Genomic DNA, 57,671 nt, shown 5'->3' on the forward strand with positions numbered 1-57,671 from the left:
GGACATCGAGTCAATCCGTTGGCTTGAGCGATTCATCGCCTCTGGTTCATCCGCCCTTGTACTCATCTCGCACGACCGAGCCTTCATTGACGCTACGACCAATAGGACTCTGGAGATAGAGCTAGGTAGGCTCTACGACTACAAGACGAACTACAGCCATTACCTCACCCTCAGAGAGGAGCGACTAGAGCAGCAGAGGCGTGCCTACGAGAACCAGCAGAAGGAGCTACAAGCTACCGAGGACTTCATCGAGCGCTTCCGCTACAAGGCCACCAAGGCCGTGCAGGTACAGAGCCGACTGAAGCAGCTGGCCAAGGTAGAGCGTATCCAGATCGAGGACATTGACCGCAAGGCGATGCACTTCTCTTTCCTCCCAGCGATTACCTCGGGAGCTTACCCCGTGATCATCGAGGGGCTCACCAAGAGCTATGGGGCACATACCGTCTTCTCAGACGCGAATATGACCATTGAGCGGGGTGAGAAAGTAGCCTTCGTAGGGAAGAACGGATCGGGTAAGTCCACCCTCATCAAGTGTATCATGGGAGAGATCTCGGACTATACGGGCACTCTACGCTTAGGGCACAATGTAGAGGTGGGCTACTTCGCCCAAACTCAGAGCCAAGAGCTCAATGGTGATTACACCGTCTACGAGACGATCGATAGAGAGGCTCAGGGTGAGATCAGGACTAGGATCAACGACCTACTGGGAGCCTTTATGTTCGGTGGAGAGGAGTCTGAGAAGAAGGTATCCGTACTAAGCGGAGGGGAGCGGGGACGAGTAGCCCTCATCAAGCTCCTACTACGCCCTGCCAACCTACTCATCCTAGACGAACCCACGAACCACCTAGATATCCGCTCCAAGGAAGTCCTCAAGGAGGCTATCCTCCGCTTCTCTGGTACGGTGATTATTGTCTCGCACGACCGAGTGTTCCTTGATGGTCTAGTATCCCGTGTCTACGAGTTCCGCTCAGGCAAGGTCACGGAGCATATAGGCGGGATCTACGACTGGCTAGAGAAGCGCGATCGAGAGGACAATACCACCCCAAGCACTCCCCGTGCAGGAGCATCATCTAGTGAGGTCAAGCCCACCAGTAGCACGACTGGGGCAGAAGACTACCAGCGACAGAAGGAGGCGGCCAAGGAGCGCAGAGCCCTAGAGCGAGAGCTACGCTCTACTGAGGATCGAAGTGAGGTGATTGATACCGAGCTACAGGAGCTAGAGGCTAAGCTCGTCCTACCAGAGCATGCCACAGACCAGGCTCTCTTTGACCGCTATCGTCAGCTCAAGGAAGAGCAAGAGACTGTCCTCTCCCGATGGGAGGAGCTCAGCCTACAGCTCGAGCAGTAAGGGCAATATCCCCTCACTATACTCGAGGTCATAGAAAAGTAAAGGAGCCTGTATCCCACGGGGGTACAGGCTCCTCTTTTTGTCTAGGGTAACCCTTAGTCGAGAGGATGAACCATATCCTCTGGACGTACCCACTTGTCGAAGTCTTCCTCGCTGACGTAGCCTAGACGAAGAGCTTCTTCCTTGAGCGTTGTGCCGTTGCGGTGAGCAGCATTGGCGATCTCAGCGGCCTTGTAGTAGCCGATATGGGTATTGAGTGCCGTGACGAGCATGAGGGAGTTATTGAGTAGCTCCTTGATGCGGGGGTGGTTAGGCTCTACACCTGATACGCAGTGGATATCGAAGGAGACTGCGGCATCACCTAGGAGCTGTGCACTCTCTAGGAAGTTGGCAGCCATGACAGGCTTGAAGACGTTGAGCTCGAAGTGTCCCTGCATTCCAGCCACAGAGATCGTCGTATCGTTCCCTGCGACCTGAGCACAGACCATCGTCATAGCCTCGCACTGTGTGGGGTTCACCTTGCCGGGCATGATGGAGGAGCCGGGCTCGTTGGCGGGGATGATGATCTCACCGATACCGCTACGAGGGCCAGAGGCGAGGAGGCGGATATCGTTTGCGATCTTATTCAGGGCTACTGCTACCTGCTTCAGGGCGCCATGGCTCTCTACGATGGCATCGTGGGCTGCGAGTGCCTCGAACTTGTTCTTAGCCGTGACGAAGGGTAGGCCTGTGAACTCTGCGATATGACGTGCGACCACGACATCATAGCCCTTAGGGGTATTGAGACCCGTACCGACCGCTGTACCGCCGAGGGCTAGCTCTGCTAGGTGTGGGAGGGTGTTCTCAATGGCCTTGATGCCATGCTCGAGCTGAGCAGCATAGCCACTGAACTCCTGACCTAGGGTGAGGGGTGTAGCATCCATGAGGTGCGTACGACCGATCTTCACGACGTCTGCCATTTCCTTGGCCTTGCGGTCAAGTGCCTGATGTAGCTGGCGAAGCCCTGGGAGGGTTACCTCCACGACCTTCTTGTAGCAGGCGATATGCATCCCCGTGGGGAAAGTATCATTGGAGGACTGAGACTTATTGACATCATCGTTAGGGAGTAGGGTCTTTTCTCCTTCCCCGATCACCTTCCCTGCTAGCTGGTGTGCACGGTTGGCGATGACCTCGTTCACGTTCATGTTGCTCTGCGTCCCCGAGCCCGTCTGCCAGATAACGAGTGGGAACTGGTCATCCAGCTTCCCTGCGAGGATCTCATCACAGACAGCAGCGATGAGGTCACGCTTCTCTACGGGGAGTACCCCGAGCTCGTGGTTAGCATAGGCTGCCCCCTTCTTGAGGTAAGCAAAGCCACGGATTACGTCCAGAGGCATAGAGGCTGGCCGACCGATCTTGAAGTTGTTACGAGAGCGTTCTGTCTGTGCTCCCCAAAGCTTGTCAGCGGGTACCTTGACTTCGCCAAGGGTGTCCTTTTCGATTCTGTAGTCCATATATTATATGTCTTAAGTTGTACAGCATGCACACTTAGTGTACCGCAAATGTACCAAGACTAAACGAATTACCGGCTATCCACCCTATCTTCACCTCCCATTCTACCTATACTTTTGTTGTGTTGGTCTACCTGGGCTCCATAGCTTTAGGTAGACCGAAGAACTGACTCCCTTCGTCCCTTCTTGTCCTAGATGAGGCACTTGACCAAGCACCTAGCCCCCTCCTATTCATCACCATAGATAGGGAAGAGGCAGGCGAAAAATACCCAAATATGATGATTGTACGACCTAGCATTTCCTTGTTCCTTTGCATTCGGTAGGGAGAGGACTATACATTAGGCCCTTACGGCATGGTGATAAGCTCCCTCCGCAATAGATGTATTCATTCATCCACTAAATAACAACTGAGTATGCTACTGCGCAAAGCATCATTCTCTGCCCTACTCCTAGGGCTACTTACCCTAGCTTCCCTTCCCTCATGCAAAGGTGAAAAGACCAATGACCTCCCCGACACGCACCACCTCACAGACACGAGCTGGACGGAAGAAACGGGGCAGTACACGCTACACTTCAACTCTTCCAAGGAAGTGAAGATCAAGATCACCCCCAAGGGCTATAATCGCAAACTAGAGTATCTGCTCGACTGTGAGGTCAAGGGGGATTCTCTCTTTATCAAGGACTATGCTATCAACACGCCCTTCGGCGATATGAGTATCATAAAGGACTTCAAGGGTGCCTTCTCTGGCTCTGAGCTCACTGCCGACTTTGAGTCCTCCACGATGCAGCCACAGGACGGCAGCCCTATGCCAATAATTGTCCCCCTCTCCTTCAAGGCCGCTGTCTTCAAGAAGAAGTAAGCCCACCTCCCCACTCGACCTCTAAGAGCGGGTTGTGGAATAGTCCATCCCAGGATCATACACTTCGGACATCCCGACAGACCCACTCTAGGAGACGCTCTCCACCCTCACAGAGGACACGGTATGCTCGCCCCCGTCACCTTACGTAGGTGACGGGGGCGAACGTTATGTATCCTATCCTCCTCTTCTCGGTATATCCTCTCCTATCCCTCTCGGCACGTCCGACGCAGAGAGCGCTACGAGGGCGGATTTTCAACCAGCATCCCTCCCTACTTCCCTCCCCCTACAGCCCTTCGCCTAGGACGTGTCCCTATCTAGGGTCAAGACGTAATCTATCCTAGTATGCCCCACTCTTTTGGGGGTATTATTTCATGTCAAGGGTTTCCTAGCCATGTCTCGGGAGCGCTTAGATTTAGTCTCGAGAACCAGGTACACCAGAGCCCTACCGAGGACATACTTAGAGCGAGGTGGTGTACACGTGGGTATACAGTTGTGTACACATGAGTACACTATAGTGTACACACGTGTACACCTTTCCCTCCCTAGTAGTACATATATATCTGGTACGTACATACCTAGGGTACAGATGCTCCGATCTTCGATGTATGCTCCTTGAGCACTTTGCCTTCGACCTCTAATGATTTCGGGCCTCTGCTCAGGCAATATCTTCCTCGGGAGTCCCTTTGTGAGGACAAAGCCGTATCTTTGTCCGAACGTAACGGCATTAACGCAATACGACAAGATAGACAATGACGACTATTGAGGAGAAGCAGCTCGCCCTAGATAAGCGGTATCTCCGTATGGCTCGTATCTGGGCTGAGAACTCCTATTGCGAGCGAAGAAAGGTCGGTGCCCTCATCGTCAAGGATAAGAGCATCATCTCCGATGGATACAATGGTACCCCCGTAGGCTTCGAGAACATCTGCGAGGACGAGGAGGGGCAGACCAAGCTCTATGTCCTACACGCTGAGGCAAACGCGATCACCAAGCTGGCCAGCAGTACTAACGACAGTTCTGGAGCTACCGTCTATGTCACGGATGCCCCCTGCATCGAGTGTGCCAAGCTCATTATCCAGAGCCACATCGTGCGTGTCGTCTACAGCATTGAATACCGACTACAGGATGGCATTGACCTCCTGAAGCGAGCCGGGATCACCGTAGACCATATTCCCCTAGAGAGCCTCTGAGGAGAGCTCACACCCCATCACTTTATTAGGCTGAATCTATGCAACCAGACTCTACTCACTCCACGAGCCCTGTGCCAGAGGCACCCCAGCATCCTCGACGCGGACGACTCCTACGCACCCTAGCCTATATCGCTATCGTCTGCATCATCTTCCTCTTCGGTGTCTTCACCTCGGTCTTCCTAGGGATAGGAGGTAGGCGAGGGTACTCCGGCAAGTTGGGACAGATCTTTGGCCTCATTGAGCGCTTCTACGTCGATTCTGTAAACCTCGATAGTATTGAGGAGCAGTCCATCCCCTTCATCCTCTCTCAGCTCGATCCCCATTCGGTCTACCTCAGTGCCGAGCTCAATCGTCAGGAGACGGAGGGACTCGAGGGATCCTTCGCTGGGATCGGCATCCAGTTCAATACACTCCTTGATACGGTCGTCGTGGTACGAGTCATCGAGGGCGGACCTAGTGAGCGAGCTGGCCTCCAGCCTGGAGACAGGATACTAAGGGCTGATGCCAGTACACTGACCCGAGACTCGATCTCCTCGGATGAGGTCATGAAGGTACTCAAGGGGCCAGAGGATACGGTCGTGCACCTACTAGTCAAGCGGGGAGAGAAGGTCTTCGACTGCTCAGTCGTACGAGGCTTAGTGCCCGTGACCACGATCGACGCAGCATATATGATCCGTCCACGAGTCCTCTATGTACGCCTCAATAAGTGGGGGGCACAGACTCCATTAGAGTTCCAGCAAGCCTACGCAGAGCATGCTGCACAAGGAGTCGATCGGATCCTCATCGATCTGAGAGACAATGGTGGGGGCTACCTACAGGCTGCGACTGCGCTGGCCAGTGAGTTCCTGAACCAGGGTGATCTGATGCTCTACAACCAAGGGGCACACTATCCCCGAGAGGACTTCAAGACCGCCCGAGATGGACGCCTCAAGAATATCCCCATCTCTGTCCTCGTCAATGAGAATAGCGCCAGCTCCAGCGAGATCTTTGCCGGAGCGATGCAAGACCTAGATCGTGCCCAGATCATAGGTAGGCGCACCTTCGGTAAGGGGCTCGTACAGGTCCCCTTCACCCTCGGGGATAGCTCCGTCGTACGCCTAACTGTAGCCCGCTACTATACTCCCTCGGGCAGGAGCATACAGAAGAGCTACGCTCGGGGACTCGAGGCCTATGTAGATGATATCGAGGAGCGATACATCCACGGGGAGCTCTTCTCGGCCGACAGCATCGCCAATCCTGATACGACCAAGTACTACACCCGTATGGGACGTGTCGTCTACGGTGGTGGCGGGATCACCCCCGACATCTTTGTGCCACGAGATAGTACAGGGATCAATACCTACTATCTACGTCTGCTCCGCTCAGGGACACTCTCCCAGTTTGCCTTCACCTATGCTGATGCGAACCGCTCCCGTCTAGCAGCATATCCCTCGGCAAAGGAGCTCTCAGACTACCTATGGAGCATAGGGGATCAGATCGTCTATAGCTATGCCTCCTTCGCCCAGCTGCACGGTGTAGCTCAGCGTCCAGGGCTTCTACAGGAGTCGTTCCTCAACCTCAAGCGAGACCTCGTTGCCCTCATCGCCGATATGATCGGAGGAGATAAGGATCTCTACTATCGTATCCGCAACGAGCACGACCCCGAGGTACTACGTGCCCTCGAATGCCTCACCTCCGCAGCATGGAAGCCAACGAAGCGATAGACACCAAGCAGAGCCTCCGTCGCAGGCTACGAGCCCTAGGGCGAGAGCGTATCACCGAGACCGACCGAGTACAGTGGAGTCGCTCCATCGTAGAGCAACTTCGCCAGGATCCGCTCTGGTGCGAGGCGAAGCATGTAGGGCTCTACTCTGCCCTCCCTGATGAGCCCGATCTTCGGGTGCTCATCGATGAGTCAGTGGGGACGAAGTCCATCTACCTTCCCCGAGTACTAGGGGAGGTAGAGATGGCTTTCTATCCCTTCGTCTCCTGGGACTCGTTAGAGCGGTCGAAGAGCTTCGGCCTCTACGAGCCCACCCTAGAGCAGGGAGCTGTAGCCCCCGAGGAACTAGACCTACTGATCATCCCAGCACTAGCCTTTGACCGTGAGGGCTTTCGTCTAGGTAGAGGGAAGGGCTACTACGATCGCTACTTAGCTCGGACAAGAGCCGGGCGCCTAGGCGTAAGCTTTGGCTTACTACGCCCCGACCACCTCCCTACCGACCCCTGGGATCTACCCATGGATCACGTATATTACCCGCTCCACTAGGCAATGTATCGACCCGATCATCTTACGCTCAATCTCTCTGGTCAGCTCCTCTCCCTAGAGCGAGCTGTCGTCATGGGGATCATCAACGTCACCCCAGACTCCTTCTACTCTACGAGCCGTATCGCAGGGGAGCAGGAGCTGAGGACTCGTATCGATACCCTCCTGAGAGAGGGGGCTTCGATAGCTGACCTCGGAGCATACAGCTCCCGCCCTGGAGCCGAGGAAGTCAGTGCGCAAGAAGAGATGAGGCGTCTAGCTCCAGCCCTACGGATACTCCGTGATGAGTATCCAGCACTCCCCGTATCCGTAGATACCTTCAGGGCAGACGTCGCACGATGGGCTGTGCAGGAGTACGGGGTAGCGATGATCAATGATATATCGGGAGGGGCTCTTGACCCCCAGATGTACCCAACGATAGCAGAACTACAAGTGCCCTATATCCTCATGCATATGAGGGGGACACCGCAGACCATGGGCGAGCAGACAGACTATCAGGATCTCATCCTTGACCTCATCGACTACTTCATCCAGAGGGTAGGACAGCTCACTGAGCTAGGAGTACACGATATAGTCCTAGATCCAGGCTTCGGCTTCAGCAAGACCCTAGAACAGAACTATGAGCTGCTGGCACGGATGTCTGACCTAGGGACTGTACTCCCACAACCACTCCTCGTGGGCATCTCTCGCAAGAGTATGATCTATAGACTACTCGGCCAGACCCCAGAGGAGGCTCTCAACGGCACCTCTATCCTACATGGCTTCGCTCTGGAGCGGGGAGCTAAGATCCTACGAGTCCATGATGTCGCTCCAGCGGTCGAGGCCATACGTCTCTATGAGGCTATGCATCCCTATGAGCGAAGGGACGAGGCTCTCTACTACACTCAGACCAACACGGGCGATCACTAACTCATCGACAACGAAACGGCGAAACACATGCTTTGGTGGCTTCAGATCTCGATCAAGGATATCATCGACATACTCCTACTGGCAGTATGTCTCTACTATACATACATTACCCTCCGATACTCGGGTAGTCGCTCCCTCTTCATGGGGATCGTAACCTTCATCATCCTCTGGCTGGTGATCTCTCAGGTGCTACAGATGCGCCTGATGGGTGCACTCCTCGACAAGTTCGTGAACATCGGCTTTCTACTCCTAGTCATCATCTTTCAGGATGAGGTACGTAAGGTCCTTGTCACGATCGGCTCGGCACAACGCTGGCGCAAGATAAGGAACTTCTTCAGAGACAGCCGGGAGCAACAGAGCCGTGTGGAGGCCGCCTATATCGCTCCAGTCGTCCTCGCATGTATGAATATGGCTCGTAAGAAGACAGGGGCACTCATCGCCATACAAGGTAATATGGATCTCACCCCCTATCAGCATGCAGGTGAGCGCTTCCTAGCCTCCGTGAATGCCCGCCTCATTGAGACGATCTTCTTCAAGAATAGTCCCCTACATGATGGTGCCATGATCATCGCAGGAGAGAAGATCTGTGCCGCAGGATGTATCCTACCCGTAGCGAGCAACCCCGACCTCAATAAAGACCTTGGTCTCCGCCATCGCTCCGCACTAGGGCTCTCCCAGAAGACAGATGCCAAGGTGATCATCGTGAGCGAGGAGCGAGGATCTATATCCTTGGCGTACCGAGGTGAGATCATCGTAGAAATCACGGCCGACGAGCTCCGAGAGCTCCTCTCGGCCGACTAAGCTACCATCTCTCATCCAATAAACACTCTCCACGAAGCGCATCAGAGCTAGGCGTATTCTCATACTACACCCTACCCTACCAGCAGACGCATATGCTACAGAGACACAACCATAGGCTCATCCTAGGTCTACTCCTATTGTTTCCTCTCGGAGCTACGGTAGGCATAGCTCAGGATAAGGGGTACTCGCCCCTCGGCTTCCGCAAGATCATTCAGGGAGATAGCGTCTGTGCTCTACCCTCCTTTAGTAGCCGTGTAGCCAATACACGCCTCTCCGTCCGCTACTTCGCTGCCCCAGACCATGGGACGATAACCCTAACCAATGGGGGAAGTTACCTCATCTCCAACGGTACTGTCATCGGAGGGGTGTACTACAAGGCTAATGGAGGCAACAGCGTCCTCAAGCAGGACGAAGCCATCACCTCCGGGGCGACAATATGGCTCTCAAGTGACCTACTACGGATGCCAGAGCCCGTTACCCAGCTGGACATCATGGACATCACAGGGCGCAAAGTCCTCTCTGCTCGTAACAGTCGGGAGGTTAAGCTCACACTCTCCCCCGGAGTCTACCTCATCAGAGCTATCTTCCCCAGGCAGACGATCGTCTGCCGACTCACGATCCGATAGAGTCATCCCACCCTCAACCCTCGGATAGACGCCTCCTAGAGATCAGACTATGGTACGCCTACTCGTTATCGATAATCACGACTCCTTCGTCTTCAACATCGTGCAGCTGCTCAGAGAGCATCCACGTGTTACCTATGACCTGATCCGTGAGGACGAGCTATGCGGAGATGAGATGGCCCGATACGATGCTCTACTCCTCTCCCCCGGCCCCGGCATCCCCGAGGAATACCCTCGGATGATGAGACTCATCGCAGAGGGGATAGGGCACTACCCGATACTAGGTATCTGCTTAGGACACCAAGCCATCGCACAGCACCTCGGAGCAACCCTCCGCCAGCTTCCCCACCCCCTACATGGTCATCCTGCACCTCTAATAGATATCGACCCTAGTGACCCCATTGTCGGTAGGATCGCAGAGGGTAGTATCGTAGGGCGCTACCATAGCTGGGTAGTGAGTCAGCAGAGCCTTCCCTCGAGCATTATCCCTACGGCTTATAGTCAAGGGGGAGCGGAGGGGCACGAGCTAATGGCCTTCAGGCACTGCGAATATCCAATCTTCGGACTACAGTTTCATCCCGAGAGTATGATTACCACCTCTGGGAAGATCTATATCGAGGGCTTTGTGTCTGTCGTAGAGCAAGAGATACAGACGCGCAAGTCACCACCCAACATCATCGACTAGTCAAAGTAGCAACGGCTATGTACTTCCACGACATCATCGGACAAGACCTCATCAAGGCCGAACTCATCGCCTCTGCTCAGCAGGGGATCGTCCCACATGCACAGCTCTTCGTAGGGCGTGATGGAGAGGGGGCTCTAGGCCTAGCCTATGCCTACGCACGCTACCTCAATTGTACCCATCGAGGTGCGCATGATGCCTGCGGGCACTGTCCGTCGTGCAAGCGATATGATACGTTTGCTGAGCAGGATCTATTCTACCTCTTCCCCATCATCAATACTTCGGGAAAGAACCTCGCAGAGGATGTGCTTCCCCTGTGGCGTACCCTCTTGGCTCGTGGCCCCTATATACGCTATGAGGAGTGGCTCTCCCTCCTCGGTGGGGATGGCAAGAAGGCCTCTATCTTCGCACGCGAAGGAGAGGTGATCCAGCAGCACTTCAGCTATCATATGGCAGGGTCGGGCTATCGAGTCCTAATGATTTGGCTCCCTGAGCGAATGCAGGAGGCTCTGGGTAATAAGCTCCTCAAGCTCGTCGAGGAGCCTCCCCTACGCACCGTCATCCTGATGGTTACGATGGAGGAGCAGGGTGTACTCGGCACACTACGCAGTCGCATGCAGACTGTACGTCTACGTCCTCTAGCCCCTATGGAGATCGAAGCAGCCCTACTAAGCCTCCCCGAAGGGGGGAGAGAGGGCGCTGATGCCACCCTCGCAGCTCACCTCAGTGAGGGGAACTATCGTGTGGCACTAGATACCTTCAGAGGAGAGAGTGAGCAACAGGCTATACTAGAGCGACACCTACAGCGTGTCCTACGTGCTACGGTAAATGCCCAGCCTATCGAGATGAAGATACTAGCGGACGACCTTGCCTCGCTAAGCCGTGACGAGCAGCAGGCTCTGCTGGAGTACCTAGCACGTATGTTCCGAGAATTCTACCTCTTCAACCTCGATCTGCCGAAGCTCAACTACCTAACCCCCAAAGAGACCAGCATCGCCAGCTACCTACGTAGCTGTATCACGGGGCATGTCGTACGTGCCGTGGAGGAGGAGCTAGACCTAGCGCGACGACACATCGCTCAAAACGTCAATAGCAAGATGGTCTTCTTTGACCTCATCCTGCGCCTAACAGCTAAACTCGCCTTGAGCTACAAGCGCATGAAGATACGCTAAGCTCAAGAGCGCTACTCTACTACGCACTCTATGTCTCATGCACCTAATCGTCTCTGTATCGTATAGGGGGCTATGAAGGCTAGAGGTCGGGACATCAGGAGGCGATAAAGACCATAGCATGGCAAGCAATAGCTAGAGGGGGGATGGTGCTTCGTGCACCATCCCCCCCTTTGTATTTAGTGAGCTAAGACTCGTCTAAGAGATCGTCTTCCTATAGAGCTGAGGTACGCAGAGCTCTATGAGGTCCAGGACGTGCTCGAAGCCCTCGGCGCCTCCGTAGTAAGGATCAGGGATATGATCCTTGGGGGCATCATCAGCCCAGTCTGTCAGTAGGGAAACCTTCTGCGCTGTCTCAGCCGTAGGAGCTAGATCTAACAAGCGCTCCCTATTCGCACTGTCCATACCTATGATATAGTCATAGTGGAAGAAGTCCTCATAGGTAATCGGGCGTGAGCGAGAGGTGAGTTCGTAGCCACGTCGTGCGGCATGGGCTCGCATACGACCGTCGGGGAGCTCGCCCTCGTGGTGTGCGATGAGCCCTGCCGAATCGATGTCGTAGCGATCACAAGCTCCTTGCTCCGAGACATAGTGACGGAAGATGCCCTCTGCCGAGGGGCTTCGACAGATATTACCAAGACACACGAAGAGGATACGTACCGGTCTCGTGGCCTCGACGCTTGGGGTGGGGTTCGTGACGCTCATTAGTAGATGCTTAGGTCACCGATCGTCACCTCGGGTACATCGTCTACAGTCTTGGTGACGACTAGGCGAATAGTACGTCCTTCGACTGGCTTTGAGAGTTCAAGGGAGACCGGGATAGGATTATGCTTGATGTTTGCGAGCTCCCCCTCTGCTACTTCCTGACCATCGACATATAGCTTGTAGCGCTGGATATGTCCACGTGCATCTCGCTGCTGGGAGGGAGTATAGGTAAGCGAACTGATCCTCCTAGGCTGATCCAGCTCCAGTGTGAGAGCACGTACCCCACGAGGGAGGGTGACTGTAGAATAGCCGTTCCCATCGAAGAGCTTTGTGCGTAGATCATCTGCGAGCTCTGGGGTCTTTACCTTGGAGAGAGAGTACCCTAGGCTGTAGGTAGCCTGAGCCTTATCCTTGTTGCTAGCACTAGAGACACGAGCATGGATGGTCGTGAAGTCATCGGGTAGATAGAAGGGGGCAGTGTAGGGCTTCCAGAGGTCGTGTGTAGCACCGGCGTTGCGGGGTACCAGCTGATACTCGATGTGAGCATTACGTGCCGTAGTCGAGATGTAGACACTGTCTCTGCTATCACGGCTGATACGAGGAGCCTCTAGGACCTCAGGGGCTAGATAGGCAGCGACCTCTGCGAGGCACACAGGACCACGTGTATCCGTGATGATTAGGCGAAGCGCCTTAGCCTTCACTGCCTCGAAGCGGATAAGACGCTTATATCCGATAGTCGTCAAGCTATCCTTGGTCTCGATGGGGCGGAAGGCGCCATCACGACCAGCGACCTCTAGGCTAAAGCTACGTACTCGTTGCCCAAGGGCAATGTACTCCTGTAGGGCTACATTATTGATGAGCTCTTCTCGAGGGAGGATTAGCGTGAGGCTAGCCGTCTTCTCGCCATCGGGGATAGCCCAGTAGGTGTCGGGGTTACCATCATTGACATTACGAGGCTGGAAGCTACGTCCAGGACGAGTAGCAGAGGCTCGAGCTGTGGCCTTGCGAAGTTTATTATCTCGGAAGGATGCCTTAATATGGTCATGCCAAGCGATCAGACGAGCAGAGTCCACGGCGGGGATCTTCCCATCGAGGTTAATCGGACAGTTCAGCAGGAGGTTGGCATTGCGCCCGACACTCTCGTAGTAGATGTTCACGAGGTTAGCTACCGAGCGCACCTGATGATCCTCACGATGGTGGTAGAACCACCCTGGGCGAATGCTCACATCCACCTCACCTGGTAGCCACTGGCTGGCATCCTCCATACCCCACTGAGCCTGAGTATAGTGCTTCTGCTTGGACTCGTCGTACATTGCCCAGTTGGTCTCACCAGCCCATCCACGTTCGTTGCCGATCCAGCGGATGGTATGTGTCGTCCCTCCGAAGATCATGATGTTGGGGTTGTTGCGCAGCAGCATCTTCGTTGCCCCCTCGTAATCGTAGTAGGTGAGCGGGTCGATCTTGCGAGCAGAGTCGGCACCACCATACCAGCCCGTACCGCCATTGGCACCGTCGAACCAGTACTCGAAGAGCTCCCCATAGTTCGTCGTGAGCTCACGGATCTGCTCGTGGAAGGTCTTCTGATACTCGGGGAAGCCATAGCGGGCATTGTTACGATCCCAAGGGGATAGGTAGATACCGAAGCGTAGCCCATGCCTGCGGCAGGCCTCACTCAGATCCTTGACGAGGTCGCCCTTACCGCCCTTCCACGGGCTATTCTTCACCGAATACTCGGTGGTCTTGGTGGGCCACAGACAGAAGCCATCGTGGTGCTTAGCGGTAAGAATAATCCCCTTCATACCGGCACGCTTGAGAGTAGTGACCCACTGCTCGACATCAAGTACGGGTGGGGCAAAGGTCTTTGCAGGCGTATTGCCATAGCCCCACTCTAGGTCATTGAAGGTATTGAGTCCAAAGTGTATGAAGGCATAGGTCTCTAGGCGTTGCCAGTCGATCTGTGCCTGAGTAGGGATGGGATAGACGGGCTTGGGCGCCGAAGACTGTGCCGAGAGCCCTTGTCCTAGTGCTATGCCTGAGCAGAGCCCTAGGGCTAGGAGAAGTAGTTGCTTCATCGTGACGAAGGGTATATGATATATCAAATTATACGCCACGAAGATAGAGAATTTCCATATACCACACATAGGATATATCCCAAATGGGAGACCCTCCGATGCCTGACAGGCCTGCACCTGATTTCAGTGATGATCTGTTCCCCCCTCGGCACTCGAGGGTATTAGCTTATGTTCGAAGGGTACCTTGGTTGTACCACTGAGTACCTAGACGTTAGCCTCAAGATGTACACCTACAAAAGAGCCCCACAGAGGACATACCTAGAGCGAGGTTGTGTACACGTGGGTACACAATTGTATACACGCGTATACACAACGGTATACACGCAGGTATACTTTTCGCCCCTAAATAGTAGGTATATGCTATGCAAACCTACACCCGTAGTAGCAGTACTCCTATCCAATCGTATGCTCCCCTGGCTACCTCAACTTCGCCCCTTAGTAGCTTTAGGAGTTATCTCTATCCTGAGCCCTAGATAGCCTGGCTGTCCTCTCCTTCCGCTGCTCCTATCTATCGGTATCTCCTCGCCCGCACCCCATGGGAGACCCAACACTAGCCCAAGGGATCTATGAGAGGAGGGGGAGTATGGGATAGCATACCTTGTCGAGCTCTGTATTTCAGATATACCGAGAGCCACACGACGAGGATGTAGCTGTAGCTCCATACACTCCTATAAAGAATGCACCATCACCTACACCAAGCGACGAAGTCACTCCCAACAAACGGGGTGGCGAGGACATATAACGATCGTTCCCATCATCTATTCATGGTCATAAGAGCATACCCGGGAAGCCCGAACTAGAGCGGGAAAAATCTAGGGGGACGGGGTATCTAGGTAATTCGTATCTTTGCGACACAACTCGTTCTAATTGGTTTGACATGCAGGAGAAAATACTCATTCTTGACTTTGGCTCACAGACGACCCAGCTTATCGGTCGGAGACTACGTGAGCTCAACACGTATTGCGAGATCGTCCCCTACAACAAGCTCCCCCAAGATCTCACCGGCATAGCAGGTATTATCCTCTCTGGGAGTCCCTACTCGGTCTACGATAGTGAGGCCTTTCGGATAGGGCTCCAGGAGCTCCGTGGGAAGCGTCCTCTACTAGGGATCTGCTATGGGGCGCAGAGCATAGTCCATCAGGCAGGTGGCAAGGTAGAGCCATGCGACAGCCGTGAGTACGGCCGTGCACACCTCTCGATCCACCACGCCAACGATCCTCTGATGAAGGGGATCACCCAGGGGACGACCGTATGGATGTCTCATGGAGACACGATCACTGAGCTCCCCAAGGGCTTCCGTATCATAGCTAGCACGGAGGACGTAGCGGCAGCAGCCTTCCGTATCGATGGCGAGCAGACCTGGGGCGTACAGTTCCACCCCGAAGCCTTCCATACGGAGGAGGGGCTCAAGCTCCTAGGCAACTTCCTAAGCGTCACGGGTATTCGTGGTAACTGGACTCCTGCCTCCTTCGTAGAGCATACCATCCAGCAGCTGAAGGAGCAGCTAGGAGAGGACAAGGTCATCCTCGCCCTCTCTGGTGGCGTAGACTCCTCCGTCACCGCCGTACTCCTACACAAGGCTATCGGCAAGAACCTCACCTGCATCTTCGTCGATCACGGACTCCTACGCAAGAATGAGTTCACCAACGTCCTCAGAGACTACGAGCACCTCGGACTAAACGTCATCGGGGTGGATGCTCGTGCCAAGTTCCTCTCTGCACTGAAGGGAGTCACTGATCCCGAGGAGAAGCGTAAGATCATCGGCCGTGGCTTCATAGAGGTCTTCGATGAGGAGGCTAAGAAACTCCAGGGGATCAAGTGGCTAGCCCAAGGGACGATCTACCCCGACGTCATCGAGAGTCTCAGTATCACGGGCACCGTGATTAAGAGCCACCACAACGTAGGGGGGCTACCCGAGCGCATGCACCTGAAGCTCGTCGAACCTCTGCGTCTACTCTTCAAGGACGAGGTACGTCGCGTAGGCCTAGAGATGGGGATGCAGGAGCGACTGATCAAGCGCCAGCCCTTCCCCGGCCCAGGTCTCGGGATACGTATCCTCGGGGAGATCACTGCCGAGAAGATCGAGATCCTACAGAACGCCGATGAGATCTACATGGCTATGCTTCGTGAGACAGGTCTCTATGATCAGGTCTGGCAGGCTGGGGCGATCCTCCTACCTATCCGCTCTGTAGGGGTGATGGGTGATGAGCGTACCTATGAGTACACGATCGCCCTACGTGCCGTCACGAGCACCGATGCGATGAGTGCAGACTGGGCACACCTACCCTATGAGTTCCTAGCCAAGGTCTCTAACGAGATCATCAACAAGGTCCGTGGGGTGAATCGTGTCGTCTACGACATCTCCTCCAAGCCCCCCAGCACGATCGAGTGGGAGTAAGTCCCCACACGACCCTACCGTGCGAGCTATCCTATAGATAATCCTATATTGACGTGCCACATCCAGCTCCCCAGGGAGCGGGTGTGGCGTGTCCTTACTATTACAAATTCGAGAGAACAGTGTCCCAACATAAGCCCGAGACGAAGAAGATCACGACGCTACGTCTACAAGCTATGAAGCAATTAGGTGAGCCCATCACTATGCTCACCGCCTATGACTACACTATGGCACGACTACTAGATCGTAGCGGTGTAGAGATCCTCCTCGTAGGCGACTCCGCTGCCAACGTCATGGCAGGCCACTCCACCACCCTACCCATCACCCTCGACCAGATGATTTATCATGGAGCCTCGGTCGTTCGGGGCGTCCAGCAGGCCTTTGTGATCGTCGATATGCCCTTCGGGAGCTACCAGATCTCGCAGGAGGCGGCCGTTAGCTCTGCGGTGCGTATCATGAAGGAGACAGGCTGCGATGCGCTCAAGCTCGAGGGCGGGGAGGTCGTCTATCCCATCATCCAGCAGCTGACCACCTCGGGGATCCCCGTCATGGGACACCTAGGGCTTACCCCCCAGTCTGTACACCAGCTCGGGGGATACCGTCTGCAGGGTCAGACAGATGCTGATGCGGGCCGCCTCCTCAGGGAGGCCAAGGGGCTAGAGCAGGCAGGCTGCTTTGCTCTCGTACTAGAGAAGGTGCCAGCGACACTCGCCCGTCGAGTGGCCTCAGACCTACGTATCCCAGTGATCGGGATCGGTGCAGGTAGTGGTGTCGATGGCCAGGTACTCGTCACGCAGGATATGCTGGGGATGGAGGATAGCTTCAGCCCGAAGTTCCTCCGTCGCTTTGGTCAGATCGGAGAGGCTATTGACACTGCGGTCACCGAATATATCCAGGCCGTCAAGACTCATACCTTCCCTAGTGAGTCAGAGTCCTACTAGCCCCTCTCAGAGCCAAGCGAGACCTCGCAGGGGCTCATGGGTGGCGGACTTATCTAGCAAGAGTGAATATGATGCGATTTGCACACATAGTAGACGTCAATAGCTTCGTCGATTGGTGTGATTATCTAGGTACACTGGCCTTTGCCATTAGTGGTATCCGGCTCGCTGCAGCGAAGGGCTTCGACTGGTTCGGAGCCTACGTCGTCGGCTTTGTAACGGCAGTGGGTGGAGGTACGATACGAGATATACTTCTCGACCTAAAGCCCTTCTGGCTCATACAGCCCTCGTACCTGATCATTACAGGAGTAGCCCTTACCTTCACGATTGTCTTCCGCAGGCAGGTCGTACGGCTCAATCACTCCCTCTTCTTCTTCGACGCTATTGGCCTGGGTCTCTTCGTCGTGGTGGGTGTCGCTAAGTCCTTCGCTACAGGCTATCCTTGGTGGGTCGCTGTCATCATGGGTACAGTGACGGGCTCCTTCGGAGGGCTCATCCGAGACATCTTGATCAACGATACCCCACTGATCTTCCGTACGGACTTCTATGCGACAGCCTGCCTCCTCGGGGGGATCATCTATGTCCTACTCGGGCTCTATACGAATATATCCATCGAGTGGGTACAGCTCATCTCTGCCGTCTCGGTCTTCGTCCTCCGTGTAGTGGCTGTGGCACTGCATATACAGATACCGACCTTTGACCCTACAGAGATAGAGCGCAAGGAACAGGAGGGTCTATAGAGAGCCTCTACTCCATCTTCCTCTCGAGGGTAGCAGGTATACCTAAAAGGAGAGATAAAAGGGGAGCGCCCCAGACTCATACCTATATGTGAGTCTAGGGCGCTCCCCTTTGCATTGGGACGCTAAGGGTCTCCTAGGAGAGTATCAGAAGGCTAGTCTATACGCATACTCTCTGCAGGGCGTATACGGCTCACTAGCCCGGCTGGTACGAGTACCATCAGGAGGATCAGTAGGAGCGTCCCGAGGTTGATCCCGATCCATGCCAACAGGTCAAAGTGTATGGGCACAGAGCTCATGAAGTAGTTGGCAGGGTTCAGGTGAATGATCTTGAATTGCTTCTGTAGCAGACAGAGGATCAGCGCCAAGACATTGCCCCAGATCATCCCCCTCAGGATGAGGTGTCCAGAGAGGAGGAGGAAGACCTTGCGAAGTAAGCTATTCGTCGCCCCAAGCGCCTTGAGGATACCGATCTGCCTACTCTTGTCTAGGACGAGAATGATAAGCCCCGTGATCATAGAGAAGCCAGCGACAAGAATCATCAGCCCCAGGAGCGCATAGACATTGGTGTCTAGGAAGGTAAGCCAATTGAAGAGCTCTGGCTGGAGCTCCTGCCCGAGGTTCATCCCATAGTCCTCATTGGCTATTAGGTCAGGATGAGCCTGTAGTCTAGTGATCAGCTTATTCAGCTCCTTCTCTGCATCTCCAGGGTGACGCAGCATGATCATGAGACGGCTATAGGAGTCGCTCCCCCATTGGTTGAGTCGCTGGAGAGAGATCATAGGGCAGAGGGCTGGAGAGAGCTCTAGCCCTGTGGACTCATAGATCCCAACGAGCGTATAGACTCGGACACGCATCTTGTCTCCAAAGAAGTAGATACGCACCTTCTCCCCGAGCTCACAGCCCATGCGATCGGCCACATGTGTAGGTAGGGCGATCTCAGGTGCCTCGATAGCCTCAGGAGAGACGTTGGGTAGGCGTCCCTCTCTGAGACTATTGACGAAGTAGTCACTCTTGAAGGAAGGATCGATCCCATAGAGTAGGATCCCAGAGAAGTCCTCCTCGGTCTTCAGTAGCCCCGCTTCCTGCACGATAGGCATCACCCGCTCGATATAGGGCTCACGCCGTAGGAAGTTGAGGAGCTGATTGGATACCTTGACGGGGGTATTAGAGTTTCGCCAATTACTCCCATAGCTATTGAGGCTAATGTGCCCCGTCTGGCTGAAGGCAAACTCGTGGATCTGCTCCCTGAAGCCTAATATAATCGCTACAGAGAGGAGCATTACACTCAGACTAAGGGCTATCCCTATAGTCGTCAGGCGCAGAGAGCCCGAGGTGCCATTTGCGCCTCGCTGCTTGGCTCTCTGTAGACCTTGGGCGATGAAGGTACTAGGGTTCTTTGTTAGATCCATCTATTTCATTTGGCTGAGCAGAGGCCGTCGCCTCTGGTATTAAGTCACTCGGGGTCTTCTTGCCCTTGGGTCGCTTGCCCTTCGGCTTCTTTCGCTGCTCCATCTCCTGGATGTACTCTTGATCCTCTAGTATATACCGCTTGTAGAATGAGTAGAGGAACATGGTGGCAGGTAGGGCAATGAGCATCCCGAAGAAGCCCAACAAATACCCCCACACTGCCAAGACGAGGAGAATAAGCGAGGGGCGCATACCCATCGTATAGCCCATGATCCGAGGTACAAGGATCATATCCTGAATGAACTGTACGATCATCAGCACCCCATAGGCTAGGAGGAGGCAGACAAAGACGTTCTCCCCATTCTGAGCCGCCATCAGCACCCCAGCTAGACCGAGGGGGATAATCCCGAGAGCCTGCATGTAGGGGATGAAGTTGAGGATCCCGATGAAGATCCCCATAGCAGTAGCCATCGGCAGACCAATGATATTGAAGCCTATCGAGAGTAATATCCCGACACTCAGAGCGACGAGAGCCTGACCTCTGAAGTAGCTATTCATATACCGATCCAGATCTGAGCTGATCGTACGCATCGCAGGGCGTAGAGATACAGGGAAGAGGCTGATAATGCCCCGTCCGAGGTTCTCAAAGTCCAGAAGGATAAAGATAAAGTACACGATCCCCATGAGGAAGACGAAGCCCCAGGAGAAGACCGAGAGTGTACTATTGATGATCCCACCGAGCTGATCTAGGATGAGCCGTGTATTCTCGATAAGCTTATCTACGGAGAGGTTACGGGAGAAGTTGCCCCAAGTCCTATTGCTCGTCAGATAGTTACGGACACTCTTGGGGAGGAGCATGGTGATGAGATCCTGCCCCCCGTTGTAGCTAGAGATCATTTGCAGGGTCTTCTCTACCTCTTCCTTCACCGAGGGGACGACATAGATGACCGCTAGGTAGATCAGAGCCCCGATCACTAGAAGCGTCAGGACGACAGATAGCCCACGAGAGCGTAGCCTCATACGAAACTGGAAGAAGCGTACAAGAGGCATCATCACATAGGCAAATATTCCTGCCAGGAGGAAAGGCAATAGGACATCCCATATAGCTCTGAGCCCTAGGATGACGAGCACGACGACAAGTGCAAGGAGGAGTGTCCTGGCGACTCGGTCAAAGGTAAATTCGCGATTAAAGAAACGTTCCATCAGTGAGCTGATCTCTCTGTCTTTGTCTTCACCTCATAGGCGAAGGGGAAGTCTGTCGATGGGGTGCGCATGCGCAGCATCTCTCTATAGAGTTGCTCTCGACGCTTAGGTTCGCTTGCACGAAGATCCTTCGTCTCACTAGGGTCGGAGGCAAGGTTATAGAGCTCTAGTACGGGGGAGCCTGTATCGACCTTGAGAGCTACAAGCTTCCACTCGCCCTTACGTAAAGCCATCTTCCCCCCGTCCTCGTGGAACTCCCAGTAGAGGGGACGACTCGCTAGAGACTTGCTCGGTGTAGCTCCCTTCAATATACTGAGGAAGGACCTACCGTCACTACCCTTAGCCTTTGTTCCTTGGCCTATCAGTTCGGCAAAGGTCGGTAGGAGGTCCCAGAAGGCTAGAGGCACTTGACTCTTCCCCCCTGGAGCTATCTGTCCCTTCCAAGCCATAGCCATAGGGATACGTATCCCCCCCTCGTAGAGGTCACGCTTAATCCCTCGGTAGATACCATTACTATCGAAGTAGTCGGGGTCTGCCCCACCCTCTCGGTGAGGACCATTGTCACTGGTGAAGATCACGAGGGTATGCTCCTCGATACCGAGACGACGAAGTAGTGCTCCGACCTCTCCGGTATAGCGATCCAAGCGCTCTACCATGGCAGCGAAGGCTGCGTGGGCATTGGGAGAGGAGGGGTAGTCCCACTTATAGCGACTCTCATAGGGCTTAGGGGTGAGCTTCCCCTCGTAGTACTCATAGACTGCATCATGAGGGAGGTTCAGCTCGGCGTGAGGAAGGGTGTAAGTGAGCATAGCGAAGAAGGGTGCATGATCCCTCGCCGAGGTCTCGATGAAGCGGAGAGCCTCCTTATGGATCTCATCAGCAGAGTAGATGTCACGCTGCCCGTCTGCATTAGTCGGATAGTCGACACGCTCCTTCCCATGCCAGAGGTGATCGGGATAGTACAGATGAGCCATACGCTGGCAGTTATATCCGAAGAACTCATCAAAGCCTCTGTCGGTAGCCTCTGCACCAGACCCTGGATAGCCTAGCCCCCACTTCCCAAAGATCCCAGTACGGTAGCCTGCTCCTTGGAAGAGTCGCCCAAGCGTCATACGATCTGCTACGGGGGACTGTCCCTCGGGATTAATCTCCTTGTTGCCTCGTATCTGTGTATGTCCCGTATGCATACCCGTCATGAGCGAAGCTCGAGAAGGGGCACTGACGGAGCAGCCTGCATAGAAGTCTGTGAACTGTATCCCCGCTCGTGCCAATGAGTCGAGGTGAGGTGTACGGATAAGCTTCTGTCCATTGAAGCCCACGTCAGCATAGCCAAGGTCGTCGGCTATGATGAAGATGACGTTGGGTAGTGCCTTCTTATTCTGTGCTGAGAGGACGGAGAGGGCAGAGGTCGAGATAAGAGAGAGGAGTGCTATTCTATTCATAATAACTATAAGTCGAGGTAACGTACATCGGCCGCCTCTGTACCATTCAGGTTAACAAGGGCAGCAGTAAACATCCACTTTACAAGGCGTACTTCACGGGTAGTAAATGCTCCTATGGGGAGCTTGATGAAGAGTTGGTTCCACCCCTTCTTCAGAGTAATAGGGATGGGAGGACGCGAGCAAGCATTCTCATTACCAAGGGCAGAGGTAAGGGTAGGGATAGTGTGTGTATTGGTCCACACCGGAGGTATGATGGTCTTCCCATTGACCCAGACCCTACTCTCTCGGTGATCCCAAGCACCGGGAGGTGGCGGGAGGTCCTTCTCCGAACGGCTATAATTCTGTGTCTCGAAGAGTAACCCGACCTTCTGCTCCTTAGGTGAATTGACCCATGCCATAGCATAGCTGGTATGGTCAGTCTCTGCCTGCTCCAAGAGGCCAGCACAGAGGTCTCCCCACACATGCCTTAGGTAGAATCCTGACCCTGAGACCATCTGTGAGGGATAGGTCTTGCCTTCGTAGGTATAGCTGGGTAGGGACTTAGGGGGAGCTATGGCACCAATAGCCTGCTCGGGGGGGAAGACCCGCCTAGGCTCTCCGCCATTGGGGAAGGGTGCGGATATGACCCAGCGGGCATCTGTCTGTCGGACATAAGGAAAGTACTCCGAAGGGAAGACCTTGCGATAGCTGAGCATTCTAGTCTCGAAGTCCTTGAATTCATTATAGGCAGGGCTCTTGGGGTCAGAGGTCATCACCTCCCGACTCGTGAAGTCGCCTCGACCTCCACCGACCCAGCTACGCTCGGCTAGAGCAAGCATCGCTGGATAGAGCTGATTCTCACGAATGATCTGCCTCGTATCTAGTGTTGCACGGTCCGTCCATATCGCTAGGAGGGCTCCATAGAGATGCTCAGTCCCCTGATCCTCGCCATAGATCCGACTATTATAGAGGCGTCCTATATCAGAGAAGAGGTCATAGTGATTGAGGTAGTAGTAGCGACAGTCTAGGGCAGGGATTCCCTTGACGGCCTTACCACGAGAGCTCCAGAGCTGGAGCATATCGACCTCTCCTTCCTGATAAGACCATCCTGGTGCCCAAGAGATCACCTTCTTGCCTAGGGAGCGTACATAGGCGACCATCTCGGGGACAAAGGTCTTATCTGTAAACCGCACCTCATCTGTACCAATATGCAGATAGGGAACATCAAAGACTTCGCAAGCCTCCTTGATGAGCGCCTTGAGGGTCTTCTTCCCTTGCTCCGTCTGCATACCATAGCCAAGCGCACGCTCAAAGGCTGCGCTATGCCCCGGCATATCGATCTCGGGAATGAGTAACACACGACGCTCTCGGCAGTATCGTACAAGCTCCCTCGCTTCCTCTTGGGTATAGTACCAGCCAGCCATGCGGGTCATGGAGCCCCTATCATTGAGCTTGGGATAGAGTTTGCTCTCTAGCCTCCAGGCTTCATTCTCTGTGAGATGCCAGTGAAAGACATTGACCTTGAAGCGAGCCAATAGGTCAATCTCTTGCTTGAGCTGCTCTAGGGGGATATAGGTGCGCCCGACGTCCATCATGAAGCCTCGCCATGGGAAGGCTGGCCAGTCAAGGATCACACGAGCCCTCCACTCTCCTCTCTCATAGAGCTGTCTCAGCGTCTGTAGTCCCCGATACAGCCCCGTCTCGGTGTAGGCTCTCAGGCTAATAAGGTCGCTGGTAATGCTTAGCTTGTAGGCTTCCTCATTCCCTTGGGGAAGTCCCTCTATATCGGTCTGTAGCTCTAGGCTTATCTGATGATCGGCTCTAGGGCTTGCCTCGATCCCAAGTTCACCGAGGAGAGCCTTTAGCTCTGTCTCTAGCCGTGCAGTAGCGAGCTGTACCTGCCCAGCACGGAAAGGCGAGACACCCCGCTGTGGGATGTCTCGCTTCACCTTGGGCAGGAGTGGTCCTGCCCATGATGTCGTGATGGAGAGGAGTAGCGCTATGAATAGGGCTAGATACTTGCTCATAGGGTCTTCTATGCTGTGGGGGAATCCCCGACAGCTAGTGAATGGGGATCTTCTCTACCCGAGCGGCATGTCGCCCACCCTCAAAGGCTGTGTCTAGGAAGGTCGAGACGATCGCCTCTGCCTCCTCCCTAGAGATAAATCGTGCTGGGAGGGATAGGACATTAGCATCGTTGTGCTCACGTGCCAGCTTAGCAAGCTCCACACTCCAGCAGAGGGCGGCTCGTACTCGTGGGTACTTATTGAGCACCATAGAGATCCCATTACCTGATCCACAGATAGAGATCCCTCGTGCTATCGTCCCCTCCTGGATAGCGCGTCCCATAGGGTGTGCATAGTCGGGGTAGTCACATCGCTCAGCAGAGTGGCACCCGTAGTCTTCGACTTGAAGACCACGGGCGATAAGCTGAGCCTTCACTTCTTTCTTCAGCTCGTAGCCAGCATGGTCGGCTGCGAGTCCTATCTTATTCGTGCAAGGCATAGTAATATGGATGAGCCACTACTTACCGAGTAGCTGTTTGACCTGTTGATAGACATTCTCAGCGGTGAAGCCTAGCTTCTCATCAAGCACCTTGTAGGGAGCGGAGAAGCCGAAGGAGTTCAGTCCCCAGATAGTACCATTGTCCCCGACGAGACCGAGGAGGTTCACAGGTAGACCAGCCGTGAGGCCAAATCGCTTGATTCCCTGAGGGAGCACCTCATCCTGATAAGCCTTGGGCTGACGGCGGAATTCCCCTTCGCTGGGCACGGCAACGATCTGTAGCTGAATGCCCTCCTGGCGAAGGAGCTCAGCTCCCTCTACGAGGGTAGAGACCTCGCTCCCGTTAGCGATTAGGACCACCTCGGGATGCTCGTCACGCTGGACGATGTACCCACCACGCTCAGCAGACTGAGCTGCCTCTCCTCGGGTCTTGCCTTCGGGGGCAGGGAGGTCCTTGATATTCTGACGAGAGAGGATGAGCGCAGATGGAGTATGGACATTCTCCATAGCCATGCGCCATGCCACCGTCGTCTCCTCGACATCAGAGGGGCGAAGTACAAGTAGGCTATTAGCACCACTATGATTCTGTAGCTTCTCCATCAATCGGATCTGTGCCTCCTGCTCTACGGGCTCGTGGGTAGGCCCATCCTCACCCACACGGAAGGCATCATGCGACCATACGAACTTTACGGGTAGCTCCATGAGGGCTGCCATACGCACAGCAGGCTTCATGTAGTCGGAGAATACAAAGAACGTCCCGCATGCGGCTATCACACCGCCATGCAGTGCCATACCGATACATAGGCAAGCCATCGTGAGCTCTGCTACGCCTGGCTGGAGGAAGGCGCCCCTAAAGTCTCCACGAGTGAGGACTCGGGTCTTCTTGAGGAAGCCATCCGTCTTGTCCGAGTTGGATAGGTCGGCAGAGGCTACGATCATATTCTCTACCTGCTGTGCGAGTACACCGAGGACAGTGGCAGAGGCTGCGCGAGTAGCTTGGTCGGGCTTTTGCTCTACCTTAGACCAGTCGATGACAGGGCTTACACCCGAGAACCATCGGTCGAGCTTCTCAGCCCGATCCTTGTTGTCCTGACGCCACAGAGCCTCTTCCTTCTTGCGCTCCTCAGCGAGCTGTCGGAGCACGTCAAGGCGAGCCTGATACATAGCCTCTACCTCGGGGAAGATGCGGAAGGGGTCGTTGGGGTCACCCCCTAGGTTCTGCACCGTGGCCTCAAACGAAGCCCCAGCAGCCGAGAGTGGCTGTCCGTGGGTGCTCACCTTACCCTCGTAGCTTGTACCATCAGCACCGACAGCCCCACGAGCCATCGTGGTATGTCCGATGATCAGGGTAGGCTTGCCGACGATAGACTTTGCCTCTGCCAGAGCCTTGCGGATCTCACTTGCTGATGAGCCATCCACCTCTAGCACGTGCCATCCCCAAGCCTTGTACTTCATCGCTACATCCTCTGTATCGACTTCGTCCACCTTGGTAGAGAGCTGGATGTTGTTTGCATCGTAGAACATGATGAGGTTGTCCAGCCCCAGGTGCCCTGCTATACGCCCTGCACCCTGAGAGATCTCCTCCTGCACACCGCCATCAGAGATATAGGCATAGATCGTCTGGCTCATCACCCAGCCTAGTCGCTCGGCGAGGAACTTGGCGGCGATCGCTGCTCCCACAGCGAAGGTGTGCCCCTGTCCAAGTGGCCCTGAGGTATTCTCCACACCTCTCAGGACATCCACCTCGGGGTGTCCAGGGGTGGGACTGCCCCACTGTCTGAACTGCTGGAGCTCCTGCATCGAGTACTTACCGATGAGTGATAGCTGAGCGTAGAGCATGGGCGACATGTGTCCTGGGTCAAGAAAGAAGCGATCCCTACCCGGCCACTTGGGGTCGTTGGGATCGAAGATGAGGAACTCTGAGAAGAGCACATTGATAAAGTCTGCACCACCCATAGCACCGCCTGGGTGTCCACTCTTGGCACGCTCGACCATCGAAGCAGCTAGGATACGGATGTTATCGGCTGCTCGGGTCATCAGTTGTTCATTGTTCATGAGCTGTGATGTTATTTGTTCGCTGTCCTTGCTATACATGCAGATAGCATCAGGGTCGCATACCTATCCTAGGACACTCAAAGATACAACAAATTTAACTCCTCCCGCCAACCATACCTAGCATCACTACCTACCCACCTCACCCATCCCACACCCATATATATTAGGTATAGCAAAGGAGAGGATCCTCGCTGCATCTCTAGCTGTCTAATACGGGTTCCTTCCTCGTGCTCCTTCTCCTGTCAGCTCACCCCTCCCTCATAGACAGACACACTCGATCGGAAAAGAAGGAACGCATAGACCAAGCAAACCTCTGACAGAAAGAAGATTAGGACACGGAACAGATTCCCTAGATAGAGCAATGCAGATGAAGGGCTATACAGCCATTCCGAGAGCCCTAACAGAGGACACGTAATGAACGCTAGAGAGGACTCGGTATGTTCGCTCCAATCACCTTACATAGGTGACGACTGCGAACATACCGAGAGCGCTTCCCCGTTCTCGGTATGTTCGTTTTAGCCCTCTCGGAGCGTTCGGTAAAGAGCGTGTTATATAAGCACCTATAGGAGGAGAAAAGATAGGATACCACCTCGCCATCTTAGGGGGAGGGCCGACGCATGATCTCGCTCGCACACTCCTGCCTTTGGATCTTCGGGCGTATCATTTCATATTCCAGGGAGCCTTAGCCCATCACTAAAGATCCTAGGCATTATCCCCAAGAAATAGACATACAAGCGAGCCCTAGAGAGGAGATACTTAGAGCGTACTTGTGTACACGCGTGTATACAGTTGTGTACACGTGGGTACACTGTTGTATACACACGTGTATACTTATCCCTTGTAGGTAGGAGGTATACGCTGGGGATCTCTACACCTTGGACACGGATACTTCTATCTTCGGCGTATGCTCCTTGACGACCTTGCCCTCGCACTATTGTGAGTTCATGCGTCAGCCCTGATCTTAGGGGGGAGGCTCTCGCCTAGTAGCAGAGCGAGGGACACATAGCTCCACTGCGATGGGTGATAGTAAGGTCTTGGGAATGGGATGTGTAGACGTTCTTTGTATCTTTGCGGGGTATACAAAGATTTAGATTATAGATAAGATAGGCATCGTGACAAACTATAGGAGTGCCCTCCCCGAGGGTGTGGAGCTACTCAAGCGACTAGCACACTACATACAGAGAGCTGGTGATCCCAGTTCACCCATCGAAGGGGTCGTGTGTAACGAAATCTACAGAGGACGCAACGTGCTCTACCGAATACAATGCCCCGAGGGGGACTTTGTCGTCAAGCATTTCGGTAAGCTGGGTTTCCTCCGCTCTACCTACTACGGATGGAGCAATAGCAGTAAGGCCAGACGCTCCTACCTAAACGCCCTACAGCTTCAGGTGATGGAGTTCCTGACTCCAGAGCCTATCGGCTACATAGAGACACATAGCCCTCTAGGGGCTCTCACGGACAGCTACTATGTCTGTCGCTATATCGAGGCCACAGAGGTGACACTACAGCCCTACGCTGCAGGGGAAGCCTATTCAGAAGACCTCATCCGTGCCCTAGGGCACTACTTAGCTGAGCTACATGAGTGTGGGGTGATTCACGAAGACCTTTCCCCAGGCAACCTCCCCTATGTGCGGGATGAGACCACAGGGCGATATGACTTCTACCTCATTGATCTGAACCGCATGCGCTTTGCCCCTTATCCGCTATCTCCTCGTGAGAGCATTCGCAACCTAGAGCGTCTCTTCCATTCAAGACGAGCCTGCGCTACACTTGCCGAGGCCTATACAGAGCGAAGGAGATGGGAGTTAGCCCCCTTCTCTGAGGTGCTCGAGAAGGCTTGTGACCGATTCTGGCTACGCCGACTCCCCAAGCTTGCCCTACGCTACTCCACGAATACCTATGGGCTCACCACCCGCAGGTACCTACGTCTCTATGATGGGTATCTGTGGACACGTCGCATACGGTATCTACTGCCTGCCTCATCTCTTCGGCAGAAGCTCTTCGAGCGAGAGGAAGCCTTCTATCAGCGCTACCTACGGGCAGAGGATGTACGCAGGAGCTTAGCTCGTCGGGAGGGCTATACTCACTAACCCACTTAGGACTAGACACGATGGATATCAAGACCAACCTCATCTACCAAATAGCCAAGCTACGGCTGCGTAAGATAGAGGGATACAGTAGCCAAGCAGAGTGGCTCCAGCTACGTCAGCTACGTCACATCCTCGACCGCTCCTCTCGGACAGAGTTCGCCCGAGAGCTTAGCCTGTCGAGGCAGACCAACTACCGCACCTACACCGAGCGTGTCCCACTACAGGACTATGAGGCCTGCAAGGGAGACATCGAGCGTATGATGCGAGGGGAGCGGGATATACTCGTCCCCGGCACGTGTAGCTGGTACGCCAAGTCTAGCGGTACGACAAGTGACCGCAGTAAGTACATCCCCGTCCCCTACCTCCACCTACAGCAGTGCCACTACCGAGGTGGAAGCGATGCGCTATGGATCTACCTCAGGAACTATCCGGATAGTCGCTTCTTCTCCACCAAGGGGCTCGTCCTCGGGGGGAGCCATTCCCCTGTGTCCGTAGGTAGCGGAGCGAAGACGGGTGACCTAAGTGCCATCCTCGTCGAGCACATGCCGCTCCTCGGGGAGCTCCTCCGTGTGCCCTCCAAGAAGACTCTCCTCATGGGCGAATGGACAGCAAAGATGCAGGCGATCGTCCGAGAGGTAGCACGTGCCAATGTAGGGAGCCTATCAGGCGTCCCCTCCTGGATGCTGGTCTTACTCAAGGAGGTACTTGCCTACACTGGAGCAAAGGACATCAGCGAGGTCTGGCCTTCGCTCGAAGTCTTCTTCCACGGTGGAATCAGCTTTAGCCCTTATCGGGAGACCTATCGAGAACTGATCCCCTCTAGCCGAATGCGCTACGAGGAGACCTACAATGCTAGCGAAGGCTTCTTTGCCATACAAGACGACCCGAGGGAGCAGGGGATGCTGCTGATGCTTGACTATGGGATCTTCTACGAGTTTGTTCCTATGAGCGAACTGAGCGAAGACCTCTCTTCCCTCCGTGCCATTCCACTCTGGGAGGTAGAGCTAGGACGAGACTATGCCCTCGTCATCTCCACCCTAGGAGGGCTCTATCGCTACATGATCGGAGACACGGTACGCTTCACCTCGTTGGCTCCCTATCGAGTCATCATATCTGGTCGTACGAAGCATTACATCAACGCCTTCGGAGAGGAGCTCATGGTGGCCAATACCGACGAGGCAATCTCTCGGGCTTGCCAAGCTACGGGGGCACAGGTCTCGGACTATACAGCTGCCCCACACTTCTTCCTCGAGCAGGGGAAGGGACGACACGACTGGCTCATAGAGTTTAGCCGAGCACCTGAGGATACCGCCCTCTTCGCACAGATCCTAGATGACCAGCTCCGTCGGCTCAACTCCGACTACGATGCCAAGCGGTATGAGGATATGACCCTCTATCCCCTACACCTAGAGCTAGCCCCCACAGGGCTCTTCCATAGCTGGCTAGAGGGGCAGGGTAAGCTCGGCGGACAGCACAAGGTGCCTCGCCTCTCCAATAGCCGTCGCTACCTCGAGGAACTCCTTGCCCTCCGAGACAGCACCCATCTCAGCTAATAATCCCCCGATATGAAACGTATACAGATCCGCCTAGCCCTTCTCCTACTCTACATAGCTGTGCTGGGCTACTTCTTCTACCCCACGGGGTCGTCACCTTTTGAGGGTGAAGGGCTGCGCTGGACACTCACCTTCTGTGGTGCAGGGCTTGTCCTCGCTGTACTCTACCTCATCCTACGCTACCGAGAGCGTCGTCGCTCCCAGTATGACTATGGGTATTACCCCAAGGACAAAGAAGAGGACAAGAAAGAGGACAAGGAGCGTAACCGCTAGGAGCCGTAGCTTCTCCCCTTCGCCTATCTAATGGGAGACGAAAAGGTCAAGAGCCGTACTCGGGATGATACCCGAGTACGGCTCTTGACCTTTTATACTGCAGTGGATTGTGCTTAGCTATGTCTACACCTTAGCTCCTTGGCTTGGGGCCCATGACGATGACGAGCTTACCCTGAGGACGGAGTTCATCGTGGGTGAAGGTAAGGGTCTTCGTGATGTCACGTCCGTTGATCGTGGCGGACTGCACGTACTTATTCACCTTGCTATTGCCCTGCACTTCGATAGTGAATGTACCCTTGGGCAGGCTAAGAGTAGCACGATCGACTAGTGGACGACCGATCATATACTCAGCCTTACCAGGGCAGACTTGGTAGAAGCCCAGTGCACTGAGGATATACCATGCTGACATCTGCCCACAGTCCTCATTACCAATGATCCCGTCTGGAGTAGGCTTATAGAAGTGATGCAGTACCGTGTCTAGGATCGCTTGCCCCTTGTGGGGGGCATCAGTATAGTTATAGAGATAGGCGATGTGGTGGCTAGGCTCGTTGCCATGCGCATACTGCCCGATGAGCCCCGTTATATCGCCCGACTGCTCTGCCCCATCGATACGAGAGGAGGTCGTGAAGAGGGTATCAAGGTTAGCCTCTAGGACACTCTTTCCTCCCATGAGAGCTAGGAAGCCCGTCATATCATGCGGAGCATAGAAGCTCCACTGGTAGGCATTACCCTCGGTATAGTCACTCTTTGCATGAGCAGAGTATCGGGGGTTGAAGGGTGTACGGAAGGTACCATTACCCATCACAGGACGCATCAGACGAGTCTCCTTGTCCCAGTAGCGACGGTAGTAGAGGCTACGCTTGTCATACTCCTTCATCACCGAGTCTAGGCCTGCAGCCTCTGCTATACGTGCTATACACCAGTCATCATAGGCCATCTCTACACCCCAGCTTACACTCTCGGGGATAGAGTCTGCAGGGACGAAGCCATAGCGTTCCTTGTAGTAAGGGTGACGTGTGATCAGGTCTAGCTCACGTGTGCCAGCGAACTTCTGTGCGAGATCCTCTCTATAGATAGAGCTACGCTGTGCAGCCTCTGTCCAGTGGCGGAGGTCTTCCCCCTTAGCGATGCCCTTAGCCACGAGGTCAGCGAGGACACTGACCGAGTGATAGGCGGGCATACACCCCGTGTAGTTAGAGGCAAGTGGCCAACGAGGCAAGATAGTCCCCTCATCATAGTCACTGACGAGACTGCGACCATAGCGTAGCGCTCGATCGGGATCAATGATCGTGAGCAGTGGATGTAATGCACGATAGGTATCCCAGAGGGAGAAGACTGTATAATGGCCATCACGTGGATCTGCATTCTTGTGTATCGCCTTGTCCATACCTCTGAAGGATCCATCGACATCCTGATAGTTATATGGAGCGATATGGGCATGGTAGAGGGCTGTATAGAAGTTGCGAAGTACGGCCGTATCCTGTGTCTCTATCTGGATCTTGTTCAGCACCTCTGCCCATACGACTCTGCTATCCTTGTGCACCTGATCGAAGTCCCAGTGGGGGAGCTCCGCCTGTAGGTTCCGCTCTGCTCCCTCTGTCGAGACGGGAGAGATACCCGTCTTCACGAGGATGGGCTGTGATCCATCGGGTAGGTAGACATGGAGCTCGAGGTCTGAGGTATCTCGCTTGAAGGTAGCCCCAGGACTAAGGCGTCCTGCCTGCTTGCCATCCCGATAGAGTACTAGGCTATCTGCGGGTAGGCTTAGATGAATACTATAGCTCAGCTCGTGGTGCTCTGCCCAGCCCTTGGTGTAGAATGTACCCTGGATCGTGGAGTCATTCACCAGATAGAGGTCATTAGCCACGACAGAGTGCCCCCAGTTGGGCTGTAGGATATGCCCGAGGTCTAGAAGCAGACGTCGCTTGGTACTGTCCTCATAGCTTGCTCTCAAGAGACCAACTCGATCTGTGGAGGTTAGCTCGGCTCGTATACCGAAGTTGCTTAGTCCGACAGCGTAATAGCCAGGAGAAGCAGTCTCTGTCCCCTTATCAAAGGTAGCGATAGGCCTTAGGCTATCGGCTCCGCTGTAAGGCAACAGAGCGACATCCCCAAGATCCCCTACCCCCGTCCCCGAGAGGTGCGTCAGGCTGAAGGCATAGATCACACTATCCGTAGCGTGGTAGCCACTGCTGGCATCCCAGCCGAGGAGGTGTGTATCGGGGCTGAACTGTACCATCGCATTCGGACGGGTAGCTCCAGGGAAGGTATGCCCATGCTCTCCCGTTCCGATGAAGGGATCGACAAAGGACAGAAGTCGCTCATCCAGCGTGCTACCCGTCGTACGTGGGGAGCAGGAGGGGGTGAGGGCTAGGGTCAATAGAGAGAGGGCGAGCGAGCCCACAACGAGCTTTGGTGGCGTCATAGATAGAGAGGAACTATAATATAGAGGGCGATTATGACTGCTGAGCGAAGGCTGCAGCAAAGAGGCGCATCTGGCGAAGCATCGAGACAAGCCCATTAGAGCGTGTCGGGGATAGGTGTTCCGAGAGACCTATTTCCTTGATGAAGTAGAGGTCTGAGTCGAGGATATCCTGTGGCGTCTGCCCATCCAGCACACGCAGTAGGAGACTTACAATCCCCTTGACGATGATCGCATCACTCTCCCCACTGAAGTGCACCTTGCCCCCCTCGTAGGAGGCTGTTATCCAGACACGGCTCTGACAGCCCTCGATGATATTTGTAGGGGTCTTATCACTCTCGGGTAGGGGCTCTAGTGTATTTCCCAGATCGATAATGAGGGCATAGCGATCCATCCAGTCCTCTAGGGCAGAGAACTCCTCTATGATCTCGTCTTGTATTTCGTTGATTGTAGACATTCTATATTATGCTTGAGTATAAGAGGTGCTCCGACTCTCTATCAGAGCTCCTCACGGATAGTAGTCGAGACGGTCTCTCCGACAGCTCGGAGTGTCTCGATGGAGATGATATTCATATCATCATGTGTGGTATGCCAGTGGCTACCAAAGCCCGTGGCACGAGTGGGATCAAAGTTGATCATATCGACACATGGGATGCCTAGGTGTCGAATGACGGGGACGTGGTCATCCGTCATCGCACCTCCGTTAGCCTGGACAAAGTACCCACCCCAGCCCAGCTGTGCAGCAGTGCTCCATAGGGCTGAGAGGATAGGACGGGCATACTCCCTAGAGAGTGTCTCCCAATAGAAGCGTGCTCCCTGAGCTCCGACCATATCGAGTAGGATACCGTAGCGAGCCTTATACCCAGGGGTATGGGGATGCTTAGCCCAATAGGTAGACCCTAGGCACCAGCTATCATCACTGCCACTCTGTCCCCCATCCTCGAGGTCAAAGAACACGAAGTCGATCGCACGCTCTGAGCCCAGTAGGCTCTCCTGACGTGCTATCTCCAGCAAGACCGCCACACCACTAGCCCCGTCATCGGCACCAAGTATCGGAGTGGACTGAGCGTAAGGATTAGGATCTTGGTCGGCGACTGGGCGTGTATCCCAGTGCGCCATCAGCAGGACTCGCTCACCGCTCCCCTCAGGGTGACGTGTGGCGATGATATTCGTCCCGCTGATGTCCTTGCCATGGTAGTCCTTGCCCTCGAAGGGCTGGAGTGTCACCTTATATCCCCACTCCCTCAGCTTGCTCTCGATCCAACTAGCGCAGGCACTATGAGCAGGAGTACCTGGCACACGTGCCCCTAGGGATACCTGATGCGTGAGGAAGCTATAGGCGGAGTCTACCTCGAAGGGGGAAGGGGTACGTCTCGTCTCCTCCTTAGCCCCCGTGGTATCGGCGGTCTCGGCCTTGCTCTTGCTCCCTCCACACCCGACTAGGAGTGTGGGTACGAGGAGCGCTAGGAGACCTAGACGCATGAGCGGTCTCATCTGCATAGTCTGATTCATCTTATTAGAAGAGGGAGGGCTTGTGAGGCTCCACGATGAGCTCCTCGAGAGGACGCTTGGGGACGTGGTGTCGTCCCTCTTCGTCCCGCCAATACTTCACCTCCTCGGGGTTACGAGCCTCCTCGAGGACGATGGTCTCGGCAGGCTTACCTAGGGCGATCACAGCGTTGATTGATAGATGGGTAGGAAGGTTAAACATACGAGCTATATCTCCCTTACCATAGCCATGGAAGATACACATCCCGTATCCAGCGTCTGTAGCGAGCATACCAAGGGCCTGAAGCTGTAGCCCCTCATCGAAGCGTCCTGAGGGTGCTAGTGTCGTATCCAGTAGCTGGATGAGATAGGCTCTCGGGCGTTCGCCCACTGCAGGGCCATCCCAGTCGGGGAGCATAGCTGCCCAGTGCTGTAGGGCAGTGATCTGGTTGCACTCCTCGGGGTCTGTCACGATGATATACTTCAGGGGTTGAGCGTTGCGCATCGAGGCTGTGTAGCGTATGACATTGAGCCAACGCTTGATCTGAAGAGCCTCAACGGGCGTTTGCTCATCGAAACGGCGGCACGTGCGATTCTGCTTGATTAGGGTTTCTAAGATGTGCTGCATAAGTAGAAGGTAGTTTATAGTGTAGGTAGGGCAAAGAGCCGACGTGCATTCTGGCTCGTTACCTCTGTAAGCGTATCTAAGTCTATGTCGTAGCAGTCGGCTACGAACTGGGCTGTATGGATGAGGTGACTGGGCTCGTTGCGCTTACCTCGCTTGGGCACGGGCGAGAGGTAAGGGGCATCTGTCTCTAGGAGCAGTCGATCGAGAGGAATCCTCGTGATGTAGTCCTTGAGGGAGCTATTCTTGAAGGTTACCACCCCATTGATCCCGATGTAGAAGTGCTCGAAGCTCAAAGCCTCCTCGAGCTCCTCCTCCGTACCCGTGAAGCTATGGAAGACACCACGTAGCTCCGGAAGAGCAACTGCCCTCAGGGTCTCGAACGCGCGAGCAAAGGCATCACGTACATGTAGGATCACGGGGAGCGAATAGCGGTCTGCCCATCCGAGCTGTCTACGGAAGACCTCCACCTGCTCGGCTTCGTATGTCCGATCCCAGTAGAAGTCAAGCCCTATCTCCCCGATCGCATAGACAGAGTGATGGGCGAGCTGCTCCTCCAGATAGGTCAAGAGGGCCTCGTAGTCAGCCCCCACGGAGGTAGGATGAAGGCCTATAGTCGGGTAGAGGTGGTCGGGGTGAGACTCGACGAGGCGAAGCATACGCTCCCAGCTTACCTGATCGACATTAGGCAAGACCATCTGACGTACGCCTGCCTCTAGGGCTCTCTGGAGCATGGCCTCTTGATCTTCGTCGAAGGCCTCGTCATAGATATGCGTATGGCTATCTATCAAGGATCTCCCCATTAGCTCTTCCTCCCTGCTAAGGTAGCGAAGAGCGTGAGGAGAAGATCACGTCCCTCCTCGCTCAGAGCTAATGGCTCTAGGAGCGAATAGGCACGTGCGGTGTGTGCCTCCACTGCCTGAGTGGCATAGGCTTGCACCCCGACTCGCTCATAGAGACTGCGTACGTGGGCGACCTGCCCCCTTCGCTCCTCAGGGCTAAGCTCTAGGATAGCACGAAGCTCCTCAAGCTCACTACCACGGAGCTGCTCTAGAGCATAGAGCAAGAGGAGCGTCTTCTTGGCATTGATGATATCGCCACCGATGGGCTTACCAAAGGTCGCTTCATCGCCATAGACATCAAGTAGGTCATCCTGTATCTGGAAGGCAAGTCCCAGCTCCACACCCGCCTCATAGAGGCTATGAGCGGTCTGGCTATCTGCTCCTCCGATGAGAGCACCGATCTCAAGCGAAGCCCCCAGTAGGACGGAGGTCTTGAGCCGTATCATCTCCATGTACTCTGCCACGGTGACCTCCTGCCGTAGCTCGTACTCCATATCCAGCTGCTGCCCGATACAGACCTCCATAGCCATCTTGTTGAAGGAAGCCAGGAGAGCTGGCAATAGCCCCTTGTCCTCCACCTCTGCTAGAGCGGTGTAGGCCTCGATGCTCATAGCATCCCCCGAGAGGATGGCCGTATTGTCCCCCCAGCGACGGTAGACCGTCTCCTGTCCTCGTCTCAGGGGAGAGCGATCCATGAGATCATCATGCAGGAGGGTGAAGTTGTGAAAGACCTCTAGGGCAACAGCTGCAGGGAGAGCCCTCTGCCACTGCTCGGTGAAGCAACGGGCGGCGACACAGCAGAGCAGAGGACGCAGACGCTTACCTCCGAGGCTAATCGTATAGTGAATGGGGGTGAAGAGGCCATGCGGTGAGCGGTGCTCCCAGGAGCGGTCACTCAGCTTCTCTTCGAGGGCTCGGTGCATACCGGCCAAGATATCTTTGGTTGATGACATTGATCGTATAGCTTGCTCTCGACACACGAGAGGGTACGTTAGCACTTGTTCATCGACGAGGGGTACCAAGGCTCTTCACTAAGAGTCCCCATCCCCTGTGACTAAGGCAAAGATACAATTTATACACCTATTCCCTCCCCCATCCTCCCAAGTGCACCGGACTGATAGATGAAATCACTAGAGGCCGAAGGCAAAGTAGTAGAGGAGCATACACCACAGATAGTGGCATCTGTCCCTAGGCGTAGACTATCCAAGCATAGACCTACTACCTAGGGGTGAAAAGTATACACGTGTGTATACAATAGTGTACTCACGTGTATACATCTGTGTACACGCGTGTACACTACCTCACTCTAAGTATGTCCTCTTATAGGGCTCTCGTATGTGCGTTCCCGAGGACTAATGCTTGACACTCCAGAGATATGGCTAAGAGCCCCTTGGGCACGAAATAATCCCCCTAGGGACAGAGAGGTGAAAGAAGAGAAAGAGGTGAAAGAGAGAGGAGAATATGAAAAGAGGTGATGTGTCAGCCCCGCCCAAAAGCATCCTCGGGTAGAGTATCCCGACCTACGGCTCTTAGGTCTATCACACTGACGGGGCATCCACTCTGACATAGGAGAAGTTGCTTAGTCCCCTAGATTAGGGTAGCAGGCTAGATAGTCAGTGTACAATAGCTACCTTTGTGGGCATAAGTATGAGAGATAATAGAGACTTACACATTGAGCCCACGGGCTGTCGATGGAGCGAACGCCGTAGATCACTTGTGGAGCTACTCCGCGTAGGTACACCGATCATCCTAGGACAGCTAGGGATCATCACGGTGAACTTCGCCGACAACATCATGGTCGGCAAATACCATACGGATGCCCTAGCCTCCGCCTCGTTTGTCAATAACATCTTCTCCGTCTTCTTCGTCCTAGGTATGGGCTTCACCTATGGGCTCACACCACTCATCTCCAGCTCCTTTGCACGAGGAGATCAGCCACGACTAGGGCGGCTACTGCGACATAGTAGTCTACTCAACCTCTGGGTGGGCGGAGCACTCACCCTCGCTCTGCTCGTGATCTATACGCTGCTCGGGCAGTTCAAGCTACCACCGCACCTCCTCCCTCAGGTACGATCCTACTTCATCCTACAGCTCATCTCGTTCGTCGTCTTCATGGCTTCGGGAGCTCTCAAGCAGTTCTTTGACGGGATTGGACGTACGAGGGTACCGATGTGGATCATCCTAAGCTCGAATGCGCTGAACATACTAGGCAACTACCTCCTGATATTCGGTGAGCTGGGAGCTCCCGAACTTGGGCTCTTCGGGGCGGGACTCTCTACCCTACTCGCCCGAATCTATATGCTCATCGCCCTAGTCTATGTCCTGCGCCGTAGTCAAGACCTCAGGACACCCTACCGGGCCTTCCGGGAGCGGGGCTGGCGTACCCCCTACATACAGCGTCTCTTCCGACTGGGTTTACCCATCGGGGTGCAGATGGGAGTAGAGGCAGGAGCATGGGCCTTCGCTATCCTATTGGTCACCCCTCTAGGAGTAGATGCCCTAGCTGTACATCAGATCCTAGTCACCCTGACTCTACTCGGCTACCTCGTCTACTATGGTCTAGGAGCAGCAACGACGATACTCGTGAGCTGTGCCCACAGCACGGGGGACAAGAGACGGGCAAGGCAGACCGCCGTTATAGCTCTCGCTCTAGCAGAGGGCACAGCCCTAGTGGTCATGCTCGGGCTACTCGTCCTGAGGCATCAGGTCGGGTATATCTTCAGTGACGACCCAGCCGTCATCCTGATGACCTCCGTAGCTGTCATCCCTATGGCGCTCTACCAACCCGGAGATGCCCTACAAGTGATCTATGGCAATGCCCTAAGAGGTATGGAGGATGTCAAGCGCATGACCCTCTATGCCTGTGCTATTCACCTCATACTCGCTCCTTTGCTCTCCTACATCTTTGGGTTCCTCATGGGTATCGAGGATGCAGGGATGAGGCTCACGGCTATATGGAGCTCCTTCCCCATCAGTCTCCTACTGCTGGGTGGACTCCTATATAAGAGGTTCTATAGGATCACTAGATAGCTCTCCCGCCTACAGTGCTAGGATACTAGAGAGCCCCCCACAGACCGGTATAGGTCTGTGGGGGGCTCTCTGTTACTATGATCCCAAGGGGAGGATGCTAGATCTTGAGCCCTAGCCCTAGGGTAAATGTTGCGTTCTTGAAGCTATTCTTATCACTGATCTGTAGCTTCCTCAGCGTGGAGTTCTCCTTATCCAAGGTATTGATCAGACCATGCGTATAGCGTAGGTCTATGAATAGTCCCTTAGTGATCAGGAACTCGGCACCGAGGCCTATCCCGAAGTCAATAGAAGCAAAGCTATCCCTACTGAGCTTCACAGAGTTTCCCCCGAGGGCGAGCTCCTGAGATGGAGTACCGACGAGGAAGCCCAGCTGAGGGCCAGCCATAAAGGAGAGATTACCTACACGGAGCTTAGCCATCACAGGGATGTTGATGTAGCTCGTCTTGAGGCGTAGGGAGAGCGTCTGTCCTAGACGAGTCACCTCCCAGCTAGCACCCTGCTGGCTATAGAGCACCTCGGGCTGTAGGGCGAGGTAGGAGGTCACGGGTAGCTCGGCGAGAGCCCCTATGTAGAAGCCTCCTCGTCCCTTCATATCGACACCATCGATCTTAGCACCATTGAGGGTGGAGTAGCCGAAGCCCCCCTTTACCCCAAAGCTCTGAGCGTGGAGCCCAAGCGTGGAGAGTAGGAGGAGGGACATTGCAAATAGTTTCTTCATCTTATTGTTCTTACTCTGAATTATTGGGGCTACAGCCCCATGGACGACATTGTTTCTCGTTACCTTAGCTAAACGGAGGAAGAGGGCTAGATGGTATGCAGTGGGTTGGATGGCACGGAGCATAGGACATAGTCCCCCCCTTGCCACGGATAGAATATGCGGATATTAGTCCCTCGGCTAGAAAGCTTCTTGAGAGGAGTTAGACAGCTAGAGAGCGGAAGAGGTCGGCGAAGATCTCCGTATAACGCTCAGGGCTGAAGTCACGTGCTATACGCTCCCGTCCTAGACGTCCCATAGCTCTACGCTCCTCGGGGTGCTCTAGCATCCAAAGGATAGCCTTAGCCAGCGCTTCGGGATCTTGGGCAGGTGCGAGTAGCCCTGTCTCACCCGGTAGGATCAAGTCCCTACTACCCGGGATGTCACTGACGATCGTGGGCAGAGACAGAGACATTGCCTCACGTACGACACGTGGAGAGGCATCACGCCAGCTCGGGAGGACATAGACATCGGAGGCAGCCATATAGCGCATAGCCTCGGGTCGCTCACCGAGGAAGAGAATATTGGAGGCAATCGGACTGGACTGGACGAAGAGCCGCTCGTGCTCATCATAGTCTCCCACTAGCGTTAGTCCGATCCTATCATCCTGAAGTAGTAGCATGGCTTCTAGTAGGGTGTGCAGCCCCTTGAAGGGACGCCCCCTATTGTTGGCGACCATCACCAGACGCAGGGACTTCCCCTGTAGCTCGGGTAGCTCGATGGGAGAGCGAAGAGCTTGATCAGCCCAGGGTAGAGAGAAGGGCTTGGTCGCCACCGTGAGCTTTGATGGAGAGAAGAAGGTGCTTAGGTAGGCTGCCACATGCTCCGTCTCACAGACGATATGATGTACCCGAGGGTTCAGGATACCGAGGTAGTAGGTAGGATCTGTACGACGAATACGAGCTCCGGTCCCCCGGTAGGCGATATTCTTCACCGAGGAGAATAGGGTCGCTAGGAGTGCATTCGATAGCCCCGAGCTCCCCGGGGAGTAGGTGTGCGTGAAGTGATACTGACGCACATATCGGCGCAGGAGACGACACACTGGCAGATTTACCTTGCCCGTGATCGGGGGACAAGGTAGGTAGGTTACCCCCCGCTCAACGACAGCAGAGGCGATACCCTCCCGAGTCATGTACACCTCGAAGTCTGGAAGAGCCGCAAGCCCCTCCGCTAGGATGATCGTAGACTCATCGGCCTCACGATGGGTGATGAGTAGACGGATATTGGTCGCTGGATAAGACATCTATACTAGGATAGGAGAGATAAAAGAAGCTGACCTCACCACACCTCGCCCCTAGGATAATCACGGGGCAATGGTGTAGTGAGGTCAGCAGTTAGATCAGCATATCGAGAGAGAGGGAAGACTAAGCCTTAGGCTCGAGAGCCTTTGCCTCCTCCCAGAGGGCATCCATCTCACCAAGGGTCATATCCTTGATAGAGCGACCCTGCTCTTTGGCTTTTGCCTCTATATAGCCGAAGCGATGAATAAACTTCTCATTCGTACGGCTAAGGGCATTGTCGGGATTGATCTTGTACTTACGAGCAGCATTGATCACACTGAAGAGGAAGTCTCCGAGCTCTGCCTCCATGGCATCGGCATCATGGTGAGCTACGGCCTCGCGAAGCTCCTGGAGCTCCTCCTCGACCTTAGCCCAGACGTCCTCGGGCTTCTCCCAGTCGAAGCCCACACCACGAGCCTTATCTTGTATACGATAGGCCTTGATGAGGGTAGGTAGGGAATCGGGGACACCCGAGAGGACGGTCTTATTACCATCCTTCTCCTTTTGCTTTAGCTCTTCCCATCGCTCTAGAACAATATCGGTACTCTCGGCCGTAGCCTCCCCATAGACATGGGGGTGACGGTAGATGAGCTTATCACAGAGCGCATGCGAGACATCAGCGATATCGTAGAGCCCCTTCTCCTCACCTATACGGCTGTAGAAGACGATATGCAGGAGGACATCCCCGAGCTCCTTCTTGATCTCCTCGGGCTCTCCCCTGAGGAGAGCATCGGAGAGCTCATAGACCTCCTCGATGGTATTCGTGCGAAGGCTCTCGTTGGTCTGCTCCCTATCCCAAGGGCACTCGACACGCAGGCGCTCCAGCACGTCTAGTAGACGGCTGAAGGCTGCGAGCTTCTCTTCTCTTGTATGAGACATCTTACTTCTTGCGAGCTGAGTATTCTGCTAGCCCAGCCTTGAGGAAGTCCATATAGGCGGGTACATCTTCGTTATAGGCGTAAGAGGAGGCAAGGGGCTTACCCTCATTGTCTAGTAGGACATAGAAGGGCTGAGCATTCGCACCGAACTTCATACGCTGTAGATAGCTCCACTTGTCTCCGACTGTACGTAGCTTGATCTTCTTGCCGGCTTCTTCGACTTCGATAGGCTCAGGGAGAGCAGTCTTCTCATCGACCATGAGGGTGATGAGGACATAGTCGTTGTCAAGGGTCGCCTTGACATTGGCATCGGTCCATACGGAGGCCTCCATCTTACGGCAGTTCACACAGCCATAGCCCGAGAAGTCTATCATCACAGGCTTGCCGACCTGCTTGGCGTAGGCCATACCCGTCTCGTAGTCGGAGAACTGAGCGTGTACCTCACCCTTGTAGAGGTTGAGATCCTGCGTGCTCAGCGGAGGAGAGAAGGCGCTGATGGCTCGGAGAGGTGCTCCTACCAGCCCAGGCACCATGTAGAGCGCAAAGGCAAACGAGACTATAGCGAGGAAAAGTGCTGGGATGGGGGTCTTCTCCTGAGGTGTATCGTGGGGGAAGCGGATCTTACCTATCAGGTACAGCCCGAGCAGAGTGAAGATCACGATCCAGAGCGAGAGGAAGACCTCACGGTCTAGGATATGCCACCCGTAGGCAAGGTCTGCGACGGAGAGGAACTTCAGCGCTAGAGCTAGCTCGATAAAGGCTAGTACGACCTTCACCGAGTTGAGCCAGCCACCGCTCTTCGGCATAGACTGCAGGAGGTTGGGGAAGATAGCGAAGAGCGTGAAGGGAAGCGCAAGTGCTAGAGCAAAGCCAAGCATCCCTATAGCAGGAGCCAAGATCCCTGTGGAGGATGTCGCCGCCTGTACCAGCAGTGTCCCAATGATAGGACCGGTGCAGGAAAAGGAGACGAGAGACAGGGTAAAGGCCATGAAGAAGATGCTCACCAGGCCAGAGGCAGAGTCGGCCTTTTGGTCCATCTTACTCGTCCATGATGCGGGTAGAACCAGCTCGAAAGCCCCAAAGAAGGAGACAGCAAAGAAGACGAGTAGGAGGAAGAAGGCGATATTGAAGTACGCATTCGTCGCTAGGTCATTCAATGCACTCGCACCAAAGGCTCCGGAGACAGCGAGCCCTAGAGCCACATAAATAACGATGATAGAGATACCATAGAGGACGGCATCACGGATCCCCTTCTTCCTATCCTTGGAACGCTTGAGGAAGAAGCTCACCGTCATCGGGATCATTGGCCATACGCAGGGCGTAACGAGGGCAACGAGGCCTCCGAGGAAGCCCCCCACGAGGAGCATCCAGAGCGACCCCTCAGCTTGGTTTAGAGCCTTATCCCCATATGCCTTTAGCTCTGGGATCACAGGTGCCCACAGATCGGAGACGGCCCCTTGGGCTGTCTCTTGGTTTGCCGATAGCGTATCTGGGGCAGATGTGGTGCTATCGGCCGAGGGCTCCCCCATGATGGGGGTTGGAGCTTGGGGGGCTTGGGACTCAGCAGTGGCTGTAGGTGCTGCACCTGCGAGCTTACCTAGATCCTTAGCCTGGACAGAGAAGTCCCAGTTGCTTGGGCTTAGGCAACGCTCATCATCGCAAGCCATATGGCGGATAGCCCCCTCGAAGGCAAACTTCGTCGGATCAGTAATGCGGATCTTCTGGCGGAAGGTTACCTTACCGCTGAAGAAGCGTAGGTTCATCTCGAAGTTGGGGTCATACTTCTCTATGGGCTTCGTGTCAGAGGTTAGCTTACCGACGAGCTCTGCTCCAGAGATCTTATCTACGAGTAGATGAGTCGGGGTGGGCCCCCCTGCAGGGAGATCAGTGGCATAGAGATGCCAATTAGGCTTGATGGTGGCCGTCAGGACGATCGTCTTCTCCGTCGGCGAGTTGTCCTCTACGGAACGTGTCCACTTGACGACATCACTTATGATCTGTGCTTGTGCCCCTAGGAGGGTCATCAGGGCAAGCGCGACACCGAGAGTGCCCCTCCTCAGGTAACGAAGGAGAGGAGCCGAGGCCTTGTGTTCAGTCTTCATAATCTATGATTTGTGCTAAATGTTAGTCTATGCTTTGAGCGCCTTCAAGCGGTACTATCGGCCACGCTTAGGTTGTGCCTTCGCTCTCTTAACGTCTCTTGGGCTCATCTTCGTACGTAGCAGTCGGCGGAAGGATGATGGTACTGGCTGACTGAAGTCTAGTAGCTCCCCCGTCACAGGATGCACTAGGCTCAGGTGGATGCCCTCTAGGGCGACGTACCCGAGCTCCTTCTCCGTAGACCCGTTGCGCCAATCTCCGACGATGGGGCAGTGTAGGGCTGCTAGCTGACGACGTAGGCGATTGTTGCGCCCCGAGGTCAGCTCTACAGAGAGCAGACTTCGCGTGTCTCCTGTGGCCAGCGTGCGGTAGGTAGCACGTCCAGCCTCATGTGCATCCCCTGTCCTACGGGTATCTCCCCGCCGTCTATGCTCTTCCCGAGCCTTGGTGTCGGAGGCTGGTACTAGGACACCCTCGCTGGGCTCTGGCTGTCGCTCTGTCACCACCGCGAACTGCTGACGGCGACAATACCTCTGCCAGTCCTCGCTTAGGCGGGTCTGTAGTTCCCGACTCTTGGTGAAGACGACAAAGCCCGCGCTATCCTTATCTAGTCTGGTGATGTGGTAGACCTTAGCCTGGGGATTGAAGGCCTTTAGATGCTCCGAGAGCAGTCTTAGGACGGTCTTGTCCTTCTCCTCCCCGCTTGCGACGGTTGGGATACCCGTAGCCTTGCGGACAATGATCAGGTACTCATCTTGGTAGATGATATCGACCTGAGGGTGCACGAGACGGCTGGGGAGGGGGGCTGGGTGTAGACACACGACATCTCCACCACTGAGGGGTGTATCAAACTGAGTCGTCGGGGCTCCATTGACCGAGATAAAACGATCGTGTAGGAGCTGCTTGATCGTCGTCCGGCTCTTATCTGAGAGCGAAGCGATCAAGAAGGGCAGGAGAGTCCCCTCCTCAGCCACCGTCAGCTTCAGGAGTTGCTTTCTACTACCAGGGACGGAGACTCGCTGCTTCGTCCTTGTCTTAGTAGGTTTCTTTATCTGTTCATCCATTCTGATGGAGGATATTCCGAGGTTATTGTTGTTTTGATTTCTTATCTCCGATATAGAGCAGGATATTGCCATAGCACATATACACCAACCCGAGGACTAGGAAGACGAGCCAGGCATTCTGGCCATAGGCATCGAAGAGCCCGAAGCGAGCTACCCCCGAGAGAGTAAAGAGTAGTCCGGAGAATACTCCCATGCGAGCCACACGGCGCACTAGACGAGGCTGATCCTTCATCGGGGCTAATACATAATACAAGGTGTACCCTACCCCACCGAGTGTATAGAGTACATCGAAGGCTACGTGATGGATCATCGCCAGTGCCGCCCCAGTCAGGAGCATCAGGACACTGACTATATATAGGTATTTGTACTTCCTATCCATACGTCACTAGGTCATTTATCTTTAGCCTGCTCAGGGGGAGCAAGGACAAAGAGTTCCTCCCCAGGGGCATGCATATAGTACTTCTCCCGAGCGATCCGCTCGATGTGCTCGGGATTGTTGCGGATCTCACTGAGGCGAGCACTATCGGCCTCGTAGCGGGGACGATAGTAGTTATACTCCTTCTCCAGGAAGGCCTTACGCTCCATGTGCCTCATATAGGAGAAGACCGTGCGCTCCCCGACAAAGAACGTAAAGACAATCGTCACCGCTCCGACGAGGACATAGCGAAGCCACGAGTAGCGACGACTAAGCCCAATGAGCTTCTGGTAACGGGTCTGAATAAAGCCTCGTAGAGTCTCCAGGGATGATACCATGATCAATATACTGCTAGAATAGTCTATATACGGGAGGTGTTCAGACCTCACAGCCACGCAGGAGAAGCATAGCTCCGATGAGGAGTGCTAGGAAGAAGACATTCCGAGCCGTCCAGCCTAGGACTCGATTGAGCTCAGCACCCTGCGCCACCTGTAGAGCCCGGTGTGCGTGTGTGAAGAGGAAGACATAGGGGAGCAAGAGTAACATCCCCCAGAAGGAGTAGATCGGATAGAGCAAGCCCATAGAGAGCAGGCCGAGTGTGAGGTAGAAGCGGGGAGCAAAGTCCTGTCCCATGCGGACGATGAGCGTTCGCTTGCCCACCTTACGATCCTCCGCTACGTCTCGGTAGTTATTGACGACAAGGATATTCATACTCGCTAGTCCGATCGCCGTGGCTAGATGCCAGAGGGTCAGATCCATCACCGTTCCCCTAAGAATATAGAAGCTCGTCACGGTCGGCACCCAGCCAAAGAAGATGAGCACAGCTACATCTCCCAGCCCATGATAAGACAGAGGATAGGGCCCACCCGAATAGGCGAAAATCCCGAGAACCACGAAGACCCCGACGAGGATCAGCCACCATGAGGAGAGTGCTACGAGCGTACCTCCAGCTCCGAGGAGCAGGAGTAGACTGAGGTACAGAGCACATCGCACCTCACCCTCCGTGAGTAGTCCCCGAGAGAGGGGACGTAGGGGGCCCGTGCGCTCCTGGGTATCTGCACCCTTGTGGTAGTCAATCAGGTCGTTGGCGATGTTGCTCCCGATCTGAGCAGAGACAGCGACGACGATTAGGAGTACGACCTTCACCCAGTCGAGAGACCCTAGACTAGCTGCATAGAAGAGAGCGACCAATACAGAGCTAAGCCCAGAGAAGAGGGTACGAGGACGTGTGAGTCCTAGCCATAGAGCACTGCGAGAGGGAGAGGTTGTAGTCACCATCACTATGAGCTGCGTCTGAAGAGGTGATCACTCAGTGCGAGCAGTGTGCGCCGCTTGTCCTCAGCCCCTACCAGCACCGTCAGATTATAGTCGCTCCCCCCGTAGGAGATCATTCGCACGGGGATCTCGCTGAGGGCATTGAGGATCTGAGCCTCAAATCCCACATTCTCCCACTCGAGGTCACCGACGACGCATACGATCGTCAGGTCGTGCTCCTCCTCGATCGTCCCTAGCTGGCATAGTCCACTACGTAGGGACTCGGGGAGGGCTGGACGCTCGACAGTCAGCGAGACCGAAGCCTCGGTGGAGGCAATCATATCGATAGGGATACAGTGGTGCTCAAAGAGGGAGAAGACCTTGCCCATGAAGCTCCAGTGTGTGAGCTGGTGGTTGCTCCGAATACGAACCATCGTGATACCATCCTTCGCCGCCACCGCCTTGATCATATCCTTATCTGTGTCTAGGGAGATCAGGGTACCGGGCGCCTCGGGAGCGAGGGTATTCAGTAGACGTACGGGGATACTCCGCTTCTTGGCAGGCTGGATACAAGTGGGGTGTAGGATCTTCGCCCCGAAGTAGGCAAGCTCGGAGGCCTCCTCGAAGTGAAGACGTCGGACAGGCGAGGTAGCATCCACGTAGCGTGGATCGTTGTTGTGCATCCCGTCGATATCCGTCCATATCTGGATCTCATCCGCCACGAGTGCCGCCCCCACAAGTGTCGCCGTATAGTCGCTCCCTCCTCGCTGGAGGTTATCGATGTCTCCGAATGCATTGCGGCAGATGTAGCCCTCGGTAATGAAGAGGCGTGTACCCTGTGGAGCATGACTGATCAGACGCCTCAGGTGACGCTCGATGAAGGCCTCATCAGGCTCGGCCTGCTTGTCCGTACGCATGTACTCTAGTGCGGGTAGCCCTACGGCATGCACCCCTCTATCGGCGAGGTGGCGGAGCATCATAGCTGTACTTAGGAGCTCTCCACGGGCTAAGATCTTCTTCTCATCAAAGAGGGTGAAGGTCTCGGCATAGCAGATCTGCTCGAGGAAGAAGAACGTCTCATTGACCAGCGTCCAGGCCTTGTCGTAGCTCTTGGCATCGGAGAAGAGCAGGCGCGTCTCCTCCTCGTACTTGCGCTTGAGCTTCGTGAGGATCGTCAGTGCCTCATGCCTATGATGAGCCATCAGCTGGCGACCGATCTCCACGAGTGCATTCGTCGTACCAGCCATGGCAGATAAGACGACTACCTTGGGCTCATCTGTAGCAGTGATGAGGTCGGCTACGTGTCGGATACGCTGGGCGGAGGCGACAGAGGTGCCTCCAAACTTCATTACTTTCACCTATCGATTCTTCTTTGTTCTATGCAGGGTATACTAGAGGCTATCCATCTCGATACAGCGTGCGGGGAAACGCTCCAGGACGAGCCTATTGTGGGTAGCCATGAGCACTGCCGTCCCCCGCTCCCGAGCCACATGGTGGAGGAGCTCGACGATACCGAGGCCATTCTCTGCATCTAGGTTCCCCGTAGGCTCATCCGCTAGGATTAGGTCTGGTCCTCCGATGAGGGCTCGAGCGATGCATACACGCTGCTGTTCGCCCCCAGATAGCTCGTGAGGATACTTGTAGTCCTTACGCTCCAGCCCCACCTCCTGGAGTACCTCCTGGATCCGAGCCCTACGGTCTGCACCCCGACCGAAGCCAAAGGCACGTAGGACAATATCGAGGTTGTTATACACATCCAGATCTGGGAGGAGTCTGAAGTCCTGGAAGACAATCCCGATCCTACGTCTGAGGGCAGGGAGGGTACGACGTGTGACCTGTACCAGATCCATCCCCAAGACCATCGCATGTCCTTGCTTGATGGGAACCTCGGCGTAGATCGTCTTCAGCAGGGTGCTCTTACCCACCCCGACAGGACCTGTCAGATAGACAAACTCCCCAGCCTCCAGCCGAAGGCTGAAGTCCTCGAAGATGATATGTTCATGCCGAGTGATCTGGACACCCTGAAAGTCTAATATAGGCGTTGCTTCTGCCATCTGGTGATGCATTCTATTGTTGTATGCTCACAAAGATACACAAAGTGGCGTATTCAGAGCGAACTACCATTCGCTCCCTTCAGAGGCAGAGCCAACGCATGATCTCGCTCGCTCTCCTGCCTTTGGATCTTCGGGGGGATAATTTCATATCCCAAGAAGTTTTAGCCTATCACTAAAAATCCTAGGCATTATCCCCAAGAAATAGACATACAAGCGAGCCCTACAGAGGATATACTTAGAGCGAGGTAGTGTACACGCGTGTATACAGTTGTGTACACACGTGTATACTCATCCCTCCTAGGTAGGAGGGGTACGCTGGGGACCTCTACACCTAGGACACGGATACTTCTATCTTCGGCGTATGCTCCTTGACGGCCTTGCCCTCGCTCTATGGTGATTTCATGCGTCAGCCCTGCCTTCAGAGAAGGCGCCTCTCAGTTACTCCCCCCTACTTGAGAGCTGCCCTACCCCAACTGGTGCGCTGTCCTTAGTCTCTCATGAGCGGGAGCGATAGGCGGGAGCTCTGAGGGCAACCCTTAGTAAGGGCACAGATACTGTGCTCCCCTTCACTCGGAGGTTGCTAGAGCTAGCACCAAAGGGCTCTGCTCCCCTCTATCCAAGAGATATCAAGCAGCGCCCTCCCCCACTCGCTACTATGACCTTCTCTCGCGCGCGTATCCTTAATATATATGTAAGGGCTCTGGGGGCAGACGCATGGACTCTACCCTTCCTCATCATATAGGTCGGATCGTCAGCCCGTCATATAACACACTCTATATCAGACTCCCCTATCGGGGGAAAACGAACATACCGAGAGGGCTGATGCGCTCTCGGTAAGAACGTCCTCGTCACCTATGTAAGGTGACGAGGACGTTCTTACCGAGAGTCCAATCGGGATAATTATATACACGGGATGCCCCTCGCGGAATGAGCTTTATTAGGGTACTTCGTCTCTAGGTCTATCGAAGAGCTAATCTATCAGGATGGATGTAGGATCTGACTCCCCTCGTCTATCCCCCCAAAAGTATCGGCCATCAGCCTTTCTCTGGACAAGAGGCTTGCCATTCGCTGGGAAAGGGTTACTTTTGCCAGACATATACCCCCTTGACCTGAAAAAGCTATCGGGATAGATCAGGACAAGAGCGACAAGTAATCGACAAAATACAGAAGAGAAGTGGACTATCTACATCGTACACATACCTACCTACTCAGACATGCTCGCACAGGTCTGCAGCGCAGGCTAATGGATGAGATTGACTGGAACCATCGTATCATTGGTATCAAGGGATCTCGGGGTGTGGGCAAGACGACCTTCCTGCTAGACTACGCCCGTAGGCACTTCGCCCCCACCTCTCCTGAGTGTCTCTACATCAACCTCAATCAGTTTAGCTTCACGACGCATACCCTCGTGGACTTTGCGAGAGAGTTCGTTCGTGGTGGAGGCAGGACACTCCTACTAGACCAGGTCTTCAAGTATCCCAATTGGCAAGAGGAGTTCAAGCAATGCTACTACCTCTACCCCACTCTACAGATCGTCTTTACAGCTTCGGCAGTGATGAACCTAGAGGAGGAGGACTCTGAGCTCGCTACTATCGCCTCGGTCTACCATCTGGCAGGCTTCTCACTCCGCGAGTTCATACACCTAGACAATGGGATTGTCCTACCGACCTTCACCCTCGAGGAGATCATGGAGCACACTCCTGAGGTCGTGAGTGAGATCACACGCTCCGTCCATCCAGACCTCTGGATGGATAGGTACCTAGAGTATGGATACTATCCCTTCCACCTCGAGCCGAGGCTCTACTCGGAGAACCTACTGAAGACGCTCAACATGACGCTAGAGGTCGACCTACTCTTCATCAAGCAGCTCGAGCAGCGCCTCCTACACAAGCTCCGCAAGCTCATCTACCTACTAGCTCAGCAGCCCCCCTTGGCGATGCTCAATGTCTCCCAGCTCGCCAGCGAGATAGAGACCTCGCGCACGACGGTGATGAACTATATCCGCTATCTCTCCGAGGCTCGTGTACTACGCCCTGTCTCCAGAGTGGATGAGACGGATACGAAGAAGCCTGCCATGATCTACCTCGGCAATCCCAACCTCCATATGGTACTCTCCGAGACAGAGCCCGATCGCTCTGAGCTACTGAGGACCTTTGTCTTCAATCAGCTCAGCAAGGGGCACGAGTTTCGCCTCGCTTCACGCTCCTCGGTCACCCTCTTTGAGATCGATGGGAAGTATCCGGTACAGATCGAGGCAGAGCTCGGTGGGCGCTACCGCAGTGACCGCTACTACATACTAGAGCAAGGTGACCTCTGCCGAGAGAAGACGATCCCCGTATGGCTCTTCGGCTTCCTCTACTGATTTCTTTTTCCCAACCTACATATATATCACATGACACGTATACGCCCATCATGGGCTCTCCCTCTAGTGAGTATACTCATCGCAGGTACACTGGAGGCACAGAGTCTCATCCCCGAGCTATACCCACGGCCCCAGCAAGTCACAGAGAGTCTAGGATCGCTCGAGATGACTCCCACCCTCAGGCAGCTACGCCAGAGGCTAGACACCCTCACCCTCAGGCAGATCCGAGAGAACAAGAGACTCTATGCCAAGGCTCGTCTACGCCTTGGACTAAAGACAGATCCCACACTGAGCTCCTTCCGCTCTAGGGTTCCCGCTCAGCAGGAAGGCTATTACCTCGAGGTGAACTCTGGAGGAATCACCCTAGTAGGTGCGGACTCCGTAGGGCTCTACTATGGTCTACAGAGTCTGAGACAGCTCCTCAGCGCCAATAGACTCCCCTACTGTCAGATCACTGACTATCCTAGTGTGGGACTACGTGGGGTCGTCGAGGGATTCTACGGCAACCCTTATAGCCATAGCGACCGTATCGAGCAATTCAAGTTCTATGGGCGCACCAAGCTCAATACTTACATCTATGGCCCCAAGGATGATCCCTACCACAGAGACAAGTGGCGAGAGCTCTACCCCGAGCAGGAGCGTCAACGTATCTCGGAGCTCGTCACCCAAGCTCACCAGAGAGGTGTACGCTTCGTATGGGCTATTCACCCCGGGCTAGACATCAAGTGGACCGAAGAGGATCGTGAGGCGGTCGTCCGCAAGTGTGAGGATATGTACCGTCTAGGAGTACGCTCCTTCGCTGTCTTCTTTGACGACATCAGCGCTGACGACGAGTCCGCACATCATCAGGCAGAGCTCCTCAATTACCTCTATGAGCACTTCGAGCGATCGGGGATGAAGATCGGCTCACTCATCCTATGCCCCACGCAGTACAACCAAGCATGGGCCAAGGGTGCCTACCTCGATATCCTCGGCACAGAGATGAACCCCAAGATAGAGATCATGTGGACAGGAAAGACCGTCGTCACCATGATCGACCGAGAGACGATGGAGTACGTCAATGCTCGTATCCGTCGCAAAGGCTATGTCTGGCTCAACTATCCCGTGACGGACTTTGCCGTGGATCATCTACTCCTAGGTCCCATGCGTGGTAATGCCCCCGACATCGATCAGCTGGTCAGCGGATTCGTCTCCAACCCAATGGAGTATGCTGAGGCCTCCAAAGTCGGGATATTCAGCGTAGCAGATTATCTGTGGAATATGAAGGCTTATGATGCAAACCGAGCTTGGGAAGGAGCCGTGAGGGAGCTCTATCCGCACTCGACTGAAGCCTTCCGCCACTTCGCTCAGGACAATATCGACCCCGGAGCCAACGGACATCGCTTCCGACTAGAGGGTGAGTCCCGAGATGTAGTCCCCGTCATCGCCCGCTTCAAGGAAAGTCTACTCGAGGGGCACGTGGATCGCATCGCATGGAGCAAGCTACAGGATCGCTTCCGTACCATGGAAGAGGATGCCTCTATCCTGCTAGCAGACAAGACGAACGAAGCTCTGAGGACGGAGCTACGTCCTTGGCTAGAGGTCTACCGCTACATGGCTCAGCAGGGAGAGCTCCTCCTTCGTATGCAACAGATGCTATCTGGGGGTAGAGCTGAGGAGTTCATGGCAAGCTACAGCGAGCTACAGAGTATCGAGGAGAAGCAGGCGGTAATACGCTCACGTGACTTCAAAGGCTCCCTCAACGCACCCTATCCTAAGCCTGCGGATCAAGTCATCGCCCCCTTCCTCGCTTGGCTCAAGCGACAGCTCTACTCCAACTACCGCAAGGCCTATACCTACGAGGTGGATAGACTACCCGCACCCCTCATCGAGACGGGAGCCTACTACATACGTGTCCAGGGAGCCTACCTCACCAATACCCCCGAGGGAGTACAGCTCGTGTCTGAGGCTGACAGCATCAACCCTCAGCGACAAGTCTGGAGTATCTCCCTAGACCGAGAGAGTGGCAACTATACCATCACCAATGCGCAGGATCAGCAGCGACTCAGCTCCTCGCTCCAGCTCACTCGTAGCGCAGATAGTCTCAGAGACACCTTTGTGCTCCACCGCAATGACAAGGGACACTTTGCCCTACAGAATGCCAAGGAGGCTCTAGGATACATCTGGGGGCTCAAGGACGGGAAGCTACAGATCATCTACCGCAAGACCATTAAGCCCGAGGACTATATCCTCGAGCTACAGCCTAGAGAGTAAGAATTTAGGGCTAGTGTACTAGGGGCGGAGGCATACAACCTTCGCCCCTAGTCTATTATTTGCCTAGGGGAGAGCGTGATCGCTCCGCCTAGAGGCATCATGGCATTAATGAGGTGTATCCGGTAGCTACGACGAAGGTCATTACTTGTCAGCCCCTCTACTTCCTGAGCTATCCCCTGCTCTAGGAGACGGCTGAGCTGAGTCCCTCGCAGGAGGGGGCGTGAGGGGGTGATGAGGGCTCCATTAGGTAGCTCTAGGAGGACGTTGGTATAGGTGGTCTCCGTCAGGCTCCCATCGGAGCGAACAAAGAGCAGTTCCTCCTCCGGCGACAGCTCTGCCCTTGCATGGAGGAAGAAGCTACGGTCTGCGTACTTGTAGCTGTAAGAGAAGTCCTCGGGGAGCTCATACAGATAGAGTCGCTGTATCTCCCTCCGTTGGTAGGGGATACTCCGTACCTCCAGCACCTCTAGGGGATTATAATAGAGGGTCACACGATACAGTCCCTGGGGCATAGGTGCCGAAGAGTATAGCCTCCGCTCCACAGCTCCTATATCCAGCTGCCCCCCATGGGCTAAGGCCGTAGCCTGGATACGGGCTAGGTGACGGGGGAGATCCACGAAGGCTCCATCCTCGTATCGGATAGTGTCAATGAAGGTCATCGGGGAATATAAATCTTCTGGATACACTCCTCGTACTCGTCCTTCGGATGGCTATTGATGGTCACCCCACCACCAGATCGGTAGTAGTACTTCCCTGACTGATCCTGCTCGATATAGCGAATGAGCACCGCTGTGTCTAGGTCTACACCATCATAGTAGCCACATACTCCCGTATAGAAGCCTCTCGAGCGATCCTCTGCCTGGCGGATAAGCTCTACGGTCTTCTCCTTGGGAGCACCACTGATGGAGCCTGCAGGGAGGAGCTCAAGCAGGAGATCTCCGAGGGCACCTTGGTACTTCGCTTGGATCTGCCCCCGTATCTCTGAGCTCATCTGCAGTAGGTCTCCCCGTGAGGTATGTAGCGGAGTGAGGTACTTCAGCCGTGCTATCTGTACATCTGTCGCCACGCGATTCAGATCGTTGCGCATCAGATCGACTATAGTATTGTGCTCGCAGCCCTCCTTATAGTCTGTACGTAGACGCTCCGCCGCATCTGGCAGGCTAGCATCTATCGTTCCCTTCATCGGATGGGTGTGGATCTCGCCCTCATGGATCGAGATGAAACACTCTGGGGAGAACGATACAAACCGCCCTGGTAGGAGCACTCTATACCTCGCCCGACTGGCTAGGTAGATCTGCTCTAGGCTTGCCCGACAAGTGATAGGGGTGCGCAGGGTGAGGTTGGTAAGGAAGCTATCCCCCCGGAGTAAGCCTCTGCGAATAATCTCATACCTACCTAGATACGAAGCGTAGTCCTCTGGGGCTAAAGCTAGATCCAGTGAGGACTCTATACCCACCGGAGGGAGGGTATGAGCTGAAGGAAAGTCAAAATATACCTTGAGTTCACTCTGCTCAAGCGGGGAAGGGACGAACACACCCTCCCTAAGTTCAAAGTCAAGGATAAAGAAGAAGGGCTCCCCACGAGACGAAGCCATATTCATCGCCTCTAGGGTAGCCCTTACCTGTGGGGAGGGGGTAAATGGGGTAGACATCGAGGGGCTACTTAGGGTTAGCCTTAACGAGGGTAATCGAGGTAGGGGTTAGGGTGATTGCTTGTGCTTTATAAAGGGCACCTACGGTCATCTTGAAGGTCTTCTTACTCATCCCCGTCAGTAGGAGGATATCACTCGCTGGGCTCTTATCCCCGAGGGGGAGGACTCCGCCCTCCTGCCGCTCGAGTAGACGGATCAGACGCATCTGCTCACCCTCTATCTTGGCATAGCCTACGGGGGAGAGGGAGAGGTCTACCCTATTGTCCTCCCTCAGACGTACGACATAGGCCTGGAGCATCTCTCCACGGCGTAGCATTCGTGGGGCATCATCGGTATAGATGAATCCCCAGTGCTTATGCTCGATCACACATCTGTAGCCTAGCTCGTGCTGCTCTACGACGAGACAGCTCACCTCTTGTCCAGGCTCGTATGTAGCGAGGGTATTACCTATGTGCTTGGAGAGCTTAGCTGAGCCAACGATCTTCTCGCTAATCTGGTCTATATAGAGGTAGACCGCATAACTATATCCCTCGAGCATGCGTGAGGTTTGCTCTCTGAAGGGGACAAAGAGGTCACGATGAATACCCCACTCCATGAAGGCCCCTACATCAGTCACTGAGGAGCAGCGGAGATAGGCTACCTGTCCCACCTCGGCCAGTGGGGTGAGGGTAGTAGCGATAAGTCGGCCTTCGTTGTCGTGATATACAAAGACCGTCACAAGGTCTCCCTCCCGGGCCCCACTAGGTAGATAGCGCAGAGGGAGAAGGATCTCTTGAGTGCCCCCATCAAGGTAGGCTCCGATGGAGACGAGACGGAGGATAGGGAGCTGCTGTACGCGCCCTAGCTGGTAGGTAGTAAGGGGAGTAACGTCCATCATCAATTATTATCTAGGCTAATGGTGCTCTCATCTCTGAGCTCTGGGGTGAGCGAGAGAGTATAGGTCTCGCCCCCTCGCTTGATCTCAAGGGTAAGCACCGCATGGTCGGTATCGTTAATATAAGGTCTGAAAGAGAAGAGGTAAGCAAAGGCCGTCACAGGTTGATCCTTAGTGAAGACTTTGCGTAGTGTGTTGTACTCTGATTTGCGCCACAGGCTGAGTCCTTGCACTCCTCGGGCATCCACGAAGGTACCCTGCTTCGTATCCCGATAGCGGTAGGTCTCAGAGACGAAGCCCCGGTAGAGACTAGAGAGCTCCTGTGGGGTGACTGACGTGAGCCGATGACCATTGATCTGAAGGATCTGATCCCCTCGGCGTAAGCCTGCTCTGAAGGCAGGAGAGTGATCCTCCACATCATACACCCGATCCAGCGAGGAGGCATCATAGAGTATCCCCGTATAGTAGTAGCGCGAGGTGCGGATAAGATAGCTCGGGCGCTCCGAGACGGGGACGAAGGGGAAGCCCTGGAGCATCATAGGTAGCGTGTAGCGGGCATAGTCCTTGAGCGTCATCGCCTCACTAAGCATATCCTGCGACTGACAGCTCCAGAGGAGGCTATCGGGCGACTGGGGGCGCACCGCTTGTAGAGATAGGTGTACTGAGTAGCTCCCCCTAGAGTCACTCGTATGAGGCAAGATGGGTAGGCGTACGAAGTCCTGACTCTGCACGTCATAGCGGCTGGTCTCCCTAGGGACTGAGGCATCTCGCATCGAGCCCTCCTCGGGGCGCAGCTCATAGAAGCACTCTAGGAGTAGATCAGGGCGAGCATCATCTCGCTTGAGCCCTCGTCCCTCGAGAATCCTAGAGATCTGGGCATAGAGCTCGGTCTCCAGCTCCTTGCTCTCTGGAGAAGAGGGTGCGAAAGAGAAGGTGTGCACGCCAGAGAGGTCATAGCCTGCACCTGTATGGTAGACGAAGGGATAGCTGAGGCGACGTGCTTGCTCGTCCTCTAGGCTATAGAGCGCAAAGGCTCGGGCTAGCTCTCGCTCAGTGATCGCCCCTGGTGCCTTTGCTTCTGGTGTTAGGGCGACTTGTCTCTCCCCTCTACCGAGACTAGTAACAGTAAGGAGATGGGTACGAGTAGGGCGCTCTAGGAGACTACGGACATTGCCCAGTGACAATCCCCGGGTAGACACACCATCAATCTGCTGGATGATGTCCCCCACCTGAAGGCCTGCCGTATAGGCAGGGCTGTAGGGTTCGCTCCCCGTGACGACGGGGTATCCCCGTCCCCAGCTAGGGTCGCTACTGATCTGATAGCTTAGTCCTAAGCGATAGAGGAGTGTAGATGTGGGCTCCATCTGAGCCCAGAGAGTCAAGGGAAGCAGGCAGAGGAATAGGCCGAGCATCCTCATGGTGCGTAGTACAGGGTATCTAACTATTGTCATGGATGTGCTATGAATAGAGTTCTATTAGGTGAGTTCTCTCACGAGCTGTAGGGCTTCGTCTATAGCCTCGGAGATGTTGTGTACCCGATCCCCGTCTAGGTGTAGCTTCTTTGTACGGATCCGCTCTCCCTCGGGGTGAGCCCTAGAGACTGCGATCCAGATCGTCCCCACGGGACACTCTGGGCTACCTCCTGCAGGCCCTG

Annotated in this window: 49 protein-coding genes (2 of these 49 cut by a window edge); 19 read left to right on the forward strand and 30 right to left on the reverse strand. The window is 54.7% G+C overall.

The features are described 5' to 3' along the window. On the forward strand, positions 1-1,348 hold the 3' portion of the coding sequence (locus tag QZ170_RS00800) for an ABC-F family ATP-binding cassette domain-containing protein (protein WP_297175914.1). Its footprint begins 581 nt before the window's first position; the window shows 1,348 of its 1,929 coding nt (coding positions 582-1,929); the start codon falls outside the window, past its left edge; the stop codon is at positions 1,346-1,348. Between the two features lie 95 nt (positions 1,349-1,443). Here QZ170_RS00800 and fumC read toward each other — a convergent pair whose 3' ends face one another. Continuing rightward, the gene (fumC, locus tag QZ170_RS00805) at positions 1,444-2,841 is read right to left on the reverse strand and encodes a class II fumarate hydratase (protein ID WP_297175915.1); all 1,398 of its coding nucleotides are present in this window, start codon (positions 2,839-2,841) and stop codon (positions 1,444-1,446) included. Between the two features lie 410 nt (positions 2,842-3,251). Here fumC and QZ170_RS00810 point away from each other — a divergent pair, with 410 nt between their 5' ends. The 9 genes from QZ170_RS00810 to QZ170_RS00850 all read left to right on the forward strand — a co-directional run bounded on the left by QZ170_RS00810 (position 3,252) and on the right by QZ170_RS00850 (position 11,317). Beyond that, positions 3,252-3,698, forward strand: a complete 447-nt coding sequence (locus tag QZ170_RS00810; RefSeq protein ID WP_297175916.1) for a hypothetical protein — start codon at positions 3,252-3,254, stop codon at positions 3,696-3,698. Positions 3,699-4,447: 749 nt separating this feature from the next. Further along, on the forward strand, positions 4,448-4,885 hold the full coding sequence (locus tag QZ170_RS00815; RefSeq protein WP_297175917.1) for a dCMP deaminase family protein: 438 nt from the start codon (positions 4,448-4,450) through the stop codon (positions 4,883-4,885). A gap of 38 nt (positions 4,886-4,923) precedes the next feature. Next, the gene (locus tag QZ170_RS00820; RefSeq protein ID WP_297175918.1) at positions 4,924-6,588 is read left to right on the forward strand and encodes a S41 family peptidase; all 1,665 of its coding nucleotides are present in this window, start codon (positions 4,924-4,926) and stop codon (positions 6,586-6,588) included. Further along, positions 6,567-7,133 (forward strand): 5-formyltetrahydrofolate cyclo-ligase, encoded by a 567-nt coding sequence (locus QZ170_RS00825; protein ID WP_297175919.1) that lies wholly within the window; start codon positions 6,567-6,569, stop codon positions 7,131-7,133. Before QZ170_RS00820 ends, QZ170_RS00825 begins: the two co-directional genes overlap by 22 nt. Before the next feature lie 3 nt (positions 7,134-7,136). Then, positions 7,137-8,039: a dihydropteroate synthase gene (folP, locus tag QZ170_RS00830; RefSeq protein WP_297175920.1), complete on the forward strand. Its 903-nt coding sequence runs from the start codon at positions 7,137-7,139 to the stop codon at positions 8,037-8,039. 27 nt (positions 8,040-8,066) lie between these two features. Beyond that, a complete protein-coding gene (gene cdaA, locus QZ170_RS00835; RefSeq protein WP_297175921.1) occupies positions 8,067-8,840 on the forward strand; it encodes a diadenylate cyclase CdaA in 774 nt (257 codons plus the stop codon). Positions 8,841-8,932: 92 nt separating this feature from the next. Further along, entirely contained in the window at positions 8,933-9,466 is a 534-nt protein-coding gene (locus QZ170_RS00840; protein WP_297175922.1) for a hypothetical protein, read from the forward strand. A gap of 49 nt (positions 9,467-9,515) precedes the next feature. Next, complete coding sequence (locus tag QZ170_RS00845; protein WP_297175923.1) at positions 9,516-10,148, forward strand: aminodeoxychorismate/anthranilate synthase component II; 633 nt, start codon at positions 9,516-9,518, stop codon at positions 10,146-10,148. 17 nt (positions 10,149-10,165) lie between these two features. Then, positions 10,166-11,317 carry a DNA polymerase III subunit delta gene (locus QZ170_RS00850; protein WP_297175924.1) on the forward strand — a complete coding sequence of 384 codons (1,152 nt, stop codon included), beginning with the start codon at positions 10,166-10,168 and terminating at the stop codon, positions 11,315-11,317. Positions 11,318-11,512: 195 nt separating this feature from the next. Here QZ170_RS00850 and QZ170_RS00855 read toward each other — a convergent pair whose 3' ends face one another. Together QZ170_RS00855 and QZ170_RS00860 are read right to left on the reverse strand one after the other, a co-directional pair. Next, a complete protein-coding gene (locus QZ170_RS00855; RefSeq protein WP_297175925.1) occupies positions 11,513-12,019 on the reverse strand; it encodes a low molecular weight protein-tyrosine-phosphatase in 507 nt (168 codons plus the stop codon). After that, entirely contained in the window at positions 12,019-14,091 is a 2,073-nt protein-coding gene (locus QZ170_RS00860; protein WP_297175926.1) for an alpha-L-fucosidase, read from the reverse strand. The genes QZ170_RS00855 and QZ170_RS00860 overlap by 1 nt, the downstream gene beginning before the upstream one ends. A gap of 877 nt (positions 14,092-14,968) precedes the next feature. Here QZ170_RS00860 and guaA point away from each other — a divergent pair. The 3 genes from guaA to QZ170_RS00875 all read left to right on the forward strand — a co-directional run bounded on the left by guaA (position 14,969) and on the right by QZ170_RS00875 (position 18,164). Further along, the gene (gene guaA, locus QZ170_RS00865; protein WP_297175927.1) at positions 14,969-16,489 is read left to right on the forward strand and encodes a glutamine-hydrolyzing GMP synthase; all 1,521 of its coding nucleotides are present in this window, start codon (positions 14,969-14,971) and stop codon (positions 16,487-16,489) included. A gap of 119 nt (positions 16,490-16,608) precedes the next feature. Further along, on the forward strand, positions 16,609-17,427 hold the full coding sequence (panB, locus tag QZ170_RS00870; protein WP_297175928.1) for a 3-methyl-2-oxobutanoate hydroxymethyltransferase: 819 nt from the start codon (positions 16,609-16,611) through the stop codon (positions 17,425-17,427). Between the two features lie 68 nt (positions 17,428-17,495). Next, positions 17,496-18,164 (forward strand): trimeric intracellular cation channel family protein, encoded by a 669-nt coding sequence (locus tag QZ170_RS00875; protein WP_297175929.1) that lies wholly within the window; start codon positions 17,496-17,498, stop codon positions 18,162-18,164. Between the two features lie 152 nt (positions 18,165-18,316). Here QZ170_RS00875 and QZ170_RS00880 read toward each other — a convergent pair whose 3' ends face one another. From QZ170_RS00880 to QZ170_RS00905, 6 genes are read right to left on the reverse strand one after another with little or no spacing between them, the layout of a single operon-like run. Beyond that, positions 18,317-19,573, reverse strand: a complete 1,257-nt coding sequence (locus QZ170_RS00880; protein WP_297175930.1) for an ABC transporter permease — start codon at positions 19,571-19,573, stop codon at positions 18,317-18,319. Further along, a complete protein-coding gene (locus QZ170_RS00885; RefSeq protein WP_297175931.1) occupies positions 19,551-20,774 on the reverse strand; it encodes an AI-2E family transporter in 1,224 nt (407 codons plus the stop codon). The genes QZ170_RS00880 and QZ170_RS00885 overlap by 23 nt, the downstream gene beginning before the upstream one ends. Then, a complete protein-coding gene (locus QZ170_RS00890; protein WP_297175932.1) occupies positions 20,774-22,216 on the reverse strand; it encodes an arylsulfatase in 1,443 nt (480 codons plus the stop codon). Before QZ170_RS00890 ends, QZ170_RS00885 begins: the two co-directional genes overlap by 1 nt. 5 nt (positions 22,217-22,221) lie before the next feature. After that, positions 22,222-24,222: a family 20 glycosylhydrolase gene (locus tag QZ170_RS00895; RefSeq protein WP_297175933.1), complete on the reverse strand. Its 2,001-nt coding sequence runs from the start codon at positions 24,220-24,222 to the stop codon at positions 22,222-22,224. Between the two features lie 34 nt (positions 24,223-24,256). Further along, the gene (gene rpiB / locus QZ170_RS00900; RefSeq protein WP_297175934.1) at positions 24,257-24,700 is read right to left on the reverse strand and encodes a ribose 5-phosphate isomerase B; all 444 of its coding nucleotides are present in this window, start codon (positions 24,698-24,700) and stop codon (positions 24,257-24,259) included. An 18-nt stretch (positions 24,701-24,718) separates the two neighbouring features. Then, a complete protein-coding gene (locus tag QZ170_RS00905) occupies positions 24,719-26,755 on the reverse strand; it encodes a transketolase (RefSeq protein WP_297175935.1) in 2,037 nt (678 codons plus the stop codon). A 1,112-nt stretch (positions 26,756-27,867) separates the two neighbouring features. Here QZ170_RS00905 and QZ170_RS00910 point away from each other — a divergent pair. From QZ170_RS00910 to QZ170_RS00920, 3 genes are read left to right on the forward strand one after another with little or no spacing between them, the layout of a single operon-like run. Continuing rightward, on the forward strand, positions 27,868-28,845 hold the full coding sequence (locus QZ170_RS00910) for a lipopolysaccharide kinase InaA family protein (protein WP_297175936.1): 978 nt from the start codon (positions 27,868-27,870) through the stop codon (positions 28,843-28,845). A gap of 20 nt (positions 28,846-28,865) precedes the next feature. Then, positions 28,866-30,398: a GH3 auxin-responsive promoter family protein gene (locus tag QZ170_RS00915; RefSeq protein WP_297175937.1), complete on the forward strand. Its 1,533-nt coding sequence runs from the start codon at positions 28,866-28,868 to the stop codon at positions 30,396-30,398. Between the two features lie 12 nt (positions 30,399-30,410). Beyond that, the gene (locus QZ170_RS00920; protein WP_297175938.1) at positions 30,411-30,671 is read left to right on the forward strand and encodes a hypothetical protein; all 261 of its coding nucleotides are present in this window, start codon (positions 30,411-30,413) and stop codon (positions 30,669-30,671) included. Positions 30,672-30,801: 130 nt separating this feature from the next. On the opposite strand, the gene QZ170_RS00925 is transcribed toward QZ170_RS00920, so the two are convergent. Genes QZ170_RS00925 through QZ170_RS00950 form a run of 6 tightly spaced genes read right to left on the reverse strand, consistent with a single transcriptional unit; the run spans position 30,802 to position 37,001 of the window. Then, positions 30,802-33,096 (reverse strand): GH92 family glycosyl hydrolase, encoded by a 2,295-nt coding sequence (locus tag QZ170_RS00925; RefSeq protein ID WP_297175939.1) that lies wholly within the window; start codon positions 33,094-33,096, stop codon positions 30,802-30,804. Between the two features lie 31 nt (positions 33,097-33,127). Then, positions 33,128-33,550 carry a SufE family protein gene (locus tag QZ170_RS00930; protein WP_297175940.1) on the reverse strand — a complete coding sequence of 141 codons (423 nt, stop codon included), beginning with the start codon at positions 33,548-33,550 and terminating at the stop codon, positions 33,128-33,130. 41 nt (positions 33,551-33,591) lie between these two features. Next, on the reverse strand, positions 33,592-34,605 hold the full coding sequence (locus QZ170_RS00935; protein ID WP_297175941.1) for a M28 family peptidase: 1,014 nt from the start codon (positions 34,603-34,605) through the stop codon (positions 33,592-33,594). 4 nt (positions 34,606-34,609) lie between these two features. Continuing rightward, complete coding sequence (locus QZ170_RS00940; protein ID WP_297175942.1) at positions 34,610-35,209, reverse strand: nitroreductase family protein; 600 nt, start codon at positions 35,207-35,209, stop codon at positions 34,610-34,612. Positions 35,210-35,223: 14 nt separating this feature from the next. Continuing rightward, positions 35,224-36,009 (reverse strand): TatD family hydrolase, encoded by a 786-nt coding sequence (locus QZ170_RS00945; protein ID WP_297175944.1) that lies wholly within the window; start codon positions 36,007-36,009, stop codon positions 35,224-35,226. Beyond that, entirely contained in the window at positions 36,009-37,001 is a 993-nt protein-coding gene (locus QZ170_RS00950; protein WP_297175946.1) for a polyprenyl synthetase family protein, read from the reverse strand. The genes QZ170_RS00945 and QZ170_RS00950 overlap by 1 nt, the downstream gene beginning before the upstream one ends. Positions 37,002-37,695: 694 nt before the next feature. Between QZ170_RS00950 and QZ170_RS00955 the strand changes: the two genes are divergently transcribed. Next, positions 37,696-39,078, forward strand: coding sequence for an MATE family efflux transporter (locus QZ170_RS00955; RefSeq protein ID WP_297175948.1), 1,383 nt, complete (start codon positions 37,696-37,698; stop codon positions 39,076-39,078). A 97-nt stretch (positions 39,079-39,175) separates the two neighbouring features. Here the strand turns inward: QZ170_RS00955 and QZ170_RS00960 are convergent, their stop codons facing one another. The 10 genes from QZ170_RS00960 to QZ170_RS01005 form a co-directional block, all read right to left on the reverse strand. Then, positions 39,176-39,796 (reverse strand): porin family protein, encoded by a 621-nt coding sequence (locus tag QZ170_RS00960; RefSeq protein ID WP_297175950.1) that lies wholly within the window; start codon positions 39,794-39,796, stop codon positions 39,176-39,178. A 199-nt stretch (positions 39,797-39,995) separates the two neighbouring features. Then, the gene (locus tag QZ170_RS00965) at positions 39,996-41,075 is read right to left on the reverse strand and encodes a glycosyltransferase family 4 protein (protein WP_297175952.1); all 1,080 of its coding nucleotides are present in this window, start codon (positions 41,073-41,075) and stop codon (positions 39,996-39,998) included. A 121-nt stretch (positions 41,076-41,196) separates the two neighbouring features. After that, positions 41,197-41,991, reverse strand: coding sequence for a nucleoside triphosphate pyrophosphohydrolase (gene mazG / locus QZ170_RS00970; RefSeq protein WP_297175954.1), 795 nt, complete (start codon positions 41,989-41,991; stop codon positions 41,197-41,199). Between the two features lies 1 nt (position 41,992). After that, positions 41,993-44,014, reverse strand: coding sequence for a cytochrome c biogenesis protein CcdA (locus QZ170_RS00975; protein ID WP_297175999.1), 2,022 nt, complete (start codon positions 44,012-44,014; stop codon positions 41,993-41,995). Between the two features lie 132 nt (positions 44,015-44,146). Next, the gene (locus QZ170_RS00980) at positions 44,147-45,154 is read right to left on the reverse strand and encodes a pseudouridine synthase (protein ID WP_297175956.1); all 1,008 of its coding nucleotides are present in this window, start codon (positions 45,152-45,154) and stop codon (positions 44,147-44,149) included. A 22-nt stretch (positions 45,155-45,176) separates the two neighbouring features. Continuing rightward, entirely contained in the window at positions 45,177-45,533 is a 357-nt protein-coding gene (locus QZ170_RS00985) for a hypothetical protein (RefSeq protein ID WP_297175959.1), read from the reverse strand. An 11-nt stretch (positions 45,534-45,544) separates the two neighbouring features. Beyond that, entirely contained in the window at positions 45,545-45,907 is a 363-nt protein-coding gene (locus QZ170_RS00990) for a septum formation initiator family protein (protein ID WP_297175961.1), read from the reverse strand. Positions 45,908-45,947: 40 nt separating this feature from the next. Continuing rightward, on the reverse strand, positions 45,948-46,847 hold the full coding sequence (gene menA / locus QZ170_RS00995; RefSeq protein WP_297175963.1) for a 1,4-dihydroxy-2-naphthoate octaprenyltransferase: 900 nt from the start codon (positions 46,845-46,847) through the stop codon (positions 45,948-45,950). A 2-nt stretch (positions 46,848-46,849) separates the two neighbouring features. After that, positions 46,850-48,181 (reverse strand): aspartate kinase, encoded by a 1,332-nt coding sequence (locus QZ170_RS01000; protein ID WP_297175965.1) that lies wholly within the window; start codon positions 48,179-48,181, stop codon positions 46,850-46,852. 33 nt (positions 48,182-48,214) lie between these two features. Further along, positions 48,215-48,877, reverse strand: coding sequence for an ATP-binding cassette domain-containing protein (locus QZ170_RS01005; RefSeq protein WP_297175967.1), 663 nt, complete (start codon positions 48,875-48,877; stop codon positions 48,215-48,217). Between the two features lie 1,174 nt (positions 48,878-50,051). Here QZ170_RS01005 and QZ170_RS01010 point away from each other — a divergent pair. Continuing rightward, positions 50,052-51,239: an AAA family ATPase gene (locus QZ170_RS01010; RefSeq protein WP_297175969.1), complete on the forward strand. Its 1,188-nt coding sequence runs from the start codon at positions 50,052-50,054 to the stop codon at positions 51,237-51,239. A gap of 30 nt (positions 51,240-51,269) precedes the next feature. After that, on the forward strand, positions 51,270-53,492 hold the full coding sequence (locus tag QZ170_RS01015; protein WP_297175970.1) for a beta-N-acetylglucosaminidase domain-containing protein: 2,223 nt from the start codon (positions 51,270-51,272) through the stop codon (positions 53,490-53,492). Between the two features lie 47 nt (positions 53,493-53,539). On the opposite strand, the gene QZ170_RS01020 is transcribed toward QZ170_RS01015, so the two are convergent. The 5 genes in view from QZ170_RS01020 to QZ170_RS01040 are tightly spaced (at most 24 nt apart) and all read right to left on the reverse strand, a layout consistent with a single transcriptional unit that may run on beyond the window. Then, entirely contained in the window at positions 53,540-54,151 is a 612-nt protein-coding gene (locus QZ170_RS01020) for an aminotransferase class IV (RefSeq protein WP_297175973.1), read from the reverse strand. Then, positions 54,148-55,143 carry an aminodeoxychorismate synthase component I gene (locus QZ170_RS01025; protein ID WP_297175974.1) on the reverse strand — a complete coding sequence of 332 codons (996 nt, stop codon included), beginning with the start codon at positions 55,141-55,143 and terminating at the stop codon, positions 54,148-54,150. The genes QZ170_RS01020 and QZ170_RS01025 overlap by 4 nt, the downstream gene beginning before the upstream one ends. Before the next feature lie 7 nt (positions 55,144-55,150). Then, on the reverse strand, positions 55,151-56,020 hold the full coding sequence (locus tag QZ170_RS01030; RefSeq protein WP_297175976.1) for a S1-like domain-containing RNA-binding protein: 870 nt from the start codon (positions 56,018-56,020) through the stop codon (positions 55,151-55,153). Next, positions 56,020-57,468 (reverse strand): PDZ domain-containing protein, encoded by a 1,449-nt coding sequence (locus tag QZ170_RS01035; RefSeq protein WP_297175978.1) that lies wholly within the window; start codon positions 57,466-57,468, stop codon positions 56,020-56,022. The genes QZ170_RS01030 and QZ170_RS01035 overlap by 1 nt, the downstream gene beginning before the upstream one ends. A gap of 24 nt (positions 57,469-57,492) precedes the next feature. Continuing rightward, positions 57,493-57,671, reverse strand: partial view of a CinA family protein gene (locus QZ170_RS01040; protein ID WP_297175980.1) — the 3' end only. It continues 307 nt past the right edge of the window; the window shows 179 of its 486 coding nt (coding positions 308-486); the start codon falls outside the window, past its right edge; its stop codon occupies positions 57,493-57,495.

The organism is uncultured Porphyromonas sp., from assembly GCF_905372525.1.
GTDB lineage: Bacteria > Bacteroidota > Bacteroidia > Bacteroidales > Porphyromonadaceae > Porphyromonas.

Bases quoted from the DNA above. Each gene is read 5' to 3' on its own strand.
- QZ170_RS01015 (WP_297175970.1), top strand. From the start codon at position 51,270: ATGACACGTATACGCCCATCATGGGCTCTCCCTCTAGTGAGTATACTC.
- fumC (WP_297175915.1), bottom strand. From the start codon at position 2,841: ATGGACTACAGAATCGAAAAGGACACCCTTGGCGAAGTCAAGGTACCC.
- QZ170_RS00980 (WP_297175956.1), bottom strand. From the start codon at position 45,154: ATGGATGAACAGATAAAGAAACCTACTAAGACAAGGACGAAGCAGCGA.
- menA (WP_297175963.1), bottom strand. From the start codon at position 46,847: ATGGTGACTACAACCTCTCCCTCTCGCAGTGCTCTATGGCTAGGACTC.
- QZ170_RS00820 (WP_297175918.1), top strand. From the start codon at position 4,924: ATGCAACCAGACTCTACTCACTCCACGAGCCCTGTGCCAGAGGCACCC.
- QZ170_RS00985 (WP_297175959.1), bottom strand. From the start codon at position 45,533: ATGGATAGGAAGTACAAATACCTATATATAGTCAGTGTCCTGATGCTC.
- QZ170_RS00965 (WP_297175952.1), bottom strand. From the start codon at position 41,075: ATGTCTTATCCAGCGACCAATATCCGTCTACTCATCACCCATCGTGAG.
- QZ170_RS00840 (WP_297175922.1), top strand. From the start codon at position 8,933: ATGCTACAGAGACACAACCATAGGCTCATCCTAGGTCTACTCCTATTG.
- QZ170_RS00845 (WP_297175923.1), top strand. From the start codon at position 9,516: ATGGTACGCCTACTCGTTATCGATAATCACGACTCCTTCGTCTTCAAC.
- QZ170_RS00860 (WP_297175926.1), bottom strand. From the start codon at position 14,091: ATGAAGCAACTACTTCTCCTAGCCCTAGGGCTCTGCTCAGGCATAGCA.
- rpiB (WP_297175934.1), bottom strand. From the start codon at position 24,700: ATGCCTTGCACGAATAAGATAGGACTCGCAGCCGACCATGCTGGCTAC.
- QZ170_RS01025 (WP_297175974.1), bottom strand. From the start codon at position 55,143: ATGTCTACCCCATTTACCCCCTCCCCACAGGTAAGGGCTACCCTAGAG.
- QZ170_RS01020 (WP_297175973.1), bottom strand. From the start codon at position 54,151: ATGACCTTCATTGACACTATCCGATACGAGGATGGAGCCTTCGTGGAT.
- QZ170_RS00880 (WP_297175930.1), bottom strand. From the start codon at position 19,573: ATGGATCTAACAAAGAACCCTAGTACCTTCATCGCCCAAGGTCTACAG.
- guaA (WP_297175927.1), top strand. From the start codon at position 14,969: ATGCAGGAGAAAATACTCATTCTTGACTTTGGCTCACAGACGACCCAG.
- QZ170_RS00940 (WP_297175942.1), bottom strand. From the start codon at position 35,209: ATGCAGCACATCTTAGAAACCCTAATCAAGCAGAATCGCACGTGCCGC.
- mazG (WP_297175954.1), bottom strand. From the start codon at position 41,991: ATGTCTCATACAAGAGAAGAGAAGCTCGCAGCCTTCAGCCGTCTACTA.
- QZ170_RS00920 (WP_297175938.1), top strand. From the start codon at position 30,411: ATGAAACGTATACAGATCCGCCTAGCCCTTCTCCTACTCTACATAGCT.
- QZ170_RS00885 (WP_297175931.1), bottom strand. From the start codon at position 20,774: ATGGAACGTTTCTTTAATCGCGAATTTACCTTTGACCGAGTCGCCAGG.
- QZ170_RS00955 (WP_297175948.1), top strand. From the start codon at position 37,696: ATGAGAGATAATAGAGACTTACACATTGAGCCCACGGGCTGTCGATGG.
- QZ170_RS01030 (WP_297175976.1), bottom strand. From the start codon at position 56,020: ATGATGGACGTTACTCCCCTTACTACCTACCAGCTAGGGCGCGTACAG.
- QZ170_RS00890 (WP_297175932.1), bottom strand. From the start codon at position 22,216: ATGAATAGAATAGCACTCCTCTCTCTTATCTCGACCTCTGCCCTCTCC.
- QZ170_RS01005 (WP_297175967.1), bottom strand. From the start codon at position 48,877: ATGGCAGAAGCAACGCCTATATTAGACTTTCAGGGTGTCCAGATCACT.
- QZ170_RS00855 (WP_297175925.1), bottom strand. From the start codon at position 12,019: ATGAGCGTCACGAACCCCACCCCAAGCGTCGAGGCCACGAGACCGGTA.
- QZ170_RS00935 (WP_297175941.1), bottom strand. From the start codon at position 34,605: ATGAATCAGACTATGCAGATGAGACCGCTCATGCGTCTAGGTCTCCTA.
- QZ170_RS00975 (WP_297175999.1), bottom strand. From the start codon at position 44,014: ATGACCCTCCTAGGGGCACAAGCACAGATCATAAGTGATGTCGTCAAG.
- QZ170_RS01035 (WP_297175978.1), bottom strand. From the start codon at position 57,468: ATGACAATAGTTAGATACCCTGTACTACGCACCATGAGGATGCTCGGC.
- QZ170_RS00960 (WP_297175950.1), bottom strand. From the start codon at position 39,796: ATGAAGAAACTATTTGCAATGTCCCTCCTCCTACTCTCCACGCTTGGG.
- folP (WP_297175920.1), top strand. From the start codon at position 7,137: ATGTATCGACCCGATCATCTTACGCTCAATCTCTCTGGTCAGCTCCTC.
- cdaA (WP_297175921.1), top strand. From the start codon at position 8,067: ATGCTTTGGTGGCTTCAGATCTCGATCAAGGATATCATCGACATACTC.
- QZ170_RS00950 (WP_297175946.1), bottom strand. From the start codon at position 37,001: ATGTCATCAACCAAAGATATCTTGGCCGGTATGCACCGAGCCCTCGAA.
- QZ170_RS00825 (WP_297175919.1), top strand. From the start codon at position 6,567: ATGGAAGCCAACGAAGCGATAGACACCAAGCAGAGCCTCCGTCGCAGG.
- QZ170_RS00815 (WP_297175917.1), top strand. From the start codon at position 4,448: ATGACGACTATTGAGGAGAAGCAGCTCGCCCTAGATAAGCGGTATCTC.
- QZ170_RS00990 (WP_297175961.1), bottom strand. From the start codon at position 45,907: ATGGTATCATCCCTGGAGACTCTACGAGGCTTTATTCAGACCCGTTAC.
- QZ170_RS00915 (WP_297175937.1), top strand. From the start codon at position 28,866: ATGGATATCAAGACCAACCTCATCTACCAAATAGCCAAGCTACGGCTG.
- QZ170_RS00810 (WP_297175916.1), top strand. From the start codon at position 3,252: ATGCTACTGCGCAAAGCATCATTCTCTGCCCTACTCCTAGGGCTACTT.
- QZ170_RS00925 (WP_297175939.1), bottom strand. From the start codon at position 33,096: ATGACGCCACCAAAGCTCGTTGTGGGCTCGCTCGCCCTCTCTCTATTG.
- QZ170_RS00945 (WP_297175944.1), bottom strand. From the start codon at position 36,009: ATGGGGAGATCCTTGATAGATAGCCATACGCATATCTATGACGAGGCC.
- QZ170_RS00850 (WP_297175924.1), top strand. From the start codon at position 10,166: ATGTACTTCCACGACATCATCGGACAAGACCTCATCAAGGCCGAACTC.
- QZ170_RS00895 (WP_297175933.1), bottom strand. From the start codon at position 24,222: ATGAGCAAGTATCTAGCCCTATTCATAGCGCTACTCCTCTCCATCACG.
- QZ170_RS00930 (WP_297175940.1), bottom strand. From the start codon at position 33,550: ATGTCTACAATCAACGAAATACAAGACGAGATCATAGAGGAGTTCTCT.
- QZ170_RS00875 (WP_297175929.1), top strand. From the start codon at position 17,496: ATGATGCGATTTGCACACATAGTAGACGTCAATAGCTTCGTCGATTGG.
- QZ170_RS00905 (WP_297175935.1), bottom strand. From the start codon at position 26,755: ATGAACAATGAACAACTGATGACCCGAGCAGCCGATAACATCCGTATC.